The organism is Couchioplanes azureus (assembly GCF_014648355.1).
In the GTDB taxonomy this organism is placed as follows: Bacteria; Actinomycetota; Actinomycetes; order Mycobacteriales; family Micromonosporaceae; genus Actinoplanes; species Actinoplanes azureus.
On the sequence record NZ_BMQY01000013.1, the window covers coordinates 115,344 to 173,014 of the forward strand.

Sequence of the window (57,671 nt, forward strand, 5' to 3'; positions counted from 1 at the left end):
CTCTGAACGGTTCCTATCTCTACCAGTACGACCTGAAGAGCGGCGTCAATGTCACATTGGCCTCCAACATCGGCAGCGGCCCCAGCAGCGACTTGCGGGCGGTGGGCGCCGATGACACCGCGGTCTGGGTGACTGTCGGCCGCGACATCCTTCGATTCGACCTCACTGGCCAGCAGATCGCCTCGGTGACCCTGCCCACGGGCCTACACTTCACCGGAACGATGGTCTCGGTCAGCGGCTACCTCTACGCCACCACCAACGACAACCTGATCGTGCGGATCACCAAGGCCGACGCCGCCACCGGCATCATCACCGGCGACACCAGCGACGGCATGACGTTCACCTCCCCCAGCGGCCTGGTCACCGACGGCGACGCCCTCTACACCGCCGACAGCCAAGGCCTGACCCGCATCACCGCCACCAACCGCACCTACACGGCGCCGGCGTCGAGTCCGGTGATGACCTCGGGCAAGGGTGTGCGGCTCGGGTCGAGCATGTCGCCCGGTGCCCACCGGGGTGCCGCGGTGGTGGGTGACTACGCGTTCACCTCGGCTGGCCACCAGCTCGTCAAGACCGACATTCAGAACGGCGTCACCAGCGTGCTGGCCGGCACCACCACCAGCGGCTGCATCGACGCCGATAGCGGCAGCGCGGTCCAGCTCACCACCCCGACGGTCATCGGCGCCGACGGCTCCGTGATCTACATCGCCGCCTGCTCCGGCATCCGCGCGGTCAACCCGAACACCGGCGCCACCACCCGCCTAAGCAACGCCGTCCTCGGAAACGCCCACGCCATCGGAGGACACCGCCTCTACACCCTCACCGCCAGCAACCTCTACCAATACGACCTGAAAACCGGCATCAACGTCCTGCTGGCCAACAACATTGGCAGCGGTCCCAGCAGCAACTTGCGGGCGGTGGGCGCCGATGACACCGCGGTCTGGGTGACTGTCGGCCGCGACATCCTTCGATTCGACCTCACTGGCCAGCAGATCGCCTCGGTGACCCTGCCCACGGGCCTACACTTCACCGGAACGATGGTCTCGGTCAGCGGCTACCTCTACGCCACCACCAACGACAACCTGATCGTGCGGATCACCAAGGCCGACGCCGCCACCCGCATCATCACCGGCGACACCAGCGACGGCATGACGTTCACCTCCCCCAGCGGCCTGGTCACCGACGGCGACGCCCTCTACACCGCCGACAGCCAAGGCCTGACCCGCATCACCGCCACCAACCGCACCTACACGGCAGCTTTTGCTGGGCCGAAGTTCTACGATGCTTCACTGAGCCCGATCACGACGACCACCTCTGCGCACGTGCGAGGTATCGCCGCCATTGGAAGCTTTGTCTTCACCTCGGCGAATAACCAGATCATCAAGACGAACACTCAGACCGGTGCCAGCACCGTGCTGGCCGGCACCACGACCAACACCAGCGGCTGCATCGACGCCGATAGCGGCAGCGCGGTCCGGCTCACCACCCCGACGGTCATCGGCGCCGACGGCTCCGTGATCTACATCGCCGCCTGCTCCGGCATCCGCGCGGTCAACCCGAACACCGGCGCCACCACCCGCCTAAGCAACGCCGTCCTCGGGCTTAACGCCATCGGAGGACACCGCCTCTACACCCTCACCGCCAGCAACCTCTACCAATACGACCTGAAAACCGGTATCAACGTCCTGCTGGCCAACAACATTCCTGGCAGTTACTACACTCAGCGGGCACTGGCTGCCGACGACTCCCACGTCTGGGTCGCAGTGGGTTCCACCCTGCTGAAGGTGACCCCCTGGAACCTCACAGGGCCCGTCAACGGGACAGCCGGCCAGGTCACCACCGTGACGACCCAAATGGCCAGCGCCGCGGGCGGGATGGAGGCTGGCGGCGTAGCCCTCGAGGGGATTATGACCTCGATCGGGGACTACCTCTACATCAGGACAACCCGCCCCGACCTGCCCAACGGCACACCCCAACTCACCGAACTAGCCGCGATTAGTAAGGTCGACGGATCCAGGACCGGCGTCGCCGTACCCTATGGTCGCCGGAATGCCGACAACACCCTTGTCCCAGGATCAGCTCTGGGCCTCACCTACGACGGCAACGACCTCTACACCTTGTCCGAACTCGACGGAACCACCACTCTGCTCCGCATCCGTATGCAGGCACCCATCACTCCCCCGGCGCCGGCGGAGGCCATTGACTGGTGGGACCGACTCACTGACGTTCAGCGGGATCATGTAACCACCGATCACCCTGAGCGAGTCGGGGCGCTCGACGGCCTACCGGCCATCGAGCGGGACAAGCTCAACAGGCAGTATCTCAGTGCTCTTCGCCGATCTTTGAGCGAGTGGAAAGAGACGTACATCCGCGAAATTACGACGCAGGATGAGGTGGAGGCCGTCGATGTGAAACTGGATCGCATCGAGAAGACCTTCGCCGCACTGAAGATGTTGTCGGATCGAGGCGATACGGGGTTCCTGCTCGGCGTCGAACTGGAAGGCGACGGCGAAATCATCATCGCGAACCAGAACCCGGACACCGCCCGACACACCGCAGTATGGGTTCCCGGCCTCAGCACGGACATCGACAGCTCACTCAAAACCGGTCCAGACGACAACCTCCATCGGATTATCAACCTCAGGAACAGTGCCGATAGCCTGACCTCGGCGGAAAACGATGTCTCCACGATCATGTGGTTGGGATACGACGCTCCTGAGGATAATTCCATTACTATTCTGTCCGTGGCCCTCTACCACCGCGCGGAGGCCGGCGCTGGAATGCTGACCAGGTTCGTCGACGGGCTGCGGCTCGCCCACCACCCAGGCGACAACCACCTCACTGTCGAAGGGCACTCCTACGGATCCACGGTGGTCGGCGAAGCCGCCCGCAGCGGAAACCTGCATGCCGACGACATCATGGTGGCCGGCAGCCCCGGCATGCATGTCAATAACGCCGGGGAACTGATGAGCGACCCGCGACACGTGTGGGCTGGCGCTGCCTGGGATGATCAGGTGGCGGTAAGCGCCTGGGGCTACCTTGCGGGTCTCGGTGTTGGAGCCATCGCGGACTGGACCCATGACACCAGCCCGCACGTTGAGTCTTTCGGCGCCAACCGTTATGTCGTCGACACTTCCGGGCACAGCGACTACTGGACTCATGACTCCGCGAGCTTGAAAAACCAGGCCGCGGTGATTACCGGCCTATACGATGTGGTCGAGTTGGAACACGGACAGGCACCGCCGAATATTTCCTGACGCGAGGTGGGGAACGGCAATGGTATATAGTCGACGATCCGGCAGCCGCGTCTTAGGAGCAGCTGCCGCCGCGACGTTCGCCGCACTGCCCCTTGCCATCGCCGGTTGCAGTGGCACCGATGTACCATCCCTCACCCGAGCTCAAGCAACGCAGCACTCGAACGAGTTGGTGAACGAGGTTGCGGAAGTCATCGGGAAAGCGAAGGTGGTTAATCCGACCACCCAGTCGACGCCGTGCAGCAGTTCATCCGACGATTCCGGCAAGGTGCGCTACATCTCCGCGGCATACCAGATATCACTGTCGGAGGCTGCCGACGCCGCGACCTTCGGCAAGGTCCGCGACCATTGGCGCAGCCTCGGTTGGAAGATCACTGAGGACTGGTACAAGGAGGACATCCGAAAGGGCAGCGTCTCGGTGAAGAAGTCTGATAGCGGCTCCTTCACCGTGGTCAGCACCGATTCTGCGAAACTGCTAGCCGTCCTCGCGGCCTCCGGTTGCTACCGGGAGACCGATTGGCCTACCACGTAGGCTTATCGAATCGAAGCATCGAAAGCAAATTCATCGGCACGACACGATGCAACGTTGCACCAGTGAGTCCTGGCGCAACCGGCCTCGACGACCCGACCTGGCTCCTGGAAGAACCCGAGGACGAATCCCCTGGGACATGGTGCGCCCGCAACCTTTCACGACGTGCCGCGTTCGGGGAGCGGTTCGAGCTGCACACGCCGACCGTCAATTGCCGGACCACCGTCGAGATCCTCGCGTACAGCCGTGGGCTGCTCGCGCGAATCGCCCCGGAGCAGGAACTCAGCCGGTCGCCGAGGAGGAACTGCCCCACGGTTAGTACACAGCGGACCTCTCGGTTACTTCACGCGCGAAGGCAAGCTCTTTGGCCACGATCACAGTGCTTATCTTGAGTGTTGATCCTCGGACACACTTGTTCTTCACACTTCATGTGGCCGCTGACCAGCGATCATTTGGTCGGCGGCCATGATCGTTTCCGGGAGTTTGTGCCGCTGTGGGAACACGGTGGGAACACCGCTGTGCGGCACGGCAGTTCTGGGAAGCTGTATTGGGTCGCACTGGCTGCTGGGAGACAGCGCGATGGCATCCATCGAGACGCGCAAGACCAAGGGCAGGCTCACTCGCTACCGGGTGAAGTGGCGCACCGGAGGGACCAGGGCCGGTGCTTGGGACGGCACCACCTTCGACGCGTACACCGACGCGAAGCGGTTCAAGGCCTTGGTGGAGGTACACGGCCACCAGTGGCCACCGGCCGAGGTTCTGGTTGCTCAGGGCTTCGCCTACCTCGTCCCCCGGGCCGCCGCCGCGTCGGTCGTGACACCTGCGGTGCCGCCGGTGACGTTCGAGGCGTTCGCTCGCGAATGTGTCGCGCGGTTGGTCCAGCCGGCATGGGATGCGCATCGTAGCTTCGCGGCCGCAGGTTTCCCGGGATGCCTGCACTCGCCGCCATGCGCCACCGCTGGCCCCATGGACCGCGACAGGTTGGCTGCTCTACGTGATCGTTGGCCTGAGCATGAAGATGAATTCGGGGGGTTCCGGGATACATAGAGCACGCCGGCGCCGGTGGGCGTGATCCGCCGGAATCGACGACATGTTGAACGCAGCCCTCCAACAATTGGCGGCGTGATCGCCCAATGGCGACACGTCCCCCGGTTGCTGGGCACTCTCCTCGGCAGGCCAGCGTGCAGGCTGGGCTGGAACCAATCGGAATGTATGGTTGCCTGCATCGAGCTACCGGAAGCCGCCCGGCAGCGACCCCAGCGCCCAAAAGGTGTAGCCGCAGAATCCACAGAGCAAGAGGACCATCAGGATTCCCGCGATCAAGCTCCATGCGGGCTTGCTTCGTGACGTGCCGCCGGCGGGATTGAACATGTCCGTAGTATCGCCGACTCAATACCCAGTGTGGTCGCCAAGACGCACTCACATCGGCAGTTGAGGGCTACCGGCTGCGCGTCTCCGGCACCGACCGTCAGGTCAGCGCGCTGCCCGGCGCACGTAAGACGATAGAACCGGGTTGCTGATGGCTGGGCCTGTGCCAGGGTGGAGCATGAGCCGCCAGTCAGAGGAGCCTCAGTCATTCGACGAGCCCGCCCCTCCCGCGAACCTAGACGTCTCCCACTCGGATCAGGCCGTCGGCGCATGGCCGCGCCCGATCAAGGAACGCCATTGGATCGGACGAACACGGCATCCGCTGGCACATCCGTCGTCGTGAGATTCAAGCCGATGATCCGGCACTGCGGCGAATGCTGAAGCGGTCCGGCCTACGCGTTCTACACGCCTACGGTCCCCGTCCACGGGAAGTGTCCGGCCAGGAACGCCACTCGCTGGTGGAGAGAGTGAACCGGTTCGCCGCCGGCGAAGCCCCACCCCACAGCTCTTTCTGGCTGGCGGAGTTTCGTAACGAAGATCGACAAGTCATGCTCGTGATCGAAGAGGCGTGCTGACGTGATCGTCGTTGTGGCCGAGGCCCAGACCTCGGCATGGCGGACGCACTCGACACTCAGCAAGTCAGGATGTCGGACGGGTATGGGCCGATCACTGGGTGTGACGGCCGCTCGCCCGCGCGCACGGTCGGCGGCAGATCCGGGCGTCGAGGGGGTCACACCGGCTTGCGCCATGTAGAGACGTGGCTCTCGGAGTCGTTCGTGAAGGGCCCGCCGTTCCAATCGGCGACACGTTGCTCGAGATGCATCCCGGCGAGCTGTGCCATCAGGTCGCATTCGGCCGGCCAGATGTAGCGGAAATTGCTGGCGCCATAGGTCACTGTGCCATCGGGGCGTCGTCGGTAGTGATGCGACGTGCCGCGTTGAGTGGCCATGTCGTAGGTGTCGAAGCCGACGTGGTGCCGGCCGACGTGGAAGGGCACTGCCGCCTGCCCGGGCGGAAAACGCCGGATGCCGGGAACCCACAACTCGATGACGAACCGTCCGCCCGGCGCGAGGTGACGGGCAGCGTTGCGGAAGCAGGCGACCTGCTCAGCCTGGGTGCGCAGGTTTCCGATGCTGTTCCAGACCAGGTATACGAGCGAAAATTGTCCGGGCATCGTGCTGGTCGCCATGTCGCCGACCACAACGGGGATGTCTGCCCGTTTCTTGTGTAGCTGGTCAACCATCGGCTGTGAAAGCTCGATGCCGGATACGGACACGCCGCGTTCCACCAGAGGTATAGCCACCCGCCCGGTACCGATCGCGAATTCCAGTGCGGGACCGTCGCCCGCCAGGTCAGTGAGGAAGTCGACCGCAGGATCGAGCACTTCGGGTGCGAACATGAAGGCGGACGTCTCGTCGTAACGTTCAGCCGTCTCGGCGTCCCAGAAGTCGCTGCTTGTCATCCGAGCAGCCTGGACCATGACGGCGAGCACTAGCCACCGATTTCTCGGCGAAGCACTCAACTCGGGAGAGTCGCTTGCTCTGCATGTACTGGAGGCCGTGTAGGCGGCGAGGAGGTAGTGGGGGTGCCGGTCGAGGTTCTTGCGTGCCCGGTCGGCGCATGGTGGTCTTGGGATCGGCGTGGCGGGCGGCGATCTGGACGCCGCGGAGGCTGACGCCGGCGTCGAGCACGGTGGTCACGAAGGTGTGGCGCATGGTGCTCACGAAGGTGTGGCGCATGGTGCTCACGAAGGTGTGGCGCAGCATGTGCGGGTGCATCCTCGGCATCCGAATACCGGCGCTGGCGGCGAGGTGCTTGAGCCGGCGGGTCGCGGCGCGCCGATCCATCCTGGCACCAGTGGTGTTGCGCAGGATTGGCCCGCTGCCGCGTTCGCCGATGGCCCGGTCGACGGCTCGGGCCACCGCGGGTGGTAGCGGGACCAGGACGACCTTGCCACCCTTCCTGCAGCCAGCGCACGTACCGTTCGACGTCGACCCGGCACGCTGTCGGCAAGTGGAGGTCCTGATCGCTGCACCAGCGCAGGAAGACGCCCAGGTCGGAGTCGGTGTGCACGCGTGGCTGGCCGCGGTAACGGCCCAGCAGAGCGGACACCGCGGCCCGCACGACGAGCTGATCGGAAGAGACGACGTCGGACACGGAGGTGGGAAAGGCAGTCATACACCACCGTGCGTCACCAGCGACGATGAGCACCAGCGAGCACCGAGCGGCATGTGAGTGCATCGACCGGGAGGCGGAGCCATCCCGAACGCGTCACGTGGGCGCACAGGGAAACCGACTACGAGGCCACGTCGGGTCGGCAACCCCGCCTTCCACCCGTCCCCGGCACCTACGCGGCGAGGCGAGCCGCCGAACCCGCATCCACCGCCCGGGCAGCCCGGTCACCCTCGACCTGGAGACTCTTCGGGGCGTCACCCGGAACCGCCGGCTGAGCCCGGTCCGGACGACCCTGCACGACTGGACCACGGACGCCTACGCCCGGGGTGCCTACAGCTTCGTCACGCCGGGCGTGGCCAACCCCGCGGCGGCACTGGCGCAGCCGGTCGGCGGCGTCGTCTTCCTCGCGGGTGAGGCGACCAGCATCACCGATCCCACCACGGTCCACGGTGCCTACGACACCGGACGGCGGGCGGCTGGAGAAGCACTCCACGCCCTGCCGTAGATCTGCCCACCACGTTGGGCCGAAGGCCGGTCCTGCGGGGCCCTCGAGGCTGACCGCGGGACACCCCGCCGCCTGCACACCGGCCACTGGTTGGGCGTGCGAGGGTTCAGGTCGCGCCTTGCCAGCGGATCGCGGCCGCGCCGGCGAAGTCGCCCGCGTGGGCGAACCCGGCGAGTACGACGAGGTCGCCGGCGCGGACCCGGCCGGAGCGCAGCGTCTCGTCCAGCGTGATCGGAATGGCCGCGCCGAAGAGGTTGCCGCACCGGTCGAAGGTGTCCGGGTGGCGGTCGGCGGGTACCTTCAGTGCTTCCCGCCAGTTCTGCAGGAACCGGCGGTTGGGCTGGTTGGTCACGAGCGTGCCGATGTCGGTGGTAGGCACGCCGAGCCGGTCGCACAGGTCGGTGACGGCCGCGGGCACCAGGCGGTTCCCCCGGGCGAGAACCTCGGCGACGTTCTCCTCGGTGAAACCGATCCGCAGCTGCGATCGGCCCGGTTCCCAGTACCGGCGGCCGTCGTCGAGGGTCGCGGTCATCTCGCCGGCGTGCGCGCCGAGGTGCCACGCGGTGACGTCCAGGACGGGCGAGCACGCGGAGGTCGTGAGGTATCCGACGCCGCAGCCGTCGCCGGGGATCGCGGCCTGCGGCAGCCGACGCACCAGCGACTGGGTGAACAGCTGACCGGCGGCCGTCTGCGCGTTGCAGATCAGCGCGGAGGTCGCGCCGGTACCGGTCAGCAGCTGCCGGGCGAGCTTGAGCATGTACACGAACGACGCGCAGCCGGCGTTCGCGACGTCCACCAGCCATTCCGGGGCCATGCCGAGCCGGCGCGCCACCTCGGTCCCGGCGCCGACGAACGGAACGTCGGGCAGTTGGCTGTGCACCAGCAGGGCGTCGACGCCCCGGATCGCGGCCGCACCGTGCCGGTCGATGAGCGGTTGCACCGCGCGCTCGATGAGATCCACGTTGGTGTCGCCGCGCTTGACGTGATGGCGGTACCGGGGCGCCTTGAACATGGCGCTGTCCCGCAGCGGGTCCGCGGGACCCGGCCCCTCGGGGTGCGGGTCCGGCGGTACGGGCGGGCCGGGCAGGTAGCCGGCGACGTCGACGAGGCTGACCACGGTCCTCATCGCGCGACCTTCGTGGCCGGTGGCACGCTGACCGGCAGGCCGTTGCGGTGCCGGTGCTCCAGAATCGTCCTGAGATTGCGCATCTCCAGCGCGTGCCCGGCGGCGAACAGGTCCCAGTACTGGCCGACCCAGGGCCGGTCCGGGCGCGGTGCTAGATCGGGCCGGGGATTGCGGTCGTAGTGGGGATGCCGGCAGTTGGTCCAGGTGATCACGGCGCCCGCCCGGCCGAGGACCGCCTCGGCGGGGACGACCCGCATCAGGTAGATCATCCACAGGTCGTCGCCGCTGTCCCAGGCGCAGTGGTAGTCCACTGTCATGGCCTCGGGTTGCGTCCGTACCCGGCAGTAGATCGCGGTGTCGGGGTCCAGTCGGTCGCGCCCGACCCAGAGACCCGGCAGGCCGGCCGGCCTGAAGTCGCGGACGCTGTACGTCCACTCTTCCAGGTGGTGACCCCGGCTCAGGTACGCGTACGCGTCGTCCGGGGGGCAGTCGACGTGCTCGACGACGGTGCAGTGCTGCCCGTACACCTGCTCATGGGGGTAGCTGGGCCGGGTCATCTCCTGACAGCGCGCCATCAGCTCGGCGACGTCGGTGTTCTCGACCCGGACCAGGCCGGGGATGTCAGCCAACATGGACTCGTCCGCGCTCACTGCGACCTCCTGGAGAAGACGGCTGGCCGGCGGCCAGAAACGGAAGGAACGGGGGCACCTCGTGGGGATCGAGGTCCAGCGCGACGAACGCCGGACCGGGGGCCGCGTTCGTGCGCAGGAGGGCCCGGTGCAGCGCCGCCGCGTCATCGGCCCGGGTCACGTCGAGGCGGGGGAACGTCGCGGCCACCCCGGCCCCGATGTCGGCCGGGTGGAACAGGTTGTAGCTGTAGTCGCCCGGGTAGAACAGGGTCTCGCGGCTGACGCACATGGCGTGGGCATTGTTGTTGAGGACGACGAAGGTCACCGGCGCGTCGTATTCCACCGCCGTGTGCACCTCCATGCCGTGCATGAAGAAGGCACCGTCGCCCGCGATGACGTAGGTGCGGCGTCCGGTGGCGAGCCCGGCGCCGATACCGGCGCCGAAGGTGTATCCCATGCCGCCCATGCCGACGGCCACCACGAACCGTCCCCGCCGCGGAGCGGGCAGAAGGTGTATCGCGGCGGCACCGGTGTTACCGGCGTCGACGAAGACGTGCGCGTCGGCGGGAAGCGCGGCGCCGACCGCGGTCATCGCCGCGGCGAGGGAGGTGCCCGCGGTGTCCGGCAGGGGCACCGGCCCGGCGTGGCCCGGCCGGGGACGGGGTGCGGGGTCCAGCTGGTCGAGCAGATCACGCAGCGCTCCACGCACGTCGCCGCGCAGGGCGATGCCGGAGACGAACGGCGGCTCCGGACCGACGGCGATCACCAGGGTGGCGGCGAGCGCCCCGTCCAGGCCGCCGCGGGCCATCATCGGCAGCCGGGTCCCGACGAGCAGGCAGATGTCGGCCTGCCGCAGGCACCGCTCCACCGTGGGATGTCCCATCACACCGGCCACGCCGGCGAAGGCGGGGTCGCGGTTGTCGAAGACGTCCTTGGCGTCAGGCGTGACCGCGACCCACGCACCCAGTCGGTGGACCAGCTCCGCCAGCTCCGTGCGAGCGTCGGCCGCCGCCACGCCCTCCCCCGCGACGACCAGGACCCGGTCGGCTCCCCGCAGGGCACGTGCCGCCCGGCGGCGTACGCCCGGATCTCCGGCGGGAGGCCGCGGCGCCACCGGCGCCGGGCTGGCGGACGGCACCTCGATGATCGCCTGCTGCACGTCCTTGGGCAGCAGCAGGACCGCGGGCCCGCGCGGGTCTCCCAGCGCCGCCGCGATCGCGCGCGGCAGCACCTCGACGATCTCCGCGGGTGCGGTGACCCGGCGGCAGAAACGGGCGATCGGCGCGAACACCTGCCCGGCGTCGAACGAGCCGGCCAGGCCGCTGGAGTCCTGGAACGCGCCGAGGCCCGCCGACGCCGTCGGCGGCTGCCCGACCAGCGCGAGTATCGGCACACGTGAGGCGTGCGCCTCGGCCAGGCCCGGCACCAGGTTCATCGCCCCGCCACCGGAGGTGGCGGCGACGACGCCCAGGCTTCCGCGGGTACGCGCGGAGCCGTCAGCCATCGTGGCGGCGGAGAACTCGTGCTTGGCGACGACCCCCCGCAGTGAGGTCGGTCCGGCGTGGACCGCGTCGTAGATGTCCTCGATGTTCGCACCGCCGACTCCGAAGAGGTGTCCCACACCGGCCCGGGCCAGCTCACGGACGAGGTAGTCGACGACGCGCAGGCGCTCGGTCATGCCGCCGGGATCCCGGCCTGCTCGGCCGCGGCGGCGAGGCCGGCCGGGGTGGTCAGTTGGAAGCGATGCCGGTACTCGGTCGGTGTCAGCTCCAGCACCCGGCCGAACGAGCGGAAGAACGTCTCCGGCTTGGTGAACCCGCAGCGTCGGGCGACCTGGCCGATCGGCAGGTCGGTCGTCTCCAGCAGCTTGCGGGCGCGAGCGATGCGCATCGCCTCGATGTACTGGCCGGGTGTGACGCCGACCTCGCGGCGGAACACCCGGGCGAAGTTGCGCGGGCTCATGGCGGCCTGTTCGGCGATCTCGGGTACGGCGAGCTGCCGCTCCAGGTTGTCCATGATCCACTCCTGGGCGGCGCGGATCGGCGGGTGATCGGCGAGCTGCGCGTCCAGAATCGCGCTGAACTGCGACTGTCCGCCGTGCCGCTTGAAGAACAGGACCAGGAACCGAGCCACCTCGAGCGCGAACGGTGCGCCATGGTCCTCCTCGACCAGAGCCAACGACATGTCGAGTCCGGTGGAGACGCCGGCTGACGTCACGTACGGGGCGTCCCACACGAAGATCGGCTCCGGGTCCACGATGACGTCCGGGTAGCGGCGCGCCATCTCCGCGGCGAACGCCCAATGGGTGGTGGCCCGCCGCCCGGCCAGCAGGCCCGCCTCGGCGAGCAGGAACGACCCGCCGCAGACCGACGCCACCCGGCGGGAGCGCGCGGCGGCGGCACGGATCCACGACACGAGCCGCGCGTCGGCGAGGGCGTCGTTCAGCCCCCAGCCGCCGGGTACGAGCAGGGTGTCGATCGGTCCGCTCCCCGCCTCCAGCGGCGCCGCCTCGATCACCACGCCGGAACACGCGCGTACCAACGGGGCGTCGGCGGAGACGAACTCGACGCGATACCCACCTTCCGGGTCACTGAGCAGCCGGTTCGAGGTGTCGAACACCTCGACCGGCCCGGTGATGTCCAGAGCCTGCGCGCCCGGATAGGCAACCACTACGATTCGTCGCTGTTTCACGCACCGAGCGTCCAACCTGGGCGCCGGGACGGCAATGTCAAAGCAGTGACGAATCCGGCCAGGACGGTCATGTCCGTACACCCGAGACGGATGGCGACGGCGTCCATCTTGTCCGCCGCCGGCCTTCTGCCGGGTTCCCGGCTGCCGGAAAAGCTCGCAGAAACGACCAAGTGAGGGCGACGTAACAGATCTGAAACCATTCTCCCGGACGCTGTTGAGGACAGGCGGAGCTACCGCTGTACCGACGAGTCACAAATACCTTGGGCACGGGAGGTCGAGGCGCCGCCAATCGCACGGCAGCGGCGCTCGATATCGACGCGTGCACATTTCCCGCACCCGTGAATACGGCACGCAGCGTCGCGGCGCCAGCGGTTCTCGCTCCCCCGTGGAGCAGGGGAGGTCTCATGGTCAGGATTCGCGGACGCCGCGTCGCGGCGTGTGCAGCGATACTCGCCGCCGTGGTGGCGTCCGCCGCGTGCGGGAGCAAGACCGGTTCGGGCACCTCGGCCTCGGCCGCCGGTGCCGTGGTGGACACCTCGGGTCCGACGATCAAGGTGGGCCTGCTCAACTCGCTGTCCGGCACGATGGCCATCAGCGAGGTGACCGTCCGCGACTCCCTCAGGCTCGCCATCGACGAGATCAACGCCTCGGGCGGCGTGCTCGGCAAGAAGATCGAGCCGATCGGCGAGGACGGCGCGTCGGACTGGCCCACCTTCGCGGAGAAGGCACAGAAACTCATCAGCCAGGACAAGGTCGGCGCGATCTTCGGGTGCTGGACCTCGGCCAGCCGCAAGGCCGTCAAGCCGGTCTTCGAGAAGAACAAGGCGCTGCTGTTCTACCCGGTGCAGTACGAGGGTCTGGAGCAGTCACCGTACATTTTCTACACCGGCGCCACCACCAACCAGCAGATCGTCCCCGCGCTGGACTACCTGAAGACGCAGGGCAAGACCTCGCTGTACCTGGTGGGCAGCGACTACGTGTTCCCCCGCACCGCCAACAAGATCATCAAGGCGTACGCCGAGGCGAACGGCATGAAGGTGCTGGGCGAGGATTACGCACCGCTGGGCTCGACCGAGTTCTCCACCATCGTCAACAAGGTCAAGGCATCCGGCGCCGGCGCGGTGTTCAACACCCTCAACGGCGACAGCAATGTGGCGTTCTTCAAGGAGTACAAGTCGGCCGGGCTGACCGCCGACACGATGCCGGTGGTCTCGGTCTCCATCGCCGAGGAGGAGGTCAAGAGCATCGGTACCCAGTACCTGGCGGGCCAGCTCACGGCGTGGAACTACTACCAGACCACGCCGGGCGCGGCGAACGAGAAGTTCGTCAAGGCCTACAAGGCGAAGTACGGACAGGGCAAGCCGACCAGCGACCCGATGGAGGCCGCGTACGTATCGGTCCACCTGTGGAAGGCGATGGTCGAGAAGGCGAACTCGTTCGAGGTGGCGAAGGTCAAGGCCGCGGCCGGCGCGGGCGGCATCACCTTCGAGGCCCCGGAGGGCCTGGTCACTGTGGACGGCCCGACACAGCACGTCCACAAGACCGCCCGCATCGGCAGGATCGGCGCCGACGGCCTCATCACCGAGGTGTGGAGCTCCGGATCGCCGGTCAGGCCCGACCCGTACCTGAAGGACTACGCCTGGGCCAAGGGCCTGTCCTGACCACCACCGCGGGGGCCCTCGGGCGGGTGGGCCGGCGTTTCCCGGCCCACCCGCCCCGGGTCCCGCACCGCACGATCCCGAGAGGTCCCGCCCGTGACGGTGGTCCTGAGTCAACTGTTCACCGGCATCAGCATCGGCGCGGTGCTGCTCCTCGTCGCGCTGGGCCTGTCGCTGACCTTCGGCCAGATGAACGTCATCAACATGGCCCACGGCGAGTTCATCATGGCCGGCGCGTACACCGTTCACGTCCTGCAGGGGACCATCTCCGGTGCCGGGGGGTCGTTGCTGGTCGCGCTGCCGGTGGCCTTCGCCGTCGCGGGGGCGACGGGTGTCGCGCTGGAGTTCCTGCTGATCCGACGGCTCTACGCCCGTCCGCTGGACACCCTGCTGGTCACGTGGGGGGTGTCGCTGATGCTGCAGCAGGTGGCGCGCGACGTCTTCGGCGCCCCGAACGTGCAGACCCGTGCCCCGGGCGTACTCACCGGCAGCGTGCAGGCGGTCTCCCCCGGCGGCGGCGACCTGGTGCTGGCCAGTAGCCGCCTGTTCATCCTGGCGCTGGCGCTGCTCGCGGTGGCCGCGCTCGCCCTGGTGCTGCGGCTGACCGCGCTGGGGCGCCGGATCCGGGCCGTGGTCCAGAACCGGGACCTTGCGGCGGTGTCGGGGATACCGACCGGCCGGGTGGACCGTTTGACCTTCTTCCTCGGCTCGGGACTCGCCGGCGTGGCCGGGGTCGCGCTGACGCTGGTGGGCCCCATCGGACCCACGATGGGTACGAACATCATCGTCGACGCGTTCCTCGTCGTGGTGGTCGGCGGCATCGGGCACCTGAAGGGAACCGTGATCGTGGCGTTCGTCCTTGGCATGCTCCAGTCGATGGTGGAGTACTCCGCGACGGTCAGCGTCGCGAAGGTCCTGGTGTTCCTCGCGATCGTGGCGTTCCTTCAGTGGCGGCCGCAGGGCCTGTTCACGCTGCGGACCCGGAGCCTGGCATGACCACGACCGACCCGCGGACCGCGGACGGCGGCGGCACACCACGGACGGCGACCGCGCCCGGCCCGGGCCGGGCGCGCCGGCTGGCGCCGGGGGCACCGCTGCGCGCGGGAGCCGGCTTCGCGGTCGCCGCCGTCGCGCTGTTCGCCGTGGCGCCGGCGCTGCTGCCGGAGTTCCGGCTGAACCTGCTCGCCAAGTACCTGTGCCTGGCGATCGTGGCCGTCGGCATCGGGCTGGCCTGGGGCCGCGGCGGCATGCTCACGCTCGGCCAGGGGGTGTTCTTCGGCCTGGGCGGATACGCGATGGCGATGCACCTCAAGCTCGCCGACGCCGGGCCCGGGAACCTGCCCGACTTCATGCAGCTCTACGGCCAGGTGGATGCGTTGCCCTGGTGGTGGCGGCCGTTGGCCGACCCGTTCGTGGCGCTCGCGGCCACCGTCGTGGTGCCCATGGCGGTCGCGTTCCTGCTCGGCTCGCTGGTGTTCCGCCGCCGGGTCCGCGGCGCGTACTTCGCGATCCTGTCCCAGGCGCTGGCCGCCGCTATGGCGATCTTCCTGATCGGCCAGCAGGGCACGACCGGCGGCACCAACGGGTTGACCGACATCCGCAGCTTCTTCGGCTACGACCTCGACGACCCGGTCAACCAGCGCATGGTGTACTTCATCGTCGCCGGGAGCCTGCTGGCGACGCTGGCGCTGGCCCGGCACCTGATGCACAGCCGCTACGGCGAGCTGCTGGTCGCCGTGCGCGACGCCGAGGAGCGGGTCCGGTTCCTCGGCTACGACCCGGCGACCGTCAAGCTGGTGGCGTACGTCGTGGCCGCCGGGATGGCCGGTCTCGCCGGCGCGCTGTTCGTCCCGGCGGTGGGGATCATCTCCCCGGCGCTGATCGGTGTCGTACCGTCGATCGAGTTCGTCATCGGCGTCGCGGTCGGCGGCCGGGCGAGCCTGGTCGGGCCGGCGCTCGGCGCGGTCGGTGTGGCGTGGGCGAAGACGGCGCTGTCGGAGCGGTTCCCGTCCGGCTGGACCTACCTCGAGGGGCTGCTGTTCGTCGTCCCGGTCGCGTTCCTGCCGGGCGGCCTGGTGTCGATCGCCGGCCTGCTGCGCCGCCGACGCGCCGCCGGCGCGGTACCCGGGCCGCAAGGCGGGACGGCGCGATGAGCGGCGCGGGACTGCGCGTCCGTGACCTGAGGGTGGTCTTCGACGGCTTCGCCGCGGTCGGCGGGGTCGACATCGACATCCCGCCCGGCGACGTACGGTTCATCATCGGCCCGAACGGCGCGGGCAAGACGACCCTCGTGGATGCGGTCACCGGGCTGGTCCGCGCGTCCGGGTCGGTCACCTTCGACGGGCAGGAGCTGGTGGGCCGCAAGGTGCACCGCATCGCGCGGATGGGCATCGGCCGCACGTTCCAGACCGCGACCGTGTTCGAGGAGCTGACCGTGCTGCAGAACCTCGACATCGCGGCGGGGGCCGGCCGCGGCCCGCTGACCCTGCTGCGAAGGCGCCGCGGCGTACCGGCCGGGGTCGCCGAGGCGATGGACACCGTCGGCCTGGCCGGCGCCCGCGACCGGCCCGCCGGCACGTTGGCCCACGGCCAGAAGCAGTGGCTGGAGATCGGCATGCTGCTCGTGCAGGACGCCCGGCTGCTGCTGCTCGACGAGCCCGTCGCCGGGATGAGCCACGACGAGCGCGACGCCACGGGTGAGCTGCTCGGGGTCCTCAGCGCCGACCGTACCGTCGTGGTGATCGAGCACGACATGGACTTCCTGCGCCGGTACGCCCGCACGGTGACGGTCATGCACGCGGGCCGGATCCTCTCCGAGGGCACCGTCGCACAGGTACAGGCCGACCCGAAGGTACGCGAGGTCTACCTGGGCCGCGCCGCCGACGCGGCACCGACGGCCACCACGGGCACCCCGGTGGAGGCGTGATGCTGGAGTTCGACGCGGTCCACGTCGGGTACGGCCGCGGCGTCGTCCTGCGCGGGGTATCACTGGCGGTACCGGTCGACGGGGTGGCCGCCGTCCTGGGCCACAACGGCGCCGGCAAGAGCACCCTGCTGCGTGCGGCGATCGGGCTGCTCCGGCCGCACAGCGGTACCGTGCGCCTGGACGGCGACGACATCACCACCCTGGCGCCGCACCACCGGGTGGCCCGGGGCATGGCGTACGTGCCACAGGGACAGCAGTGCTTCCCGCACCTGACCACCGCGGAGAACCTCCAGCTCGTGGCCGACGGCCGGCCCGGCGGCCGGGCCGCCGTCGCCGAGGCGCTGGATCTCTTCCCGGTCCTGGGCGACCTGCTGGGCCGCCGCGCCGGCCTGCTCTCCGGCGGACAGCGCCAGCAGCTGGCCATCGCCCGGGCACTGATCACCAGGCCGAGGCTGCTCCTGCTCGACGAACCGACCGAGGGCATCCAACCCTCGGTCGTCGACGAGATCGAACGGACCATCCTGGCCCTGGCCCGCCGTGGCGGGATGTCGGTCCTCCTCGTCGAGCAGCACGTCGGCTTCGCCCTCAGGGCGGCGCAGCGGTACGCCGTCCTGGCGGCCGGTCGCGTCACCTCGTCCGGCCCCGGCGGTACCGACGCCGAGACCGCCGTACGGCAAGCACTCACCGTGTGACCGGAGGGATCGCGTGTTCCTGACCCCGCACGAGCAGGACCGCCTGCTCATCCACGTCGCCGCCGACGTCGCCCGCCGACGGCGCGAGCGTGGCCTGCGGCTCAACTACCCCGAGGCGGTCGCCACGATCACGGCGTTCCTGCTGGAGGGCGCCCGCGACGGGCGCAGCGTCGTCGACCTCATGGACGCCGGCCGCCAGGTGCTCACCCGCGACGACGTGCTCGACGGCGTCCCCGAGATGCTGAAGGAGGTGCAGGTGGAGGCGACGTTCCCGGACGGTACCAAGCTGGTGACGGTGCACCACCCGATCCCGTGATCCCCGGCGAGGTCATCGTGGCCGCCGGTGACGTGGCCATCAACGTCGGCCGGCCGGTGACGACGCTGACCGTGACCAACACCGCCGACCGTCCCGTGCAGGTCGGGTCGCACTACCACTTCGCCGAGGCCAACCCCGGGCTCTCCTTCGACCGGCGGGCGGCCTGGGGGCAACGGCTGGCGGTACCGGCGGGTACCGCCGTGCGCTTCGAGCCGGGTGTGACCCGCCGCGTCGACCTGGTACCGCTCGCCGGCGCGCGGATCGTGCCCGGCCTGCGGGGCGAGTGTGCGGGTCCGCTCGGGGACGGAGGAACGCGGTGAGCCTGGTCGACAGGCGGCGCTACGCAGCCCTGTACGGTCCGACCGTCGGTGACCGGATCCGGCTCGCCGACACCAACCTGCTCATCGAGGTCGAGGAGGACCGCTGCGCCGGTGGTGACGAGGTCGTCTTCGGCGGTGGCAAGGTGATCCGCGAGTCGATGGGTCAGTCGCGGGCCACCCGGGCCGAGGGTACCCCCGACACGGTCATCACCGGCGCGGTCGTGCTCGACCACTGGGGAGTCGTCAAGGCCGACGTCGGTATCCGCGACGGCCGGATCGCCGCACTGGGCAAGGCGGGCAACCCCGACACCATGGACGGTGTCCACCCGGATCTGGTGATCGGGCCGGGCACCGAGGTGATCGCCGGCAACGGCCGGATCCTCACCGCCGGCGCGGTCGACACCCACGTGCACTTCATCTGCCCGCAGATCGTCGCCGAGGCCCTCGCCGCCGGCGTCACCACCCTCGTCGGCGGTGGGGTCGGTCCGGCCGAGAGCAGCAAGGCCACCACGGTCACCGCCAACGCCTGGCACCTGGCCCGTATGCACGAGGCGCTGGACGTCTGGCCGGTCAACGTGCTGCTGCTGGGCAAGGGCAACACGGTCTCCGAAGAGGCGATGTGGGAACAGCTCCGGGCCGGCGCCGGCGGGTTCAAGCTGCACGAGGACTGGGGCACCACCCCGGCGGTGATCGACGCCTGCCTGCGGGTCGCCGACGCCTCGGGGGTGCAGGTGTCCATCCACACCGACACGCTCAACGAGGCCGGGTTCGTGCAGGACACCCTGGCCGCGATCAACGGACGGGCGATCCACACGTACCACACCGAGGGCGCCGGTGGCGGCCACGCCCCGGACGTCATCACGGTGGCCGGCTACCCCAACGTGCTGCCGTCGTCCACCAACCCGACCCGGCCGTACACCCGCAACACCCTCGCCGAGCACCTGGACATGCTGATGGTCTGCCACCACCTGTCCCCGTCCGTACCCGAGGACCTCGCCTTCGCCGAGAGCCGGATCCGACCCTCGACCATGGCCGCCGAGGACCTGCTGCACGACCTCGGCGCCATCTCGATCATCGGCTCGGACTCCCAGGCGATGGGGCGCGTCGGCGAGATCGTGACGCGTACCTGGCAGACCGCCCACGTGATGAAGGAGCGCGTCGGCGCGCTGCCCGGCGACGGGCCCGCGGACAACCACCGCGCCCGCCGGTACGTCGCCAAGTACACGATCTGCCCGGCGATGGCCAACGGCATGGAGGCGGAGGTCGGTTCCGTGGCGCCGGGCAAGCTCGCCGACCTGGTGCTGTGGGACCCGGCGTTCTTCGGCGTACGGCCGCACCTGGTCGTCAAGGGCGGCCTGGTCGCGTGGGCGCAGATGGGCGACGCCAACGCGTCCATCCCCACGCCGCAGCCACAGCTGCCCCGCCCGATGTTCGGTTCCTACGGCGTCGCCCCGGCCGCCACCAGCGTCGCGTTCGTCGCGCCGGCCGCGCTGGAGGCCGGGCTGCGGCTGGACGTGCGGCGCCGGCTCGTACCCGTCGCCGACGTGCGTTCCCGGGGCAAGGCCGATCTTCCCGGCAACGGCGCCATGCCGCGCATCGAGGTCGAGCCGGACACGTTCACCGTGCGCGTCGACGGTGCCGTGGTGGAGCCCGACCCGGTCACCGAACTGCCCATGGCCCAGCGGTACTTCCTCTTCTGACGCATGACCACCACGACACTGCTGATGCTCGCCGACGGCCGGTTTCCGTCCGGCGGCCACGCCCACTCGGGTGGTCTGGAGGCGGCGGTCGCCGCCGGACGGGTCACCGGCGTCGTCGAGCTGGAGGACTTCCTGCGCGGCCGGCTCGCCACCGCCGGTCCGGTCGCCGCCACGTTCGCGGCGGCCGCCCACCGCGCGGTGGGCGGGGCGGCGAGCGGAGCCGACTCGGGCGGGGCGGCACGGCGCGGTGCCGCCCTGGCGCTGCTCGACGTCGAGCTGGACGCCCGCACCGCCTCCCCCACGCTGCGGCTGGCCTCGCGCCGGCAGGGGCGGGCGCTGCTGCGCGCCGGTCGCGTCGCCTGGCCCTCGCCCGTGTACGACGAGGCTCCCCGGCACCCCGACGGGTACCACCATCCGATCGCGCTGGGACTCACCGCCGCCGCGGCCGGCCTCACGGTCGGACAGACCGCGCTGATCGGCGCGTACGGGATCGTCAACGGCCCGGCAAGCGCCGCGGTACGGCTGCTCGGGCTCGACCCGTACCGGATCCAGGCGCTGCTCGCCCGCCTGGCCGGCGCCTGCGACGCCATCGCCCGGACCGCTGCGGCCGACGCCGCCAGGCCGCCCGCGGACCTGCCGGCCACCACCGCGCCGCTGGCCGATATCTCCGCCGAAGTACACGCCACCTGGGAGGTGCGTCTCTTTGCATCCTGACACCCCGAACCACGACCCGGATGCCCACGACGGCTCCCACGGCCATCCCCACCCCGACGTCGACGCGCACCCCAGCCTGACGCCGGGCGCCCGGGCGGTACGCATCGGCGTCGGCGGGCCGGTCGGCTCCGGCAAGACAGCCCTGGTCGCCGCGGTGTGCCGGGCCCTCGGCGACGAGCTGCGCCTCGCCGTGGTCACCAACGACATCTACACCACCGAGGACGCCGACTTCCTCAAGCGCCACGGGGTCCTGCCGCCCGCGCGCATCCGCGCCGTGGAGACCGGGTGCTGTCCCCACACCGCGATCCGTGACGACATCTCCGCCAACCTCGACGCCATCGAGGACCTGGAGACCGCGCTGGGACCGCTGGACCTGGTGCTCGTGGAGAGCGGCGGGGACAACCTCACCGCCACGTTCAGCAAGGGACTTGTGGACCACCAGATCTTCGTCGTCGACGTGGCCGGCGGGGACAAGGTCCCGCGCAAGGGAGGACCCGGCGTCACCAGCGCGGACCTGCTCGTCATCAACAAGACCGACCTGGCGCCCCTGGTCGGCGCGGACCTGTCGGTCATGGACCGCGACGCGCGGGCGCGCCGCGGCGACCTCCCCACGGTCTTCCTGTCGCTCGCCCGCGACGAGCTGGCCGCGCCGGTCACCGACTGGATCCGCCGCGTGGTCGCCGACCACGCCGCCGCCGACCACCGGGACGCGCCCGCGCCCGTGCGCGGCGAGACGCGGTGATGCGCGCGTTCGCCCGGGTCGTGGCCGAGCTCGACGGCCGGGGCCGGACGCGCCTGGCCCGGCTGCGCGGCGAGAGCCCGCTACTGCTGCGCCAGACCCAGGCCCAAGACGCCGTGGCCACCGTGTACCTGGTCGGCGGAGCCGCCGGGCCGCTCGGCGGCGACGACTTCCGGCTGGAGGTCGAGGTGCGACCCAACGCCACGCTCCACCTGCATACCGTCGCCGCGTCGATCGCGCTACCCGCGCACTCCGGCGCGCGCTCCCGGTTCGTCGTCTCCGCGACGGTGGCCACCGGCGGGGCGCTGCACTGGCTGCCCGAGCAGGTCGTCGCCGTGGCCGGCTGCCGGCACACGACATCATCGGTTGTCGATGTCGAGGAAAACGGCTCGCTGCTCTGGCGCGACGAGCTCATCTGCGGGCGCCACGACGAAGACCCCGGCGACGCCACGGTCGCCACGTCCGTGCGCTACGCCGGCCGGCCGCTGCTGCGCCAGGCGCTCACCGTCGGGCCCCGCGCCGACGGCTGGGCGGGGCCGGCCGTGCTCGGTGCCGCCCGGGCGACCGGGTCCCTGTTGCGCATCCGGCCGGGCGCACCACCGTGCGCGCCGCGCCTGCTCGGCCCGACGGCCGTACGCATGCCGCTCGCGGGACCTGCGTCGCTCGTCACCGCGACTGCGGACGACGCGCACACTCTGCGCGCGTACCTCGCCTGATCCGGTACCGCCGGGCCGCTCGCCGCTCTGATTCTGTCGCTCTTCCCGATCGCAGAACAGTCCGGCCCAGCGCGGTCGTCAGCGGAACTACGTCGCCGGCTCGGAAGCCGACGGCCTCGCCGGGCAGCGCGGACGCATCCCGGATCGACCGTCAGGGTCGTCTCGGGCTGCCGGTGACGGTGCGACGCTGGTGCGGGCTGACGTAGGGTTCGCGGGTGTTGCTGGTCGCCGGCGTGGCCGTCGGCCGTCTTGTGATTCATCCGCCGGCGGCGTCGGACGCGATGATCGGCCGGGTGCACGCCGAGGTGTTCGGCGGTGATGCCTCATGAGCACCGAGGTCACCGTCGGTGGCCGACCCGAGATCGACGCCGCCCTGCTGCTGCTGGCCAAGCTCCAGCGGCCGCGAAATACGGCCGGCTCAGCTCCACCATACTCAGCAGTCAGGAGCTCGGCGTCTCTCACCAGAGTGAGCCGCCGACGTACCGCTCCGGCCGGTCGATCCCTCTCAGCGGTAAGTACCTACCGCGGAGCTCGGCGGCTGAGGCACTGTTGTGCTTCGGCGATCGTGGCTTCGTCGCCCTGGTTGAGGGGCCAGAAGGTGATCCAGTGCGCCTCTGACGTCAGTGAGTAGATGTCGGGCTTTCTGACCTGCCGGAGTCCCTCCCGGGCCTTTGAGGGCTGCTGGTGCTGGTCGAGGTAGGACAGGGCGATGATCTGGCTGCCGTCGGCAGCGTTCACGGTGGCGGAGGTGAGGACCGTCATGCTGGCGTCTCCTTGGCGTGCGCCGGAGACGATGGCTTGCACGGTGGTGCTGTCCGCCTCGGGACATTGCGGCCCGGCGGATGGCGGGGCGGTCTGTGGGGTCGCCGTGGTGTTGGCGCAGCCGGCCAGCGCCAGCAGGACTGCACCAAGCAGGGCTTTGCAGGTGCGTGAATCCAGATGTACAGCGGTGCGCTTCGCGTTGGCGGGTCGCCTGCTGGTGCGGTTCAGTTCCCTGTCAGCTTGTCCGGGCCGACGGTCAGGGTTCGCTCGCGCATCGGTGCACCGGTTGTCAGGGTTGTCAGCAGCTCGTCCAGCAGGACGGCGATGCTGGGCCAGCCGAGGTTGCGGCGGGCTCCGGTGCCGTGTTGGACGGTGAACACGGATCCTTGGGCGGGTCCGGGGGTGTGGTCGACGACAAGGATGCTTCCGGCCCAGGCGGAGCCGATCGGTAGCCGTTCGCGGCTCCACGGCCAGGCGGCTTCGGCGGGGTCGGTGAAGGTCTCGGCGACGACCTGGTTGTAGGTGCGCCACTCGTCGAGGGCGTCGTCGAGGGTGAGGAAGCCGTGGTCGGGGGCCAGCCAGAACGGCTGGGGAAGGCCGGCGCTGCCGTTGTGCCACCGGTACAGCTCTTGCACTTGCGGTAGCAGCCGTATGCCGGTGACGGCTTCGAGGTGGCCGAGGTCGGCGGAGCTCGCCGGCGCGGGCAATGTGGACTGCACCGCCGGGCAGTGGCTAGCGAGCCAGGTGTCGATCTGTTCCAGGGTGCCGGTCACTGACTCCTGCATACCGCCGTCGTCCGAACCGGCGGGGGCACCCCTGTCAGCAATGCCGCGGGGCCGCAGGTGGGACATCGATGGAGCGCTTCATGCATTACTGTCGCCGTGGGGACGCCGAGGGACGGCTGCTCCTGGAATCGGGGGATGCTGTGCCGTTGTCTCGTATCGTCGCCGTGCCTGCGGCGCTTCTTGCCGTTGCCGCCGGTGTCGCCGTTCCCGCCGGCTCTGCCTCCGCGGCCGACGAGCGGGCCGATGTGGCCGTCGAGATCACGGCGAAGCGCAATGTTCTTCCCGCCGGCGGGTGGTCCGACATCGAGGTGTACGTCCGTAACGACGGTGCGGTGCCGGCCGCCGGGGTCACGGTCGCTTTGACGCTGCCGCCGCAGCTACGTGCGTCCACCTCCGAGAGCACCAGCGACTGGGAGTGTGACTGGGAGCATCCGGTCATGTCCTGCACGCATGTCGGGGACTTCGCGCCGGGCGAGTCGACCCGGGTGATCCGCCGGACCGTGGAAGTTCAGGAGGCGGCGCCCGGCGACGAGCTTGTGGTCAGCACCTCCGTGACCACCTCTTCGCCGGAGGCGTCGACGGGCAACAACACCGCGTCGCGGGAGATTCGGATCGTCGATACCGGCGAGGTCCGGGGGCGGCTGTGGAACGATCTCAATGCCGACGGGGTTCGGCAGGCCGGGGAGCCGGCGGCTACCTCCGTGGGCCTGTCGATCCGGTCGCAGGACGATGAGGATCAGTACGGGTTCTCCAACAATCACAACGGTACGTATCGGGAGTCCGTACCCGTCAAGCGGTTCAAGGTTCTTACCGAGCTGCACCGGTTCAATTGGCGGTTCACGACGCCGGACGTCGGCGGTGACGACACGGACTCGGATCTGCGGCCGGTGCTGGAGACCAGTGAATCCCAGTACGGCGAGACGCCCGTCTTCATGGTGGACCCGGCGACGCCCACCGTGGTCGACCTGGGTGTGGTTGCCGCCTATCGCCCGACGAAGATCTCGCCCGCGACCGCTGCACAAGGGTCGACGACCGTCGTGACGCTCACGGGGGAGTCGTTCAGCACGAGCCTGGAGCCGACTCTCACGCGCTCCGGCGCCGAGCCAGTCGCAGGCGTGATCACGAGCGTCGCGTCCGATCGCAAGACCATGACCGTGTCCTTCCCACTGGCGCAGGCGGCGCCGGGCACGTGGACGCTCGCGATCGACCGGCTGTACGGCCCGCACGCCGAGGTCGCGGACGCGTTCGTCGTCACCGCGCCCCAGGTTCGTGCCACCGCTGCGCCCACGATCACCGGGACGCTCGCGGTCGGTTCGACGGTGAAGGCCACGCCGGGCAGCTGGACGCCGGCGGTGAGCTCGTACGTCTACCAGTGGTCGGCCAACGGCGCCGCCATCCGCGGGGCAACCCATGCCTCCCTGCCGATCACCGCGGCCATGCTGGGCAAGCGACTCAAGGTCACGGTGACCGCCCAGCGCACCGGTTCCTCGCCGGGCGCGGCGTCCTCGGCGGAGTCCGCGGCGATCGTCAAGGGCAAGGCGGCGAAGGCGACCAAGAAGCCTTCGATCACGGGTACGGCGAAAGTCGGCCGGACCGTGCGGGCGGCCGTCGGCACCTGGTCGCCGAAGGCCGACTCCTACCGGTACGAGTGGCGGCTCAGCGGAACCGTCGTCCGCGACGCCACCGGCGCGACGCTGAAGCTGACGTCTTCCATGCGCGACAAGAAGCTCACGGTGACCGTGGTCGCCCGCAAGGCCGGCCACACGGACGGCAAGGCGACCAGCGCCGCGGTCAAGATTCGCCAGTGAGGTCAGCAGTCGGGTGATTCGCCGGGATCGGGGATGTCCGCGGGCGGGTCCACCGCGACCTGTCACGAGCGTTCACGGTCCGGGGCGTCGGCGAAGTCGGCGGAGGACGCGGAGCAACTGCAGCGCCCGTCCGGCGCTCGCCGCCGGGCTGAAGCTGCGTGCGCAGCCGCTGCCACGCCCCATCGAGGGTCCACCGCCGGAACCGGGAGTAGGCGCCCTTCCAGGAGCCGAACTCGCCGGGCAGGTCCCGCCGCGCCGACAGATCCGTCGACGAACCGTCACGTCCTATCAACGAACCACTGATTCGAGAGCCGCCCCTAGCGCGACCGCGACTCTCCTCGACGACTTCAGGGCTAGAGGGACGTCACCCAGGTGAAGGTGGCGTTCCCGCCGCCGGTGCTGAGGCCGCCGGGCGTGGTCACCTGGATGGCCGCCGAACCGGCCGTGTGGGTGGGCAGAACCACTCTGATCTGGCTCTCCGAGACCCGGGTGAAGGCGACGCTCACGCCGCCGACGGTGACCCGGGTGGCCGCCGTCAGAGCCGTACCGTTGATCAGCACCGTGGTCCGTGCCGTGGTGAGCCCGCGCGAGACGGACAGGCTCGTGACGGTGGGTAGCGGCGGCGTGACGTACGTGTAGACGCCGTTCGCGGTGACCGAACTTGTCCCCGCGGGCGTGACGACCTGCACGTTCACCGGGCCGGTCACAGTGCGGGCCGGCAGGGTGACGCGCAGCTGGGTCTCCGACACGGCTGTGAAGGGCGCCGGCGTGCCGCCGACCAAAACCCGTGACGCCCACCGGAAGCCCTGGCCGTCGACCAGCACGCTGTGCGTCGCGTGCGTCTGCCCCCTCGTCTCCGACAGCCCGGTCACCGTCGGCACCACCGCGGCGAGGTACCGGAAGTCGGTGCCGGTGTGGGCCTCGCTGTGCCCTCCGGGCGTGAAGACGAAGACGTTGACCCACACCCCGTTGGCCTGCGCCGGCAGGACGGCGCGGATCTGGTTGTCCGACAGGACGGAGAAGGTCGCGGTGCGCTCGCCGACGGTCACCCGGGTGGTGCCCCGGAAGTTGGCGCCGTTGATCAGCACCGTGGTCGGGGCGTGCGACGGCCCCACGTCGGTGGACAGGCCGGCGATCACCGGCCGCGGCGGGTGGACGTAGTTCAGTCGCCCGGCGCTCACCACGGCGCTCGTGCCGTAGGGGCTCGTGATCGTCACGTCGACACCGCCGGTCGTGGGCCGCGCCGGCGCCACGAACTGCATCGAGGTCGGCGACAGCACCCGTACCGACGTGCCGGCGGCCGTGCCCACGCTCACCCGGCTGGCCCCGGTCAGATTCGTGCCCGTGACCGTGACCAGGGTGCCGCCGATGGTGAGGGCGCTCTGCGTGCTCAGGCTCGTGATGGCCGGCGGCGGGTGGTAGGTGAAGCGGGTGGCGGTGGTCGCCGTGCTGGTGCCGGCCGGGTTCGTCACGGTCACGTCGACGGTGCCGCCCTCGATGTACCGCGGCGTGGTCACCGTCAGGTTGGTGACGCCGCGGACCACCGAGGTCCGGAACAGGGCACTGACGCTGCCGAATGACACCCTGCTGGTGCTGGCCAGGTTGGCGCCGGTGAGGGTCAGCGTCGTGCCGCCGGCGGCGAGCCCACTGAGCACCGACAGCCTGGTGACGGTCGGCCGGGCCACCTGTAGCGGAGCCTGCCCCAGCGCCTGCTGGAACTCCAGCGCCGCCCGTGCCTTCGGCGCCTCGGACAGCGGCTGGGCCTGGTACTCGCGCAGTCCCCACGCGCCGTGCTGGGACATGCCGCCGGTGGCGAGGAAGAGCATCATCGTGCCGCCGCCCAGCTCGCGCCACAGGTGCAGGTACCGCGCGTAGATGTCGCGCATGCGCGGGCTGCGGTTCACCGCGTGGAACCGGTCGGTCAGCGCCCGGACCGAGGCGATGGCCGGGTTGTTCGGGGCGTGGCTGGCCATATTGACCAGGTGCTGGCCGCCCTCGTAGGCGACGAGCGCCAGGCCGTACCGGTTGGCGATTTCCTTGTGCGCGGTGATCTCGTTCCGCATGTCGATCTCGACCGAGCGCTGGCAGGCGTCGAGTAGCCGGTCCGGGGTCTCCCGCAGGACCGCCGCGCGGACCGCCGGGTCGTCGGTGCCGGGGAACTGTCGCTGCGCCGAGCCGCTCAGCCACGTGTCGTTGCAGTGGATGTACGGGGCGATGGCGGTGGCGTCAGCCCAGTCGGCCGCCCGCCGGCCCTCGGTCGCCTCGTCGCTCCAGTCCAGTACGTGCTGAGCCGTGTAGTTGTTGGCGGACTGCAGGCCCAGTACCCGGACCAGCCGGCTGTCGGCGTCGGTGCCGAAGACCTCGTTCCAGAGCTTGAAGATCTCCACGGAGCGGCGTGCCTGGTAGCGGAAGCCGGCGACCCAGTCGGTCTCGGACAGGCCGAGGCGCACTCCCTCCCGCTGGGCATAGAAGGTCTGCGGGTACCCGTACGCGGTGTTCCACATCTCGTTGGAGTACTCGATGTAGACCCGGCGACCCGGCTCCAGGTGGTCGCGGAACACACGGGCGAAGTTGCGGACGAAGTCGTCGTCGGCCTGGTGCGGGATGTTCACCCAGGCGTCGGCGTCGAGCCGGTTGGCCAGCTCGGCCATCAGCTGCGGCGCCACCGCGCGGGTCTGAGTGGCCTCCTGCATGGTCGGGTAGTCGGTCCACCGCACGAACGGCGAGCCACCGTTGGTGTGCATCCAGTCCATGAAGCGCAGCGTCCTCATGCCGGAGAGGCTGGCCAGGAAGGCCGGGTGGAAGACCTGACCGGTCGGGTCGCCCTCGTAGCCGGGCATCCAGACGTGGATGTTGCGCACGGGGTTGCTGGGATCGGTACGCGTGATGGCGAGGAAGCCGGTCCGGCCGGGCACCAGGTCGTACTCGAAGCGGTTGGCGGTGACGTTGGTCATCGTGCCGTTCTCGCGCAGCGAGACGTCGCCCGTGCCCTCCCAGGTCACCACGTATCGGCCGGCCGGCCACTGGCCGGAGGTGAAGATCGGGGAGTCGACGTACTGGTTCGGCTCCAGCCGGGTCACCCAGCCGTGCTCGTCCAAGGCGATCGCCGGGCCCCTGCCCCAGCCGTAACCGGGGCGACAGTTGTAGGCGGTGGTCAGACCGGGGCAGGAGGTTTCCTGGCTGACCCACTGGCGCGCCGTCCGGAAGACGTCCACGAACGGCGTCTCGGGGGTCCAGTCGTTGATCCCGGTGAGGTTCACCCCGAGGCTCGTCGCGGCGGGCGCCTCCACGGCCGGCGGGGCGCCCTCGGCGGCCGCGCCCGGCACCGCCGAGACGTGCAGCGTGCCGCCCAGCGCGACGACAAGGCCGACCGCGCCCGCGACTGCCCGTCGGCCGGCGGCGGCGAGCTCGCCGCGCCAGTGGAACTTCGAACCCACCGCTACCTCCCGTTGCCACACCTCTACGCAGAGTGGTGATCTGTGGCAGTTCATCGGCCGCGACGGGGCGGACCCAAGCCGAACCGGCCGGTAACTAGCGCCCGACACCCGAATCTGCCCTGCTGGAGGTGGTCGCTGGTCGCCCGACACCCAACTCGGCCGCGGCGACCGGTTGAGCTCCGGGCGAGGCGTCGTTGCATGCCGTCCACGGGCGGGCGACATCGTCATGTCCCGTGCCTCTGGCAACTACTTCTGACATGGGTTGATCCCGAGCGGGCCGGCGTGCGTACTTCAGCCTGCATAGATAGTGAATTCACGAATGGAGATTCACGTGTTGGCCGTTCCGGGGATGTGGTCGTGGCGTCGTTGGCTCTCGGGTGCGGCGATGCTCGTCGTGGCAGCGGTCCTGCTCGATCCACAGGGCGCGCGGGCGGAGCCCGGCGTTCCCGAGCCGCCGAACGGGTTGCTGAGCGACCGCGGCAGGGGCGATCTCTCGGACGCCGACCGCGATTTCGCGACGAAGGTTCGCCTCGCCGGGTTGTGGGAGATTCCCGCGGGTGAGATGGCGCAGCAGAGGTCGGACGACCCCCGGATCCAATCCATCGGGCGCGAGATCGCGGCTCAGCACCAGATTCTGGACAAGTTCGTCCGTGATGCTGCGAAGAAGCTGGACATCGCTCTGCCGGACGAGCCCAACGCGGACCAGCAGGGGTGGCTCGACGAGATGCGCGACGCCGAGGGCACTGACTTCGACAAGATCTACATCGACCGGCTCCGCGCCGCTCACGGCAAGATCTTCCCGGCCATCGCGACGATCCGGGCGAGCACCCGCAATGACACGATCCGCAAACTGGCGCAGCGCACCAACCAGTTCGTGATGACGCACATGACCCTGTTGGAGAGCAGCGGCATCGTGAACTTCGCCGCGCTGCCGACGGCACCGCCGCCTGCAGCCGGTAACGGTGGGCCGGCGGACACTGTGCGCGTTGCGGCGGCGGCCAACTCCGAGACCTCATCGCCGATAAGCGGCACATCGATGCTACTGATTGTCGCCGTCGCGCTGGCCAGCGTGGCCGGAACGGTGTTCGCGATGCGGCGCCTGTCGCAGGCTCCGAGGCGGCGTTACCGACGGCAACAGGGCCGGTACTTCCAGTCCTGATTCGCCTGCCCGGGTTTGCGGGGCTCCGGGCCCCGGCGGTCTTGGCCATGCGGGTAGGGGCAGGACGATCTTGGGCCCAATCATCCGTCCGGTGACCGCACCGTCGAGACCCCGGGTCCGGACTGGCGGTGACGCGTACGATGTTCGAGTTCTCTGCCTCGCTGGATTTGAGTACTCACGAATCCTGCTTCGTGGGTGAAGCTGCCTGGGAAGGTGAAAGGGGAAGCCGGCCCTCTAAGTCGCCATAATCTACGATGTGCCATTCTCGTCTGGTCGTGCGCGTTCACGCGGGGCGACGTGATCGGGAACGGGCGGAGATGGGGGCGAGAGATGTCGATGCCGGAAGTGGAGAAGCGCTCGGGATCGAGCGTGCGGACCTGGACATTTCTGACCAACCACGCCCACGTACTGCTGGCCATCGCCCGCGACCCCACCGTGCGCCTGCGCGATGTTGCCGACACCATCGGCATCACCGAACGCGCCGCGCAAGCCATCGTCACGGACCTCGAAGCCGACGGCTACCTTACTCGTGAGCGCGTCGGGCGCCGCAATCAGTACACCGTCAACGGTGCCGGTCGGTTCCGCCACCCCGCCGAAGCGGACCGGCACATCGGCGACCTGCTCAAACTGTTCACCGACTGATCGGGCAGACACATCTGGCGGGTGCGCATCCGACTGGGCGGATCAGCCTTGATCTAGTTGCAGGTCCCTTCGGGCGAGCGTGGTCGATCTCGACAGCTCCGGACGGCGGGCGGCGGGGGTAGCTCCGGGTCAGCGCGAAGCCCCCCGCCGCCCAAGACCCACCGCACGGCATCGTCCGGAGGCATCCATTGCGTCGTCGGGGTCAGCGGAAGCTGAACAGTGGGGGTAGGAGCAGGACCACGGTCCAGAACCAGAGGGCGTAGACCGGTAGGTAGACGGTCTGCCAGCGTTCGATTGCCGAGAACGTGCCGCGGCGGCGGACGAAGTGCAGCAGGAGCCAGGCTGACCAGGCCAGGTTGGCCAGTAGGACGATGTTCTCGCCCAGGGCGGCCACGTTGTTGGGGGTGGTGCCGTATTCGGCGATGCGGCCGGCCATGGTGTAGAGGACCAGGGCGTCGATCACCAGTGCGCTCACCACCAGGGCCAATTGCAGCACGTCGAACGGGCCTCGAGGCGCCTGCGGGTCACGGGCCGACAGGGAGTAGAGGAGCAGGCCGAGGACTACTGCCAGCAGCAGGTCGAACATCACCAGCGTGTCGCGGTCGATGTCGATTGCCCGGCCGTTCCAGCCGATGGTGATCAGGAAGGCCAGCAGCGCCACGGTGAACAGCGGGGTGAAGATCCTGGTGAGAACCGGGGCGATGTTTTCGATGACGCCCTGTTTGACTTCGACCAGCCAGCCGGCGACGACGGTTGCGGCCACGAAGCCGCAGGGGATCACCCAGTTTCCGACTACGGTGTCCGACTCGACGTCGATCGCGTCGAAGATGCCGTACAGGAAAGCAATGAGGACCCCGCCGCCGAGGCCCATGAGCACCAGGTAGACGAACCACTCGCCGGTGAAGCGGATGAAGTCCATCCGCCGCCGGGCTGAGCGCAGATCGTCGGAGACGTAGGCCAGCCCGACCACCAGCCACAGGGCGATCGGCAGGTGCGTGGCCATCAGGCCGGCCGACTGGGAGTCCCCGTCGAGCGGGTAGGCGTTGGCCACTACGGCGCCGAGCACGAACAGCGCTGCCAACGCACCGCCCACACCGGCGCCGGGCCGCCGCCGCCATAACAGGAACCCCGCCAGCCAGGGCAGCGCGAACAGGGCCAGGTTGATGCTGTAGAACATGCCATCGTCATTGACGCTGCGTCCGAACAGCTCCGGAATCTTGATCGAGACGGCGGCACCGAACGCGCATACCAGCATGGCGAGCACGTCGCGCCGGGATCGGCTCCGGCGCACCGGGTCGCCGGCATCGCCGGTGAACATCAGCTGCTTCCACAGCCGTTCGGAATGCTCGCGGGCGAACTCGCGGGACAGGTCGTCCAGGCCGCCCATCCGCTTGACCGCGATGAGGAACGCCTCGTCGGCGGCCAGCCCCTTCGATACCAGCCCGTCGACCGAGTCCCGGAGGTGGTCCTCCAGCTCGTCGGCGTCCGACTCGACCAGCTCCGGGCGGCGGCGCACGTACTCGCGCCATTGCGCGAACTGGGCCTCCAGCTCGTCCTTGCCGTTGGTGACCGTCACGCGTTGCCCTCCAGAGTGGTGAACAGGGGCCGGATGTCGGCAATGCTCGGCCAGACCTGCTGGAGCGCCTCGACGACCGTCCGCCACTGACGTTGCTGTTCGGCCAGTTCGGCCAGGCCCTGCCGGGTGATGCGGTAGTACTTGCGGCGCCGCTCCCCCGGGACCACCTGCCAGCTCGACTCGACGTGACCGAGACGCTCCAGCCGGTGCAGCAGGGGATAGAGGAGGCCCTCGGTCCAGTCCAGTTCGCCGCCGGACAGGTCACTGATCCGGCGCAGGATGGCGTACCCATAGCTCTCGCCCTCGGCGAGGATGCCGAGCACGATCGGTGTCGCCGAAGCCGCCACCAGATCTTTGGTCACCCGCACGAGCGCCCCCTTCATACCTAGAAGTACGAGGCATAGTAGTGCTAGGCATCAAGGGCCACAACGATCCGGCGGTCTACGACCCTCTCCGGCGTCGTCGTCCTCGAACATCTCGTCAGCAGCGCCTTCAGTACTGTGCTTCCGCGCGGTACCAGCGCCCTCGAATCCATGGCCTGATCACGCCGGGGCGGACCCGCACGACGAAGCGCGTCCGCTTCTGCTACCGATCGGGCATGCAGACACGCTCGGGTACGACGCTCGATACCCTCACGGACATGCAGATCCAGCTGGGCCGCGGTGACGACACCACTGGTGTCGTCACGACCGAACCGATCTTGGTTCGCCGGCAGATGCTCGTAACGACGGTGGAAGCCGGCGACTGGGCGGTGGAGCTTGCCGAACCGTTGAAGCTGGAAGCCGGCGACTATGTCTGGGTACGCGGCGCTGCTGTTCACGTCCGGCGCTCGAGCGGCGACACCGTTCCCTACCAAGGAGACGGTGTCTGGCTTTGCCGTTAGCCGATGGAACGAGTCGAGCTTCGTAGCCAACATCCTGATCTGCCGCAGTGCGCGCGTCGAGGACCGCAGCGGAGGAGCAACGGGAGGGACTCACGCTCGTCTACGCACGCCGATGATCCAGGCGCCCGCATGCGGTGATCGAAGCGCATATTCAGATGAGCACATCTGCCGCCGTGCGTACGCCGGCTGGCGCAGAGTCGTCACCATCCGTGGCCCGCGCGGTCACCCCGGATGCGCGCGTGCAGATGCATGTCGTGCCGCCCGTCGGCGTGGATTCCCGCGCTCCGCATAGTGCCCTCCAGCCGGAATCCGGCCTTCTCGGCGACCCGGCAGGACGCGATGTTGCCGGTCGAGTGGTCCAGGTGGAGCCGGTGGAATCCGGTGTCGCCGAGCGCCCAGTCGCCGAGGGCAAGGAGTGCGCCGGATGCCACGGCGGCGCCGCGGGCGGCCGGTAGCACCCAGTAAGCGCATCCGGCGTTGCCGTCGTCGAGGTTCCAGCCGCCCAGAGCGATGCGACCGAGCACGTCGCCGCCGCGGGTCACCGCCCAGTGCCCAGCCCGCTCCTGCGTCCAGTCGTCGCGGTAACGCGCGAACCAGTCGTGCACGTCCGCGACGGTCGACGGCCGGCGGGTGTGCCAGCGGCGGATCGCGGGGTCCTGGTAGGCGTCGAGGAATACGGGAGCGTCCGAGAAGACCCATGGTCGCAAGATCAGGTCCCCGGGCCCGTTCAGGGTGGGTTGGGCGGTCGACGCGAGGGTGCCGGCTGGGATGGCCGGCGGCGTCGAGAGGTAGGACGTCACCCGCCCGAGTTTGCCTCACTTGCCTCGTCGCAGGTCACCGCCTGCACTCCCAGCAGGCAGAAGGCTGTCCGCTCGGGCCCGTACCGTGTCCGCACGATCCCAGTCGGCAGGTGCACCTGGTGCTCTCGATCTGCTGCAAGACGGCCGCGGGCGGGAACTGCGTGAGCATCCCCTCGCCGCGCACCGCTCCCTGTCCGCCGGCGGTTCGGGACGGGCGGCACCGGCATGGATGTGAGCTGGCCGTTTCGCAGGTGGAACAGCTTGCCTGGACAGCTGGACGGCCGGCCCTGGCTGCCTTACGTCGGCCGGTCCGTGCCTGATCCCCACGGCGCCGCTCCTCTAGCGATGCTGTTACGAACGGCCTCGCGCCGTGTTGATCGGCGGTTCGGGGGGCCAGCGCCGGAGGCCGACTCGCGCCCCGGTTCGCACCGAGCCAGGCATGACCAGCGGTTACGCATCCCAGAACGACGTATGCGAATGCTTGACGGTTTCTTGCAAGCTCTGTAGGTTCTTGCACCAAGTTTTCCTGAGTGTTTCAGGGATGTTGCGTCCTTCGGCGTACGGGGACAGGAGCCGGCATGGGCAGACGACGGTGGGCGGCGGTTCTGACCGCCGTACTTGTGGCGACCGGGCTGAACGCCTGGGCCGGGCAGCGCGACACCGCGCACGCGGCGCCAGGTGCCAAGGACGTCATCGTGACCCTCTTCGAGTGGAACTGGGTGTCGGTGGAGCGGGAGTGCCGGGACTACCTGGGCCCCAAGGGCTACGGGTACGTCCAGGTGTCGCCGCCGCAGGAGCACATCAAGGGCGACCCGTGGTGGGCCTCCTACCAGCCCGTCAGCTACAAGATCGACTCGAACAAGGGAGACCGCGGCGCCTTCGAGCAGATGGTGGACGCCTGCCACGACGCGGGCGTCAAGGTCATCGCCGATGTGGTGATCAACCACATGGCCGAGGGCTCGGGCAACGGCTGGGCCGGCAGCCACTACGGCAACCGGGAGTACGACGGCATCTACCGGAGCTGGGACTTCCACGACGGCTGCGTGATCCAGGACTCGGACTACCGGAACGACGCGTGGCGGGTGCGCAACTGCGACCTGCTGAAGCTGCCGGACCTGAAGACCGAGACGGACTACGTGCGCACCAAGCTGGCCGGGTACATGAACGACCTGCTCAGCCTGGACGTGGACGGCTTCCGGATCGACGCCGCGAAGCACATGACGCCGGACGACATCAACGCCATCAAGGGCAAGCTGGGCAGGACGACCGCCGGTACGCACCCGTACCTCGTGCAGGAGGTCATCTGGGGCCAGCAGGAACCGATCACGCCCGAGCAGTACACCGGCGTGGGCGAGGTGCACGAGTTCCGCTACGGCCGCGACCTCAAGCGCGTCTTCCAGAACGAGAAGCTGGCGTACCTGCACAATTTCGGCGAGTCCTGGGGCTTTGTCAACGGCACCGTGGGTGTGCCGTTCGTGGACAACCACGACACCCAGCGCAACGGCACAACCCTGAGCTACAAGGACAACGCCGCCTACACGCTCGCCAACGTGTTCATGCTGGCCTGGCCGTACGGCTCGCCGTCGGTGATGTCGGGCTTCGAGTTCGGCCACAAGGAACAGGGCGCGCCGAAGGACGGCTACGGCAAGATCAAGGACGTCACCTGCTTCAACGGCGAGTGGAAGTGCGAGCACCGATGGCCGCAGATCGGCAACATGGTCGGCTTCCACAACACCGTGAAGGGCACCGCCGTCACCCACTGGTGGAGCAACGGCAACGACCAGATCGCCTTCGGACGGGGGGACAAGGGTTTCCTGGTCATCAACGACGAGAGCGCCGGCGAGTCCCGCAGCTACCAGACCGGGCTACCGGCGGGCACGTACTGCGACGTCGTCAAGGGCCAGCCCACCGGGACCGGGTGCAGCGGTGGATCGGTCACGGTGGACGGCTCCGGCAAGTTCACCGCCACCGTCGGCGCGCACGACGCGGTGGCCCTGCACGTCAACGCCCGGGCCGGCGCCTGACGCGGGACGCCCGCACGACGGGTACCCCCGTCATCACCGAGGATGAGCGCTACCTCGCCGGGAATATCTCCGTTATGGGATTAACAGGATATTTCCCCCCGCATCCGAGGTGCCGTGAACATCGAGCGAACCCGTCCCCTCGCCGACTCCCCCGTCTTCGTCGACGAGGTGGGACGGCGGCGACGCTGCATGGTGATCCTCGGGCGAGCGGGGGTGGCGGTGCTCGTCGTGACGGTCGGGACCGTGGTGACCGCCCTGGCCGGCGGCGCCCGAATGGCGCTGCCGGGGTTACCCGACGTGATCGCCGCGCCGGTCGAGCGCGTCATCGAGAACATCGCCGGCCGGCCGGCCCGGCCGCAGGAGGGGGCGACCGCCGCGCGGGGCGGGCCGCACCAGGGTACGGGCGCCGTACCGGGCACGCCGGCGGAACACTCGCCCGGCGCGCCCGGTGGGCCGCCGGAACGGGCGAGCGTGCCAGGGGCGGTCGCCGGTTCGCCGGGGCCGTCCACTCCGGTCGCGGGCCGGCCCGACGGGAACGTCGCCGTCAGCCCCGGATCGGTCCCGGCCACCACCACCGCGGCCCCCCACGGGACCATCGGCACGGCGGGCCCGCCGGAACCGACGCCGGCGCCCCGCCCCACCGGCGCAACCGGCACCCCCCGGCCAGAGGAGCCTGCGCGCGAGCCGCGACCCATCAGGACCCGCCCCGTGGCGACGCATCCGGCGCGGGGCGGCTCCGACGCCGGCCAACACGGCCGCAGCCGCGCCGCCACCGCGTCGGCGCGGACCGGCCAGGCCGCCGCGCCGACGCCGTCCTCGCAGGACTCGGAGAGCCGCCCCCACCGGCAGCGCGACCGATGACCCGCCCCGCCGTGCGGGATCCCCGCCTGCACTGGGTGGCGCTGTGCCTGGTCATGCTGCTGCTGTTCATCGGGTTGTGCCTGAACGGGTACGTGCGCCACGTGGGCGCCGAGGGCAGCGGCCCATCCCCCACGGACCCGGGCGCCGCTGCCGCACCGGCCGAGCTCACCGGCGGCGGCCCGGTGCTGCGCGCCGGTACGGGCGAGCCGGTGCGCAGCTCCTCGATGCCGCCGGGCGTGCTCGCGCTGACCTTCGACGACGGCCCCGATCCCCGATGGACGCCACGGATCCTCGACGTACTGCGCCGCCACCACGCCCGCGCCACGTTCTTCGTCCTCGGCTCGAAGATCAACGCGTACCCGGAGTTGACCCGCCGCATCGTCGCGGAGGGCCACGAGCTGGGCGTCCACACGTACACCCACGTGGACCTCGCCAGCACGCCCGCGTGGCTGCGCCGCATGGAGCTGGCCGCCACCCGGACCGCGATCGCGGCGGCGACGGGACGGCAGACCCGCCTGATGCGCCCGCCGTACTCTTCCACGCCCGACGCCGTGACCGCCGCCGGTGCCGACGCGCTGGCGCAGGCCGGCGACGAGGGCTACCTCGGCGTGCTGACCGACCTGGACAGCGAGGACTGGCACGAGCGGGACGTGGCGGCGATGGTGCGCGCCGCGACGCCGACCGGCGGGGCCGGTGCGGTCGTGATGTTCCACGACGGCGGCGGCGACCGCGGCCGGACCGTCGAGGCGGTCGATCGGCTGCTGACCTCGCTACCCACGTACCGGTTCGCCACCGTGCCGGCCGCGCTGCGGATGGAGCCCGTCGCCGCGGCGCCGGCCGGCCTGCGCGCCCGCGGTCACGTGCTGCGCGCGGTGCAACAGGGCGCCGCCTGGCTGTCGACGGCCATGTCGGTCCTGCTCGCCGTCGCGGTCGTGGTCGGGCTGCTCCGCCTGCTGTTCCAGTTGTGGTACACCCGCCGGCACCTGCGCCGCGCGCGGGCGGCCCGCGGCGCCGTCCGGCACTTCGGGCTGGTCACGGTGGTAGTGCCGGCGTACAACGAGGCGGCGAACATCGCGGCCACGGTACGGTCGCTGACCGCCGGCGACTACCAGCCTCTCGAGGTGATCGTCGTGGACGACGGCTCCACCGACGACACCGCCACGATCGTGGAGGGGCTGCGCCTGCCCGGCGTACGGGTGATCCGGCAGGCCAACGCCGGAAAGCCGGCGGCCTTGAACACCGGCATCGCGGCCGCCCGCGGTGACCTGCTCGTGCTGGTCGACGGCGACACGGTCTTCGCTCCCGACGCCGTCACCCGCCTGGTGCAGCCGTTCGCGGACGTGTCCGTCGGGGCCGTGTCGGGCAACACGAAGGTCGCCAACCGGGGCGGGCTGCTCGGCCGCTGGCAGCACCTGGAGTACGTGATCGGGTTCAACCTCGATCGCCGCATGTTCGACATCGCCCGGTGCATGCCGACCGTACCCGGGGCGATCGGGGGCTTCCGCCGCGCGGCCCTGCGCGAGGTCGGCGGCGTGTCCGACGCGACCCTGGCCGAGGACACGGACCTCACCATGGCCGTCATCCGCGCCGGCTGGCGGGTGGTCTACGAGGAGTCCGCGATCGCCTGGACCGAGGTGCCGGCCACTCTGGGCCAGTTGTGGCGGCAGCGCTACCGCTGGTGCTACGGCACCATGCAGGCCATGTGGAAGCACCGGCGCAGCGTCGTCGAGGGCGGTGCCGGGGGTCGACTCGGCCGGCGCGGCGTCGGATACCTGTGCCTGTTCCAGGTCGTGCTGCCGCTGACTGCACCCGCGGTCGACGTGTACGCCGTCTACGGCCTGTTCTTCCTCCCGTGGTGGCAGATCGTCGCGGTGTGGGCCGCGTTCCAGGCCCTGCAACTGCTCACCGCCGCGTACGCGTTGCGCCTCGACGGCGAACCGGTCCGGCCGCTGTGGAGCCTGCCGTTGCAGCAGGTCGTCTATCGGCAGCTCATGTACCTGGTCGTGGTGCAGTCCACGGTCGCGGCGCTACTGGGCAACCGGCAGCGCTGGCAGCGGATGCACCGCACCGGTCAGGCCGACCTGGCGCTGACGGCGACGCAGGCCGATCACCCGTAGGCCATTGCGGTGCGGACGCGCCCGATCGTGCGCCGAGCGCGGCGGCATGCCGATCACCTCGATCCCGGGCGGGACGGATCAGCCACCGCCGAAGCGGACCGACACGCTTGGACGACAGGCCGATTGTCCTGCGAACGGACCAAGCCGGCGTACGCACCGCCGGCCCGCAGGAGTTCGTCGTGGCTCCCCTGCTCGACGATTGCGCCGTCGCGCATCACAATGATCACGTCAGCGTGCCGGATGGTGGACAGACGGTGCGCGATGACGAACGTGGTCCGCCCCGCGCGCAACGCGGACAAGCCCTGTTGGATCAGCGCCTCCGTACGGGTGTCGACCGAGCTGGTGGCCTCGTCGAGCAGGAGCAGGACCGGGTCCGCGAGGAAGGCGCGAGCCAGTGTGATCAACTGCTTCTCGCCGGCGCTGAAGCCGGTGGCGTCCTCGTCCAGCACCGTGTCGTAGCCCTGCGGCAAGGTGCACACGAACGGGTCCAGGCAGGTAGCCCGGGCCGCAGCGACCACATCGTCGCGGGTGACCCCCGCCCTGCCGTACGCGATGTTGTCCGCGATCGTCCCGGCGAACAACCACGTGTCCTGCAGCACCATGCCGGTGCGGGAGCGCAGATCGGCTCGGCTCATCGTGCTGATGTCGTGGTGGTCGAGCAGGATCCGACCGTCGTCCACCTCGTAGAATCGCATCAGCAGGTTGGCGAGAGTGCTCTTGCCGGCGCCCGTCGGGCCGACGATGGCGACCGTGCTGCCGGGCTCGACGATGAGCGACAGATGTTCGATGAGCGGCGTATCCGGCGCATAGCGAAAGGACACGTCGCGAAACTCGACACGGCCCCGCACATGGGTTGGCTTCTGCGGATTCACGGGATCGGATTGCTGCTCGCCGGCCTCGAGCAGTGCGAAGATGCGGGCCGCCGACGCCACTGCGGACTGCAGCTGCCCGGAGGCGCTGGCGAGCTGGCCGATCGGCTGGCTGAACTGCCCGGAGTACTGCACGAATGCCTGCACGTCGCCGAGCGAGATGTTCCCGGTGGCCACGCGCACCGCGCCCACCACGGTGACCGCCACGTAATTGAGGTTGCCGACGAACATCATCGCCGGTTCGATGACCGCGGAGAGGAAGGTCGCCTTGGCGCTGACCTGGCGCAGCGTCTCGTTGTCGGCGTCGAAGGCATGCTCGGCACCCGTACGCTGGTCGAAGATCTTGATCAGCGAGTGTCCGCTGTAGGACTCCTCGACCCGCGCGGACAGGGTGCCGGTGGCCGCCCACTGCTGGTCGAACAGGGGTTGCGACCGCACCACCAACCGGGACACGATCACACCGGACAGCGGCACGCTGACCAGCACCACCAGGGCCAGCAGCGGGGACAGGAAGAACATCAGCACCAGCACGGTGAGCACGGTCAGCGGCGCGGTGACGACCTGGCCGAGCGCCTGCTGCAGGGTCTGCTGCACGTTGTCCACGTCGTTGGTGACTCTGCTGACCAGGTCGCCGCGCTGATGGCGGTCGAAGTGAGCGAGCGGGAGCCGGGACAGCTTCTCCTGCATCCGCTCACGCAGATCGGCCACAGCGAGCTGGACGACGCGGGCGGCCATCCGGTCCTGGGCCAGCTTCACCGCGGAGGCGGCCACATAGACGACGACGGCCAGCGCGAGGATTTTCCCGATCGCCGAGAAGTCCATCCCGCGGCCGGGCACCAGATCCACGGTCGACAGCACGTCGGCCAGGGTGTCGCGGCCTTGCGCGTGGTATTGCGCGATCAGTTCGGCGCGGGTCGTCCCCGCGGGTAGGCCACGGCCGAGCGCACCGGCGACGATCAGATCAGTGGCCCGGCCGAGCAGCAGGGGACCAGCCGCGCCCAAGGCGACACCGACGACGCCGAAGATCACCATCACGACGACCCGGCCGCGGTATGGGGCAAGCAGCCCCAGCACCTGCATGAGGCCGGTACTCCGGGCTTCTGTGGTCGACGAGGGTTCGCGGACCCGGCGCCGCCCGGCCGGACGGCTCTCGGTGATGGTCACTCACCCTCCCTGCGGTTCGAGCTGGGAGACGGCGATCTCACGGTACGTGGCATTCTGCGCCAGCAGTTCGTCATGGGTCCCGGTGCCGACCAGCTTGCCGCGGTCCAGTACCAGGATGCGGTGCGCGTCCCGGATCGCGCTGATCCGCTGCGCCACCACCAGCACGATCGCGTCCGCGGTCTCCCGCGCCAGGGCCGCCCGCACCGCGGCGTCGGTGGCCGCGTCCAGGGCGGAGAAGCAGTCGTCGAACAGGTAGATCTGCGGGCGGCGGGCGAGCGTACGGGCGATCGCCAACCGCTGACGCTGGCCGCCGGAGACGTTGGTCCCACCCTGCGTCAGCGGCGCGTCCAGGCCGCCCGGCATGGTCTGGACGAAGTCACGCGCCTGGGCCACCTCGAGGGCATGCCACAGCTCGTCGTCCGTGGCGTCCGGATTGCCGAAGCGCAGGTTGCTGGCGACCGTGCCGGAGAACAGGTACGGCCGTTGCGGCACCAGCCCGACGATCCGGCTCAGCGCGGCGGAACTCATCTCCCGCACGTCCACACCGTTCACCCGGATCACTCCGGCCGTCACGTCGAGCAGGCGTACGATCACCTCCAGAAGTGTGGTCTTTCCGGAGCCGGTACTGCCGACCACCGCGACCGTCTCCCCCGGCCTCGCCACCAGCTCGATCCCGTCCAGGATGGGCCGTTCGGCGCCGGGGTACCCGAAGCGGACGGCGCTGACCTCCAGCAGCCGGGCGGGCTGCGGGTCGCGCGGCGCGGCGGGTGCGAGCAGGTCAGGCTCGCTGCCCAGCACCACGGTGATCCGCCGAGCGGAGGCCTCCGCGCGCGGAATGGTCAGGAAGACGAGCATCGCGGCGACGGTGGCCATCAGGATCAGCGCCTGATAGCCGAGGAAGGCGGTCACGGTGCCGACCTGCACCGCGCCGTCGTCGATGCGGACGGCCCCGGCGTACAGCAGGGCGGCGGTGAACAAGTTCATCACCAGCAGCACCGCCGGGAACATCGCGGCGGTGAGCCGGCCGACCCTGAGCGAGATGGCGAGCAGATCGGCGTTGGTGGCGGCGAACCGGCGGCGTTCGTGCTCTTCGCGCACGAAGGCGCGGATCACCCGGACACCGGAGATCTGCTCGCGCAGCACGTGGCCGATGCGGTCCAGGCCGGTCTGCATCCGCGCGTAGAGCGGGCCCAGCCGAAGCAGGATGACCGACGCGGTGACCGAGACGGCGGGGACGATCAGGGTGATCAACGAAGCGAGCGGGAGGTCCGAGCGAACCGCCAGGACGACCCCGCCGGCGCAGACGAAGGGGGCGGCGAGCGCGACGTTGAGGGCGGTCAGGACGAGTTGCTGGACGTGCTGGACGTCGTTGACGGTACGGGTGACGAGCGACGAGACACCGAAGCGGGAGGCCTGGTGCACCGACAGGTCGTGGGTGCGGCGGAACACCGCGGCGCGCAGGTCACGGCCGACCGCGGTGGCCGTACGCGAGCCGATCCAGACCGCGACGACGCTGAGCGCCACCTGCAGCAGCGCCGTCACCACCATGATCAGCCCGGTGGCGAGGATACGATCGCGGTCGCCCTTCACCACACCGTTGTCGATGACGTCGGCGGTCAGCGCCGGCAGCGCGAGGGTGCTGCCGGTCTGGGCGAGCTGCACCAGCACCAGCAGCACCAGCGTGCCGGTGTACGGCGACAGGCGGCCGCCCAGGAGCCGGAGCAAACTCACGGCAGCCCCCTTCGCCGGACGATCCTGCCGACGCACAGCCTGCACCGACCGGATCCAGGGAATTCCTAGAGTCGTCCCGGGCATGCTGGACGTCAGCCCCGGCACCGATCGGAAAGGTGGCTATGGTCATCCGTCTCGCCAGCCTGAACCTGCACTGCGGGCTGGATCACCGCGGCGCCCCGTTCTCCGTCAAGCAGGCGATCGCCGCGCTCGACACCGACGTGATCGTGGCCCAGGAGAACTGGCGGGCGCACGGGTCGGTGAGCCTCGCCGCGTCCGCGGCGGCGGACTGCGGCTACCCCTCGTTCACCGAGCTCGACCTCGTACCTGACACTCCGCTGGCGGATCTGGAGGTGGTCAGCGGCACGGCCCCGGACGAGAAGGGGGCGTGGGGGCTGGCCGTGCTCAGCCGCGTCCCCTGGACACGGCACCTCACGGTGCCGATCGGCGCCGCGCCCGGCGATGTGGTCGGTGAGCGATCCGCGCAGGTCATCGAGTTTCCCGGCCTGCGGATCGTGAATGTGCACCTCACCCACCGGCTGCTGCACGGGCCGGCCCAGCTACGGCGGTTGCTTGCCGTCCTGCGCGCGGACGTCATGCCGACGGTCATCGCGGGTGACCTGAACATGTGTCGCCCGACTGTCTACCTGGCCCGCGGCTTCCGGCCGGCGGCGCGCGGCCGGACGTGGCCGGCGCACCTGCCGCTGGCCCAGCTGGATCACGTGCTGGCGGGAGACGGCGTGCGGGTGACCAACGCCATGGTCGGTCCCGGCGTGGGGTCGGACCACTTGCCGGTGCGAGCGACGATCTTCCCGCATTCGTAGCCCGGCGCCGGTGCGGCCCGGGCCGCGCCGCGGCAGGTCTAAGGAATTCCCCGGTGCCGGCCGTGGGATCAAGATGGGGTGAACCCCGCAACCGCGCCCGCTGCCCGGCCCGTGCTGTTCGTCAGCCTGCCGGAGAGCGGGCTTCTGAACCCGATGCTGGTGCTCGCCGCAGAGCTGGCTCGTCGAGGCGTACCCGACCTGTGGTTCGCCACCGACGAACCGCGCCGGGCGGACGTGGAGGACATCTCGGTCCAGTTCGCCTCGCTGGGCGCGGTGGTACCCGAACTCTCCGCGGTGACCTGGGACGACAAGGTCTACGCCGAGGTCACCCAGCAGAGCCGGTTCAAGGCGCACCGCGCGGTCATCAGGCACACGTACCGGCCGGATCTGCAGGCGGCGAAGTTCCGGGCGCTGGCCAAGGTGGTGGACAAGGTACGCCCGTCTCTGATGGTGATCGAGTCGTTGTGCGGCTTCGCCGTCGACCTGGCGCTGACCCGCGGGGTCCCGTACGTGCTGAGCGTGCCGTTCCTGCCCAGCAACATCCTCACGGCGCACAACCCGTTCGCGAAGTCGTACACGCCCAAGGGCTTCCCGGTGCCGCACTCGGGACTGCCGGCCCGGATGACGCCGGCCCAGCGTCTGCAGAACCGGATGTTCAAGCTGCGGACCCTGGCCATGTTCTTCCACCCGGCCATGGGCAAGGTGCTGTCCGAGGACGCCCGGATCCGCAAGGAGCTGGGTCTGTCCGCGCCCAGCCCGATGACCAGGGTCGACGAGGCCCGGATGATCCTCTGCGCGTCGATCCCGGAGCTGGACTACCCGTTCGAGGTGCCGGACAAGCTGAAGCTGGTCGGCGCAGTGATGCCGCCACTTCCCGAGGCGTCCCCGGACAACGAGGTGGCACGCTGGCTCGACGCCCAGGAGTCGGTCGTCTACATGGGCTTCGGCACCATCACCCGGCTCACCGCCGGACAGGTGGGTGCGCTGGTCGAGGTGGCCCGCCGGCTCGACGGCCGCCATGCGGTGCTGTGGAAGCTGCCCACGCAGCAGCAGCACCTGCTGCCACCCCCCGAGCGGCTGCCGGGCAACCTGCGGATCGAGAACTGGCTGCCCTCGCAACTGGATGTGCTGGCTCATCCCGCGGTGAAGGTCTTCTTCACCCACGGCGGTGGCAACGGCTTCCACGAGGGCGTGTACTTCGGTAAACCGCTGGTGGTCCGGCCGCTCTGGGTGGACTGCTTCGACCAGGCCGTCCGGGGCCGCGACGCCGGCATCAGCCTCACCCTGGACCGGCCGATGACCATCGACCCGGACGACGTGGTGGACAAGCTGACCCGCGTGCTGACCGACCCCGGCTACACCCGGCGCGCCGAGGAGCTCGGCGCGCGCCAGCGCGAGGCCGGCGGCGCCCGGGCCGCGGCCGACCTGATCATCCAGGTGATGTCCCGATGAGCTACAAGTACCCGGTTTCCATGCCATCGTTGGACGGCCGGGAGCTGGAATATGTGACCAGGACCATCGGCGACGGCTGGATCTCGTCGCAGGGTCCGTTCGTGCCCCGGTTCGAGCAGGCCTTCGCCGATTACCACGGCATCGCGCACGGGGTGGCCTGCTCCTCCGGCACCGCCGCACTGACCCTGGCGCTGCGCGCGCTGAACGTGGGACCCGGCGACGAGGTGATCGTTCCCGAGTTCACCATGATCGCCTCGGCGTGGGCGGTCACCTACACCGGCGCCACGCCGGTCTTCGTGGACTGCGGCGACGACCTGAACATCGACGTCACGAAGATCGAGGCGGCGATCACCGCACGTACCCGGGTGATCATGCCGGTGCACATCTACGGCCGGCGCTGCGACATGGACCCGATCATGGATCTGGCGTTCCAGTACAACCTGCGGGTGGTCGAGGACTCGGCCGAGGCGCACGGCGTCCGGCCGGTCGGTGACATCGCCTGCTTCTCGCTGTTCGCCAACAAGATCATCACTTCCGGCGAGGGCGGCATCTGCCTGACGAACGACCCCGGGCTGGCCGGCCAGATCGCCCACCTGCGCGCGATGGCCTTCACCGCGGACCACAGCTTCCTGCACAAGAAGCTGGCCTACAACTACCGGATGACCGCCATGCAGGCCGCAGTCGCCCTCGCACAGACCGAACGCCTCGACGAGATCCTGGCCCGCCGAGCGCAGATCGAGAAGCGCTACGACGACGGTCTGCGCGGCGTCCCCGGCATCACTCTCATGCCTCCGCGCGACGTGCTCTGGATGTACGACGTGCGCGCCGAACGCCGCGAGGAGCTGCGCGCCCACCTGGCCGAGGAGGGCATCGAGACCCGGTTGTTCTTCAAGGCGATGAGCCGCCAGCCCGGATACCTGGACGAGCGCTGGCCCGCGCTGAACGCGACCAGGTTCAGCGAGGACGGCTTCTACCTGCCCACCCACACGTCTCTGACGGACACCGACGTCGACTTCATCGTCGCCAGGGTCCGCGAGTTCTCGGAGAGGCCCTCATGACCGGCACCGCCGCACCACTGGTCGTCGACTTTCCGCTGCGCAAGGAAGGCGAGCAGTTCCCACCGCCGCGGTACGTCGAATACCGCCGGCGGGAGGGGCTGGTGCTGTCGTACCTGCCGGACGGCAAGCCGGTCTGGCTGGTTACCCGGCACGCGGCCGTCCGGGAGATCCTGACCAGCAGGAAGGTCAGCTCGAACCCGGATCGCGAGGGCTTCCCGAACATCGGGGAGACGATGGGCGTACCGCGCCAGGACCAGATCCCCGGCTGGTTCGTCGGCCTCGACTCCCCCGACCACGACCGGTTCCGCAAGGCGCTGATCCCGGAGTTCACCGTGCGCCGGGTCCGCGAGATGCGTCCCGCCATCCAGGCGGTCGTCGACAAGGTGGTCGACGACCTGCTCGCCTCCGGCGGTTCCGCCGACCTGATCAACGACTTCGCACTGCCCATCCCGTCGCTGGTGATCTCCGCGCTGCTCGGCGTACCGACCGCTGACCGGGAGTTCTTCGAGTCGCGCACCCGCACCCTCGTGGCCATCCGGGCCTCCACCGACCAGCAGCGCGACACCGCCAGCCGGGAACTGCTGCGCTACATCAACCGGCTGATCGAGATCAAGTCGAAGTGGCCGGGCGACGACCTGCCCAGCCGGCTGCTCGCGGGCGGTGTGCTGCACCCGCAGGAACTGTCCGGGGTGCTGCTCCTGCTCCTGATCGCCGGGCACGAGACCACCGCGAACAACATCGGCCTGGGCATCGTCACGCTGCTGGAGAACCCGCAGTGGATCGGCGACGACCGGATCGTCGAGGAACTGCTGCGCCTGCACTCGGTGGCCGATCTGGTCTCGCTGCGGGTGGCGGTGGAGGACGTGGAGATCTGCGGACAGGTGATCAAGGCCGGCGAGGGCATCGTCCCGCTGGTCGCCGCGGCGAACCACGACGAGGCGGTGTTCGCCTGCCCGCACATGTTCAACCCGGAACGCAGCGCCCGGCAGCACGTCGCGTTCGGGTACGGCGTCCACCAGTGCCTCGGGCAGAACCTGGTCCGGGTCGAGATGGAGCTGGCGTACCGGACCCTCTTCGAGCGGATCCCTGGCCTGGCCCTGGCGGTCGGCGAGGAGGGTCTGCCCTACAAGTACGACGGCGTGCTGCACGGCCTGCACGCGCTGCCGGTCCGCTGGTGAGTGGAAGGATCCCCATGCGTATCACGGTGTCCACCGAGACCTGCGTCGGGGCGGGACAGTGCGTGCTGTCCGCGCCGGACGTGTTCGACCAGGACGACGACGGCGTCGTCGAGGTGCTGGCCGCCGAGCCGGACGCGCAGCAGGCCGAGGCGGTGAGCCTGGCCGAGCAGTTGTGCCCGTCGGGCGCGATCACCGTGCAGGTCTAGCAATTTCTCGGGTTCGCCCCTGATGGGATGACCGCCATCCCCGTACGAAGGAGCTCAGCGTGACGATCGCCGACGACGCCACCACACCCTGGATGCGGCGCTACCATCCGGGCCCGAACCGGCCGGTGCGGCTCGTCTGCTTTCCGCACGCGGGCGGCTCGGCCAGCTTCTACCACCCGGTGTCGGCCGCGCACGCCGCCACCGCGGACGTCGTCTGCCTGCAGTACCCGGGACGCCAGGATCGGCGCCGGGAGCCGCTGCACACCAGCATCGCCTCGCTGGCCGACGCCATCACCGCCCAGCTGCGCACGCTCACCGCCCGGCCGACGGTCTTCTTCGGGCACAGCATGGGCGCGGTCCTGGCGTACGAGACCGCTCTGCGCCTCGAACGTGACGACGCCGGACCCCGCACGGTGATCGCCTCCGGGCGGCGAGGGCCGTCCACGCTGCGCACCGAGACCGTGCACGAGCGCGACGACGACGGGGTCATCACCGAGTTGAAGCGCCTCAACGGCACCAACCCCGGCCTGCTGGGCGACGACGAGATCCTGCGCATGGCGCTGCCCGCGATCCGGGCCGACTACGAGGCCATCGAGTCCTACCGCGGCAGCGCGGATGCCCGGTTGCGCGCCGGCATCACCGTCCTGACCGGGTACGCGGACCCGCTCACCACCGCCGACGAGGCCGCCGCGTGGCAGCAGCACACCACCGGCGCGTTCCGGCTCACCGGCTTCCCCGGCGGCCACTTCTTCCTTGCCGACCAGCAGCGTGCCGTGAACGCCGAGATCGCCCGGGACCTGGCGGCCGCTCACCGGGTCGTGGCCGTCCGATAACTCGCCCCTGCCGCCGGTAGGACCAGGACAAGGAGCCGCGCATGCGCACACTGCTGGTCGACAACTACGACTCGTTCACCTACAACCTGTTCCACTACCTTGCCGAGGTGAGCGGGTGCGAGCCCGTGGTCATCCGCAATGACGACCCGGACTGGCGCACGGAGCGCCTCGCCGAGTTCGACAACGTGGTGCTCTCCCCCGGGCCGGGCACCCCGCACCGGCCGGCGGACTTCGGCCTGTGCGCGGCGATCGCTGCGCAGGGCCGGCTGCCGGTGCTCGGCGTCTGCCTCGGTCACCAGGGCATCGCCCTGGCGCACGGCGCCCAGGTGGGCCCGGCCGCGGAACCGCGGCACGGCCGCACCTCGCTGGTCCGGCACGACGGCACCGAGCTGTTCGAGGGACTCCCGTCGCCGCTGGAGGTGGTCCGCTACCACTCGCTCGCCGTCTCCGCGCTCACCGGTGAGCTGGAGGCGACCGCATGGAGCGAGGACGGCGTCGTGATGGCGCTGCGGCACCGGTCCCTGCCGCTGTGGGGGGTGCAGTTCCACCCCGAGTCGATCGGCACCGTCGGCGGGCGCCGGCTACTGGCCAACTTCGGCCGGCTGACCGAGCGGCACCGGCCGGCCCGGCCGACCATCGAGGTGTCCGCCCCCGCGCCCGCCGCGGCGCGGTCGCCGGAGCGGACCCGGCGGCTCGAGGTGCTGGTCGAGGCGATGGACACGCGCTGGGACGCCGAGGTCGCGTTCGATGCCCTGATCCGCGGCGGCGACCACCCGTACTGGCTGGACAGCAGCCGGACCGGCGGGCCCGGCGAGATTTCGATCATGGGCAACGCGGCCGGCCCGCTGGCCCGGATCGCCACCGCGGACGTGACCGCCGGGACCGTCACGGTCACCGCCGGTGACCATGTCGAGGTGCTGTCCGGGGAGTTCCTCGACTGGCTCGACGCGGACCTGCGGTCGCTGGAGACCAGGGTGCCGTTCCTGCCGTTCGAGTTCGCCCTCGGCTGGGTCGGCGCGCTCGGCTACGAGCTGAAGGCCGCCTGCGACGGCGACGACGCGCACCCCTCGCCCGAGCCGGACGCGGTGATGATCTTCACCGATCGCGCCATCGTCCTGGACCACCGCACGCGGTCCACGTACCTGCTGGCCCTGGCCGAGGACGGGGACGACGCACAGGCCCGGTCCTGGCTGGCCGACATTACCGCGGCGCTCGGGGCACTGACCGGCCGCGAGCCGGCCCCCTGCACCTCCCCGCCTCCGTCCCGTACGTCGCCGCTGCGGCCGCGGCACGACCGGGCGGGGTATCTGGCCCTGATCGCCGAGTGCCAGGAGGAGATCCGCCGCGGGGAGACGTACGAGGTCTGCCTGACCAACATGCTCGAGGCGGACACCGACATCGATCCCTGGCAGGCCTACCGTTTCCTGCGCCGGTTCAGCCCCGCGCCGTTCGCGGCGTTCCTCGGCTTCGGCGACATGTCCGTACTGAGCACCTCGCCGGAGCGGTTCCTGCAGATCGACCGGCACGGCGACATGGAGTCCAAGCCGATCAAAGGCACCCGGCCGCGCGGAAGCACCGCGGAGGAGGACGCCCTCCTCGTCGAGGATCTCACCTCGAACGAGAAGGACCGCGCCGAGAATCTGATGATCGTCGATCTGGTCCGGCACGATCTGGGCCGCTGCGCCACCGTCGGCTCGGTGCGCGCCGACAAGGTGTTCGACGTCGAGACGTACGCCACGGTCCACCAACTGGTCAGCACCGTCCGAGCCCAGCTCGCCGCGGACCGCAGTCCGGTCACCGGCGTCCGCTGCGCCTTCCCCGGCGGCTCGATGACCGGCGCCCCGAAGATCCGCACCATGCAGATCGTCGACCGCCTCGAGGCCGGGCCGCGGGGCATCTACTCCGGCGCCATCGGCTACTTCTCGCTGACCGGCGCCGTCGACCTCAGCATCGTGATCCGCACCGTGGTCCTGCACAACGGCCGTCTCCGGTACGGCGTCGGCGGCGCGATCATCGCGCTGTCCGACCCGGCGGCGGAGTACGAGGAGACCGCCGTCAAGGCGCGCCCCCTGCTCACCCTCCTCGGTGCGGAGTTCCCCGAACGCGAGTCCGCGCCGCTGTTCGCCCAAGCCTGACCCCTCGAGAGGCACTGCCATGGCGATCACCGCCGCGGACTATCAGCTCTTCCCGGCCGAGGACCTTCGCCACCACCTGGGCGGGCACACGCTGGTGTCCGTGTTCGCGGCGGCCGTGCAAGCGGATCCGCAGGCCGTCGCGATCGTCCACGGCGACCGGTCGTCCACGTGGAAACAGTGGCGCGACGAGGTGGACGCGGTCGCCCGGGGACTGCAGGAGACGGGAGTCCGACCCGGTGACGTGGTCGCCGTGCAGATGCCGAACAGCGTCGAGTACGAGACGACCCATCTCGCCATCGCACAGGTCGGCGCCGTGATGATGCCGATCCACCTGGGCAGCGGCCCCGGTGACGTGCTCGCACTGCTGCGCCGGGTCGCCCCGGTCGCGTTCGTGCACGCCGGCGGCGGCCGGGAGGCGGAGTTGCGCCAGGCCGTACCGTCGTTGCGCACGGTGATCGGCCTCGAAGCGTGGCGCGCGATGGCGGCCCGCTGGCAGGGACACCGGCCGGCGCCGGTCGCGGTGCTGCCCGACATGCCGGCGCTGCTGCTGCCGTCCTCCGGCACCACGTCGCAGCGGCCCAAGATCTGCCTGCACGACCATCAGGGCTTGTTGTCCAACGTCGCTCCGGTGACGCGGGAGGCGATCGACTCGTTCGCCCCGGGAATCGTCACCGCCTGTCCCCTGACGCACCTGTTCGGTCTGCAGTCGATGTACCAGGCGCTGATCGCGCGCTGCCGGCAGACCATCCTCGACGGTTGGGATCCGGACCGGTTCCTCGCCCTCGGCCGGCAGGCCCAGCCCGGCGTGGTGTTCCTGGTGCCCACCCAGATCTACGACGTGGTGGCCCGGGTCGCGCAGCTGGCGGAGCCGGTCGGCTTCGCTCCCCGGGAGGTGCGCACCGCGGGCGCGGTACTGCCGGCGGCCGCGGTCGCCGACCTGCGGACCGCGCTGGACACCAGCGTGGTCGTCGTCTGGGGCATGTCCGAACTGGGCACGGGCACCCGCACCCACCGCGACGACGACCCGATGGTCGCGGCCCGCACCATCGGCCGGCCCGGACCGGGATCGCAGCTGCGCGTACGGGACTCCGACGGCAACCCGGCCGGCGTGGGCGTGCCGGGCGAGCTGCAGTACCGCGGAGCCAACCTGTTCCGCGGCTACTACGGCGAACCGGAGCTGACCGCCGCCGCGCTCACCGGCGACGGCTGGCTGCGTACCGGCGACATGGCCGCGGTCGATGCCGACGGCCGGATCGTCTTCCACGGCCGGTCCGCCGAGATCATCAACGTCGGCGGCCGCAAGGTCAACGTGGTCGAGGTGCAGGGGCTGCTGGCCGACCTGCCCGGCATCGGCCCGCAGGCCGTCGTGGCCCAGGCCGACCCGAGGCTCGGCGAGGTCCCCTGCCTGGTCGTGACCGAGGCGGTACGCGGGCGCATCGACCTGGCACTGGTCACCGCGTTCCTGCGGGAACAGGGCCTGGCCGACTACAAGATCCCGCTGGACCTGGTCTTCCTGCCGGACCTGCCGCGCACCGCGGCCGGCAAGCTGCACCGGCGCGCGCTGGAGGACCTGCTGCGCGAGCGCGCGCGGATGCCGGCCACCTTCGCCGGAACGCTGGAGCAGGCACTCGAGCTGGTCGGCGCCTGCGTCGCCCAGGTCGGCGACGGTGTCGGCATCGGCGCGGACCACAGCTTCCGCAGTGCCGGCCTGGATTCCATCCGCACCATCCGGCTGCGCAACGCCATCGCCGAGGCCACCGGCCTGAGCTTGCCCACGACCGTCGCCTTCGACCATCCCACGCCGATGGCGCTCGCCCGGCACCTGATCGGGCTGGACGACGAGGCGGACGCCGGGCAGGCGCGGACGGGGGATCCGGACGAGCCGATCGCGATCATCGGCATGGCCTGCCGGCTGCCCGGGGGCGTCGGGTCGCCGGAGGACCTGTGGAATCTGGTCGGCGGCGACGTGGACGCCCTCGGCAGCTTTCCCGAGGACCGGGGCTGGGACCTGGAAACCCTGTTCCACGACGACCCGGACCATGCCGGCACCACGTACGCCCGGCAGGGTGGCTTCCTGCACGACGCGGCCGCCTTCGACGCCGGCTTCTTCGGCTTCTCCGCGCGCGAGGCGCTGGCCACCGACCCGCAGCACCGGCTCATGCTGGAAACGGCGTGGGAGGCGTTCGAGCGGGCCGGGATCGACCCGGAGAGCGTCCGCGGGTCGCGCACCGGAGTCTTCACCGGCGCGATGTACCACGACTACGCGACCGGGGCGGCGGGCGAACTGGAGGGCCTGCTCGCCGTCGGACGGGCGGGCAGCGCCATGTCCGGGCGGATCGCCTACCAGTTCGGCCTGCACGGCCCGGCCATGACGGTCGACACCGCCTGCTCGTCGTCGCTGGTCGCGCTGCATCTGGCCTGCCAGTCGCTGCGCTCGGGCGAGTCGTCCCTGGCGCTGGCCGGCGGTGCCGCAGTGATGGCCACCCCGGAGTCCTTCATCGAGTTCTCCCGGCTCCGCGGCCTGTCCCCGGACGGACGGTGCAGGTCGTTCGGCGACGGCGCCGACGGCGCGGCCTGGGCGGAGGGTGCCGGCCTGCTGCTGCTCGAACGCCTCGGCGACGCCCGGCGGCACGGGCATCCGGTGCTGGCGGTGGTGCGCGGCTCCGCGGTGAACTCCGACGGCGCGTCCCACGGCCTGACCGCGCCGAACGGCCCGTCCCAACAGCGGGTCATCCGGCAGGCCCTCGCCAACGCCGGGCTGACCACCACCGACGTGGACCTGGTGGAGGCGCACGGCACCGGCACCGCGCTGGGCGATCCGATCGAGGCGCAGGCGATCCTGGCCACGTACGGCGCGGACCGCCCGGCCGATCGCCCGCTCTGGCTCGGCTCGGTGAAGTCCCATCTCGGCCATACCCAGGCTGCCGCCGGTGTGGCCGGGGTGATCAAGGCGGTCCTCGCCCTGCGGCACGGTGTGCTGCCCCGCACCCTGCACGCGGACGTGCCCTCCACGAAGGTCGACTGGTCGCGCGGAGCGGTACGGCTGCTCACCGAGGCACGACCCTGGCCTGCCGGCCGCCGGCGGGCAGCCGTGTCGTCGTTCGGGATCAGCGGCACCAACGCCCACGTCGTCCTGGAGGATGTGCCCGCGGTGGCCGCGCCCGGGACGGCCGGGACCGGGGCCGCGCCGTGGCTGCTCACCGCACGCAGCGAAGCCGCCCTGCGCGCCCAGGCCCGGCGCCTCGCCGATCACCTGGCACGCGCCAGCGCCGCACCCGCCGATGTGGCGTATGCGCTGGCAACCAGCCGCACGGCGCACGAATATCAGACCGTGGTCACCGCGGTGGACCAGCTGCACGCGCTCGCGGACGGCGTCGGCGGCCCGCAGGTCACCCGACGCGAGGGCGCCCACGGCAGGCTCGCCATGGTCTTCTCCGGACAGGGCAGTCAACGCGCCGGCATGGGCCGCCTGCTCGCCGCCCGCTTCCCGGTCTTCGCCGCCGCCTTCGACGAGGCCCGCGGACACCTGGGCGAGATCGACCTCGACGATCTCGATCGCACCGGTAACGCGCAGCCGGCCATCTTCGCCTTCGAGGTGGCGCAGTTCCGCCTCCTCGAGTCGTGGGGGGTGCGACCGGACGCGGTCGCCGGGCACTCGATCGGTGCCCTCGCCGCGGCACACGTCGCCGGGGTGCTGTCGCTGGCCGACGCGTGCACGCTGGTCGCCGTCCGGGCCCGGCTGATGCAGGCGCTGCCGAGAGGCGGTGCCATGATCGCGGTGCAGGCCGCCGAGTCGGACATCCCGCACACGGCCGGGGTGTCGATCGCGGCGGTCAACGGACCACATGCCGTGGTCCTGTCCGGCGAGGCGGGCGCCGTCGCGTCGGTGGCGGCCGGTTTCGCGCGGACCAAGCGGCTGACCGTGAGCCACGCGTTCCATTCGGCGCTGATGGAGCCGATGCTCGACGAGTTCCGCACGGCCATCGCGGGGCTCACCTACCGCCCGCCGGCGCTGACGCTGATCTCCGACAGCACCGGCGAACCGATCACCGAGACGGACGCGGAGTACTGGGTGCGGCACGTGCGCGACACGGTCCGCTTCGCCGACGTGGTCACCGAACTCCGGGCACAGCGGGTCACCACCTTTCTCGAAGTGGGGCCGGACGCGGTGCTCACACCCGGGATCGACGGCACTGTCGTCGCCGCCGGCCGCCGGGACCGCGAGGAGGACGTCGCGCTGCTGGAGGCGGTGACCCGCCTGCACGGCCTCGGCGTACGGGTGGACTGGGCGGCGGTGCTGCCCGGCGCCCGGGCCGTGCCGCTGCCGACGTACGCATTCCAGCATCGACGGTACTGGGTGTCCGCCGCCCGGCCGGCTCCGCTGGGCATCCCCGAGCCGGCCGAGGTGACCGCGCCACCGCTCCTCGCCCGCCTGGCCGGTCTGGGCGAGACCGAGCAGGACGACGTGGTGCTCGGCATCGTCTCGACGGAGCTCGCGGCGGTGCTCGGCGACGGCGCCCGCGCCGTGATCGACCCGGCGCGGCCGCTCACCGAGCTGGGCATCACCTCGGTCAACGCGATCGAGCTGCGGAACCGGCTGATGGCGCGGACCGGGGTGACGATGCCGGCAACCCTGGTCTTCGACCACCCCACGCCGTACGCGGTGACGCGGCTGATCCGCACGTGTCTGACCCCGCCGGTGGCCGAGAGCTCGGTGAGCGAGCTGATCACCCGTCTGGAGCGCAGCGTGGCCGGCGGGGCCACGCTGGACGCCGCAGCGGCCGGGCGGTTGCGGACCCTGGCCGGCGGACGCCTGGATCTGCACTCGGCGAGCGACGACGAACTGTTCCGCCTGCTGGACGACGCCTGACGTCGCCGGGCGGCCGCGATCGCAGACGGCCGCCGCCGGCGAACGGGCCGGCTCGTGACCAGGCGCGGGTGGCGACCAGGTAGAGCGGATAGCCGAACTGGTCGGCGTGCAGCCCGAGGTCCGCGAAGCGGTCGTCCGCGGCGAACAGCGCCGGCATCGTCTCGCCGTGCAGGTGACCGTGTTCGAGGACGAGCAGGCCGCCGGGGCGCAGCAGCCGGGCGGCGGTCTCGATGACGCCACGGATCACCCGCAGGCCGTCGGCACCGGCGAAGATGGCGATCGACGGCTGGTGCACCCCGAACTCGGGCGGCAGCGGCGTGCGCTCCGGTACGAACGGCGGGTTGGACACCACCACGTCCACCGAGCCGGCCAGCTCGGCCAGCACGCCGGGGCTGGTGACATCGCCGCGGTGCAGGTTGATGCCGGTGTCGCCGGCGGCCACCCGGTCGGCGGCGTTGCGCTCGGCGAAGCCGTACGCCTGCTCGTCGATCTCCACCGCGTGCACCTCGGCGTCGGGGCGGCGGTGGGCGATCGCCAGGGCGTGCGCTCCGGCGCCCGTACACAGGTCGACGACCACGGGTGCGGTGCTGCCGGCGAGGTGGGCCACGGCGGGCTCGACGACGTCGCCGAAGTCCCGCCGGGGGACGAAGACTCCCGCACCGACGCGCAGCTCCAGCCCGGCGAACGGGGCCACGCCGGTCAGGTACGCCATCGGCACCCCGGAGACCCGGGCGCCGGTGAGGCGGCGGAACTCGTCGGCGGTCTTCTCGTCCGGCTCGCCGTCGCGGTCGATGTCGGCGACGGCGATGCCGGCCGCGAGCGCGTACAGCTCTTCGGCGTCGCGGTGCGGGGTGGGGCTCAGGCCCTCCGCTATCGGACCGACCGCCGAGTCGATCAGTGCTCCGATGGTCATGGCGTACTCCTCGCAGAGCGTCAGGATAGTCCCAGTTCGTTGTCGAGCAGGGCGAAGACGTCGTCGTCGGAGGCACTGTCGAAGTCGAACGCCTGTTCCGCGCCGGAGCCGGCGCGCAGGGCGTTCCACTTCGTCCGCAGGACCTCGAACCGTCCGGCGATCTGCTCGTGCAGTCCGGCGGTCGGATCGATCTCGCCGATGGTGCGCTCCATGCGTTCCAGCTCGGCCAGCAGCGCCTGCCCTGCCGACACCGGCGCCGGGGCCACCTGCGCGTGCAGGTGGGCCACCAGCTCGTCCGGCGTCGGGTGGTCGAACAGCAGGGTCGCGGGCAGCCGTACGCCGGTGAGCGCGGTGAGCCGGTTGCGCAGCTCCACCGAGGTGAGCGAGTCGAATCCGAGGTCCTGGAACGCCCGGTCGGCCGCGATCCGCTCCCCCTCGGTGTGCTCGAGCACCGCGGCCACCTGCTCCCGCACCAGCTCCAGCAGGGTGTCCCGCTGTTCCGGCACGGACTGTCCGGTGAGCCGGCGGACCAGATCGGCACCGCCGTCGCCGGCTGCGGCGGACCGCCGCACGGGTGTGCGGACCAGCCCGCCGAGAACCTCCGGTACGTGGCCGCGGGCCCGCAGGGCGGCCGGGTCGAGCCGTACCGGTGCCACCACGGCGGCCCCTGTGGTCAGCGCCGCGTCGAACAGTTCGAGACCCTGCTCGACGGCGAGCGGCGGCATGCCGCCGCGGGCCATCCGCACCATGTCCTCGTCGCTGAGCGTCCCCGTCATCCCGCCGGTACGGACCCACGGTCCCCAGGCGAGGGACGTGGCCGGCAGCCCGTTCGCCACACGGTCGGCGGCGAGCGCGTCGAGGAACGCGTTGGCTGCGGCATAGCTGGCCTGACCCGGGTTGCCGAGCAGGCCGGCCATCGACGAGAACAGCACGAAGGCGTCGAGGTTCTTCGTGGCCCGGTGCAGGTTCCAGGCGGCGTCCACCTTGGGACGCAGCACCGCATCGAGGCGATCGGTGCTGAGCGAGCCGAGGACGCCGTCGTCCAGGACGCCCGCGCAGTGGATCACGACTCGGAGGTCCGGCAGACCGGCGACGAGCTCGTCGACGGCGAGCCGGTCGGTCACGTCGCAGGCCACCACGCGGCCGGGCAGCTCCGCCGCGCCCGGCGTCTGCGGGCCCCGGCGACTCACCAGGACCAGATCGGTGACACCACGATCGGCCAGGTGGCGGGCGACGACCGCGCCGAGGCCGCCGGTGCCGCCGGTGATCAGGACGGTGCCGGTCCACCGCGCCGGCTCCGGGCCCGCCGCGGTCCGGGTCAGTCGTGGTGCATACGCACCGTCGGCGGCCAGGATCAGATGCGGTTCGGCGGACGCCAGCGCCGCCGCCGTGAGCTCCCCGCCGTCCAGCTCGATCAGGGCCAGCCGGTCCGGGTTCTCCGCCTGGGCACTGCGGACCAGACCGCGTACCGCCGCACCGGCCAGGTCGCCGGCGCGGGTGACCAGGACCAGCCGGGTCGCCGCGAA

45 protein-coding genes and 1 pseudogene (2 of these 46 cut by a window edge) are annotated in these 57,671 nt (G+C 70.5%); 30 read left to right on the forward strand and 16 right to left on the reverse strand.

Features of this window, described 5'->3' with window-relative positions; translation table 11 throughout:
• The 3 genes from IEY99_RS31195 to IEY99_RS31205 form a co-directional block, all read left to right on the forward strand.
• Window positions 1-3,257, forward strand: the final stretch of a protein-coding gene (locus tag IEY99_RS31195) for a putative Ig domain-containing protein (RefSeq protein WP_189207688.1). It extends 3,586 nt beyond the left edge of the window; only the last 3,257 of its 6,843 coding nucleotides appear in the window; its start codon lies beyond the left edge, outside the window; it ends in the stop codon at window positions 3,255-3,257.
• A 169-nt stretch (window positions 3,258-3,426) separates the two neighbouring features.
• Window positions 3,427-3,786 (forward strand): hypothetical protein, encoded by a 360-nt coding sequence (locus IEY99_RS31200; RefSeq protein ID WP_189207689.1) that lies wholly within the window; start codon window positions 3,427-3,429, stop codon window positions 3,784-3,786.
• A gap of 576 nt (window positions 3,787-4,362) precedes the next feature.
• Window positions 4,363-4,830, forward strand: a complete 468-nt coding sequence (locus IEY99_RS31205; RefSeq protein ID WP_189207690.1) for a hypothetical protein — start codon at window positions 4,363-4,365, stop codon at window positions 4,828-4,830.
• A gap of 1,051 nt (window positions 4,831-5,881) precedes the next feature.
• Here the strand turns inward: IEY99_RS31205 and IEY99_RS31210 are convergent.
• Together IEY99_RS31210 and IEY99_RS34700 are read right to left on the reverse strand one after the other, a co-directional pair.
• The gene (locus IEY99_RS31210) at window positions 5,882-6,613 is read right to left on the reverse strand and encodes a class I SAM-dependent DNA methyltransferase (protein WP_189207736.1); all 732 of its coding nucleotides are present in this window, start codon (window positions 6,611-6,613) and stop codon (window positions 5,882-5,884) included.
• The gene (locus tag IEY99_RS34700; protein WP_308427104.1) at window positions 6,576-7,325 is read right to left on the reverse strand and encodes a tyrosine-type recombinase/integrase; all 750 of its coding nucleotides are present in this window, start codon (window positions 7,323-7,325) and stop codon (window positions 6,576-6,578) included. The genes IEY99_RS31210 and IEY99_RS34700 overlap by 38 nt, the downstream gene beginning before the upstream one ends.
• A gap of 101 nt (window positions 7,326-7,426) precedes the next feature.
• Between IEY99_RS34700 and IEY99_RS31220 the strand changes: the two genes are divergently transcribed.
• Entirely contained in the window at window positions 7,427-7,831 is a 405-nt protein-coding gene (locus IEY99_RS31220; RefSeq protein ID WP_189207691.1) for an FAD-dependent oxidoreductase, read from the forward strand.
• A 106-nt stretch (window positions 7,832-7,937) separates the two neighbouring features.
• Here IEY99_RS31220 and IEY99_RS31225 read toward each other — a convergent pair whose 3' ends face one another.
• The 4 genes from IEY99_RS31225 to IEY99_RS31240 are packed head-to-tail and all read right to left on the reverse strand — an operon-like array spanning window position 7,938 to window position 12,277.
• Window positions 7,938-8,957 (reverse strand): 3-oxoacyl-ACP synthase III family protein, encoded by a 1,020-nt coding sequence (locus IEY99_RS31225; RefSeq protein WP_189207692.1) that lies wholly within the window; start codon window positions 8,955-8,957, stop codon window positions 7,938-7,940.
• Window positions 8,954-9,589 carry an SRPBCC family protein gene (locus IEY99_RS31230; protein WP_229799419.1) on the reverse strand — a complete coding sequence of 212 codons (636 nt, stop codon included), beginning with the start codon at window positions 9,587-9,589 and terminating at the stop codon, window positions 8,954-8,956. The genes IEY99_RS31225 and IEY99_RS31230 overlap by 4 nt, the downstream gene beginning before the upstream one ends.
• Window positions 9,579-11,264, reverse strand: coding sequence for a thiamine pyrophosphate-binding protein (locus tag IEY99_RS31235; protein WP_189207694.1), 1,686 nt, complete (start codon window positions 11,262-11,264; stop codon window positions 9,579-9,581). The genes IEY99_RS31230 and IEY99_RS31235 overlap by 11 nt, the downstream gene beginning before the upstream one ends.
• Window positions 11,261-12,277: a GlxA family transcriptional regulator gene (locus tag IEY99_RS31240; protein WP_229799420.1), complete on the reverse strand. Its 1,017-nt coding sequence runs from the start codon at window positions 12,275-12,277 to the stop codon at window positions 11,261-11,263. Before IEY99_RS31240 ends, IEY99_RS31235 begins: the two co-directional genes overlap by 4 nt.
• 404 nt (window positions 12,278-12,681) lie before the next feature.
• Here IEY99_RS31240 and urtA point away from each other — a divergent pair, with 404 nt between their 5' ends.
• The 11 genes from urtA to IEY99_RS31295 all read left to right on the forward strand — a co-directional run bounded on the left by urtA (window position 12,682) and on the right by IEY99_RS31295 (window position 22,058).
• On the forward strand, window positions 12,682-13,938 hold the full coding sequence (urtA, locus tag IEY99_RS31245; RefSeq protein ID WP_189207695.1) for an urea ABC transporter substrate-binding protein: 1,257 nt from the start codon (window positions 12,682-12,684) through the stop codon (window positions 13,936-13,938).
• Window positions 13,939-14,031: 93 nt separating this feature from the next.
• The gene (gene urtB, locus IEY99_RS31250) at window positions 14,032-14,931 is read left to right on the forward strand and encodes an urea ABC transporter permease subunit UrtB (protein ID WP_189207696.1); all 900 of its coding nucleotides are present in this window, start codon (window positions 14,032-14,034) and stop codon (window positions 14,929-14,931) included.
• Complete coding sequence (gene urtC / locus IEY99_RS31255; RefSeq protein WP_189207697.1) at window positions 14,928-16,088, forward strand: urea ABC transporter permease subunit UrtC; 1,161 nt, start codon at window positions 14,928-14,930, stop codon at window positions 16,086-16,088. Before urtB ends, urtC begins: the two co-directional genes overlap by 4 nt.
• Window positions 16,085-16,861: an urea ABC transporter ATP-binding protein UrtD gene (urtD, locus tag IEY99_RS31260; protein WP_189207698.1), complete on the forward strand. Its 777-nt coding sequence runs from the start codon at window positions 16,085-16,087 to the stop codon at window positions 16,859-16,861. Before urtC ends, urtD begins: the two co-directional genes overlap by 4 nt.
• The gene (gene urtE, locus IEY99_RS31265; protein WP_189207699.1) at window positions 16,861-17,553 is read left to right on the forward strand and encodes an urea ABC transporter ATP-binding subunit UrtE; all 693 of its coding nucleotides are present in this window, start codon (window positions 16,861-16,863) and stop codon (window positions 17,551-17,553) included. The genes urtD and urtE overlap by 1 nt, the downstream gene beginning before the upstream one ends.
• A gap of 13 nt (window positions 17,554-17,566) precedes the next feature.
• Window positions 17,567-17,869 (forward strand): urease subunit gamma, encoded by a 303-nt coding sequence (locus tag IEY99_RS31270; protein WP_189207700.1) that lies wholly within the window; start codon window positions 17,567-17,569, stop codon window positions 17,867-17,869.
• Complete coding sequence (locus IEY99_RS31275) at window positions 17,866-18,189, forward strand: urease subunit beta (protein ID WP_189207701.1); 324 nt, start codon at window positions 17,866-17,868, stop codon at window positions 18,187-18,189. Before IEY99_RS31270 ends, IEY99_RS31275 begins: the two co-directional genes overlap by 4 nt.
• Window positions 18,186-19,889, forward strand: a complete 1,704-nt coding sequence (locus tag IEY99_RS31280) for an urease subunit alpha (protein ID WP_189207702.1) — start codon at window positions 18,186-18,188, stop codon at window positions 19,887-19,889. Before IEY99_RS31275 ends, IEY99_RS31280 begins: the two co-directional genes overlap by 4 nt.
• Window positions 19,890-19,892: 3 nt before the next feature.
• Window positions 19,893-20,603: an urease accessory protein UreF gene (locus IEY99_RS31285; RefSeq protein ID WP_189207703.1), complete on the forward strand. Its 711-nt coding sequence runs from the start codon at window positions 19,893-19,895 to the stop codon at window positions 20,601-20,603.
• On the forward strand, window positions 20,593-21,345 hold the full coding sequence (gene ureG, locus IEY99_RS31290; protein WP_189207704.1) for an urease accessory protein UreG: 753 nt from the start codon (window positions 20,593-20,595) through the stop codon (window positions 21,343-21,345). The genes IEY99_RS31285 and ureG overlap by 11 nt, the downstream gene beginning before the upstream one ends.
• Window positions 21,345-22,058 carry an urease accessory protein UreD gene (locus IEY99_RS31295; RefSeq protein ID WP_189207738.1) on the forward strand — a complete coding sequence of 238 codons (714 nt, stop codon included), beginning with the start codon at window positions 21,345-21,347 and terminating at the stop codon, window positions 22,056-22,058. The genes ureG and IEY99_RS31295 overlap by 1 nt, the downstream gene beginning before the upstream one ends.
• 519 nt (window positions 22,059-22,577) lie before the next feature.
• On the opposite strand, the gene IEY99_RS31300 is transcribed toward IEY99_RS31295, so the two are convergent.
• Together IEY99_RS31300 and IEY99_RS31305 are read right to left on the reverse strand one after the other, a co-directional pair.
• Window positions 22,578-22,820, reverse strand: a complete 243-nt coding sequence (locus tag IEY99_RS31300) for a hypothetical protein (protein ID WP_189207705.1) — start codon at window positions 22,818-22,820, stop codon at window positions 22,578-22,580.
• 224 nt (window positions 22,821-23,044) lie between these two features.
• Window positions 23,045-23,605: an SMI1/KNR4 family protein gene (locus IEY99_RS31305; protein WP_189207706.1), complete on the reverse strand. Its 561-nt coding sequence runs from the start codon at window positions 23,603-23,605 to the stop codon at window positions 23,045-23,047.
• A 164-nt stretch (window positions 23,606-23,769) separates the two neighbouring features.
• On the opposite strand from IEY99_RS31305, the gene IEY99_RS31310 reads away from it, so the two are divergent.
• Complete coding sequence (locus IEY99_RS31310; RefSeq protein WP_189207707.1) at window positions 23,770-25,413, forward strand: DUF11 domain-containing protein; 1,644 nt, start codon at window positions 23,770-23,772, stop codon at window positions 25,411-25,413.
• A gap of 353 nt (window positions 25,414-25,766) precedes the next feature.
• On the opposite strand, the gene IEY99_RS31315 is transcribed toward IEY99_RS31310, so the two are convergent.
• Window positions 25,767-28,850, reverse strand: coding sequence for an IPT/TIG domain-containing protein (locus IEY99_RS31315; RefSeq protein ID WP_189207708.1), 3,084 nt, complete (start codon window positions 28,848-28,850; stop codon window positions 25,767-25,769).
• Between the two features lie 319 nt (window positions 28,851-29,169).
• On the opposite strand from IEY99_RS31315, the gene IEY99_RS31320 reads away from it, so the two are divergent.
• Together IEY99_RS31320 and IEY99_RS31325 are read left to right on the forward strand one after the other, a co-directional pair.
• Window positions 29,170-30,009 (forward strand): DUF4142 domain-containing protein, encoded by an 840-nt coding sequence (locus tag IEY99_RS31320; RefSeq protein WP_229799421.1) that lies wholly within the window; start codon window positions 29,170-29,172, stop codon window positions 30,007-30,009.
• Window positions 30,010-30,345: 336 nt separating this feature from the next.
• Window positions 30,346-30,651 (forward strand): helix-turn-helix transcriptional regulator, encoded by a 306-nt coding sequence (locus IEY99_RS31325; protein WP_373293474.1) that lies wholly within the window; start codon window positions 30,346-30,348, stop codon window positions 30,649-30,651.
• Window positions 30,652-30,853: 202 nt separating this feature from the next.
• On the opposite strand, the gene IEY99_RS31330 is transcribed toward IEY99_RS31325, so the two are convergent.
• Both IEY99_RS31330 and IEY99_RS31335 read right to left on the reverse strand, forming a co-directional pair.
• Entirely contained in the window at window positions 30,854-32,227 is a 1,374-nt protein-coding gene (locus tag IEY99_RS31330; RefSeq protein ID WP_189207710.1) for a permease prefix domain 1-containing protein, read from the reverse strand.
• Complete coding sequence (locus IEY99_RS31335; protein WP_189207711.1) at window positions 32,224-32,595, reverse strand: PadR family transcriptional regulator; 372 nt, start codon at window positions 32,593-32,595, stop codon at window positions 32,224-32,226. The genes IEY99_RS31330 and IEY99_RS31335 overlap by 4 nt, the downstream gene beginning before the upstream one ends.
• Before the next feature lie 272 nt (window positions 32,596-32,867).
• On the opposite strand from IEY99_RS31335, the gene IEY99_RS31340 reads away from it, so the two are divergent.
• The gene (locus tag IEY99_RS31340; RefSeq protein ID WP_189207712.1) at window positions 32,868-33,110 is read left to right on the forward strand and encodes a hypothetical protein; all 243 of its coding nucleotides are present in this window, start codon (window positions 32,868-32,870) and stop codon (window positions 33,108-33,110) included.
• A gap of 200 nt (window positions 33,111-33,310) precedes the next feature.
• On the opposite strand, the gene IEY99_RS31345 is transcribed toward IEY99_RS31340, so the two are convergent.
• Window positions 33,311-33,910, reverse strand: a complete 600-nt coding sequence (locus IEY99_RS31345) for a GNAT family N-acetyltransferase (RefSeq protein WP_189207713.1) — start codon at window positions 33,908-33,910, stop codon at window positions 33,311-33,313.
• Window positions 33,911-34,488: 578 nt separating this feature from the next.
• Between IEY99_RS31345 and IEY99_RS31350 the strand changes: the two genes are divergently transcribed.
• The 3 genes from IEY99_RS31350 (at window position 34,489) to IEY99_RS31360 (ending at window position 38,912) form a co-directional block, all read left to right on the forward strand.
• The gene (locus tag IEY99_RS31350; protein ID WP_189207714.1) at window positions 34,489-35,934 is read left to right on the forward strand and encodes an alpha-amylase; all 1,446 of its coding nucleotides are present in this window, start codon (window positions 34,489-34,491) and stop codon (window positions 35,932-35,934) included.
• Window positions 35,935-36,048: 114 nt separating this feature from the next.
• On the forward strand, window positions 36,049-36,795 hold the full coding sequence (locus tag IEY99_RS31355; RefSeq protein ID WP_189207715.1) for a hypothetical protein: 747 nt from the start codon (window positions 36,049-36,051) through the stop codon (window positions 36,793-36,795).
• Window positions 36,792-38,912: a bifunctional polysaccharide deacetylase/glycosyltransferase family 2 protein gene (locus IEY99_RS31360; protein ID WP_189207716.1), complete on the forward strand. Its 2,121-nt coding sequence runs from the start codon at window positions 36,792-36,794 to the stop codon at window positions 38,910-38,912. The genes IEY99_RS31355 and IEY99_RS31360 overlap by 4 nt, the downstream gene beginning before the upstream one ends.
• 53 nt (window positions 38,913-38,965) lie before the next feature.
• On the opposite strand, the gene IEY99_RS31365 is transcribed toward IEY99_RS31360, so the two are convergent.
• Window positions 38,966-40,945: an ABC transporter ATP-binding protein gene (locus tag IEY99_RS31365; RefSeq protein ID WP_229799422.1), complete on the reverse strand. Its 1,980-nt coding sequence runs from the start codon at window positions 40,943-40,945 to the stop codon at window positions 38,966-38,968.
• The gene (locus IEY99_RS31370) at window positions 40,946-42,676 is read right to left on the reverse strand and encodes an ABC transporter ATP-binding protein (protein WP_229799423.1); all 1,731 of its coding nucleotides are present in this window, start codon (window positions 42,674-42,676) and stop codon (window positions 40,946-40,948) included. It lies immediately after the preceding gene.
• A 122-nt stretch (window positions 42,677-42,798) separates the two neighbouring features.
• Here IEY99_RS31370 and IEY99_RS31375 point away from each other — a divergent pair, with 122 nt between their 5' ends.
• The 8 genes from IEY99_RS31375 (at window position 42,799) to IEY99_RS31410 (ending at window position 55,232) form a co-directional block, all read left to right on the forward strand.
• Window positions 42,799-43,500, forward strand: a complete 702-nt coding sequence (locus IEY99_RS31375; RefSeq protein ID WP_189207718.1) for an endonuclease/exonuclease/phosphatase family protein — start codon at window positions 42,799-42,801, stop codon at window positions 43,498-43,500.
• Between the two features lie 78 nt (window positions 43,501-43,578).
• The gene (locus IEY99_RS31380; RefSeq protein ID WP_229799424.1) at window positions 43,579-44,952 is read left to right on the forward strand and encodes a glycosyltransferase; all 1,374 of its coding nucleotides are present in this window, start codon (window positions 43,579-43,581) and stop codon (window positions 44,950-44,952) included.
• 20 nt (window positions 44,953-44,972) lie between these two features.
• Window positions 44,973-46,010 carry a DegT/DnrJ/EryC1/StrS family aminotransferase gene (locus IEY99_RS31385; RefSeq protein WP_229799425.1) on the forward strand — a complete coding sequence of 346 codons (1,038 nt, stop codon included), beginning with the start codon at window positions 44,973-44,975 and terminating at the stop codon, window positions 46,008-46,010.
• A complete protein-coding gene (locus IEY99_RS31390) occupies window positions 46,007-47,188 on the forward strand; it encodes a cytochrome P450 (protein ID WP_189207720.1) in 1,182 nt (393 codons plus the stop codon). The genes IEY99_RS31385 and IEY99_RS31390 overlap by 4 nt, the downstream gene beginning before the upstream one ends.
• A 14-nt stretch (window positions 47,189-47,202) precedes the next feature.
• Window positions 47,203-47,394 carry a ferredoxin gene (locus IEY99_RS31395; protein WP_189207721.1) on the forward strand — a complete coding sequence of 64 codons (192 nt, stop codon included), beginning with the start codon at window positions 47,203-47,205 and terminating at the stop codon, window positions 47,392-47,394.
• A 92-nt stretch (window positions 47,395-47,486) separates the two neighbouring features.
• On the forward strand, window positions 47,487-48,227 hold the full coding sequence (locus tag IEY99_RS31400) for a thioesterase II family protein (protein WP_189207742.1): 741 nt from the start codon (window positions 47,487-47,489) through the stop codon (window positions 48,225-48,227).
• A gap of 41 nt (window positions 48,228-48,268) precedes the next feature.
• Window positions 48,269-50,362: an aminodeoxychorismate synthase component I gene (gene pabB / locus IEY99_RS31405; protein WP_189207722.1), complete on the forward strand. Its 2,094-nt coding sequence runs from the start codon at window positions 48,269-48,271 to the stop codon at window positions 50,360-50,362.
• 19 nt (window positions 50,363-50,381) lie between these two features.
• Window positions 50,382-55,232, forward strand: coding sequence for a type I polyketide synthase (locus IEY99_RS31410; protein ID WP_189207723.1), 4,851 nt, complete (start codon window positions 50,382-50,384; stop codon window positions 55,230-55,232).
• Window positions 55,233-55,338: 106 nt separating this feature from the next.
• Here IEY99_RS31410 and IEY99_RS34710 read toward each other — a convergent pair.
• Window positions 55,339-56,145, reverse strand: a pseudogene (locus tag IEY99_RS34710) (N5-glutamine methyltransferase family protein); the annotation flags it as partial.
• A gap of 20 nt (window positions 56,146-56,165) precedes the next feature.
• Window positions 56,166-57,671, reverse strand: part of the annotated coding region (locus IEY99_RS31415) for a type I polyketide synthase (protein ID WP_189207724.1) (this coding region is incomplete at its 5' end). 1,281 nt of the annotated region lie beyond the right edge of the window; 1,506 of its 2,787 annotated nt are in view.

Excerpts from the sequence above, each read along its gene's own strand:
- IEY99_RS31205 (WP_189207690.1), top strand. The coding sequence starts at position 4,363 with ATGGCATCCATCGAGACGCGCAAGACCAAGGGCAGGCTCACTCGCTAC.
- IEY99_RS31210 (WP_189207736.1), bottom strand. The coding sequence starts at position 6,613 with ATGACAAGCAGCGACTTCTGGGACGCCGAGACGGCTGAACGTTACGAC.
- IEY99_RS31225 (WP_189207692.1), bottom strand. The coding sequence starts at position 8,957 with ATGAGGACCGTGGTCAGCCTCGTCGACGTCGCCGGCTACCTGCCCGGC.
- IEY99_RS31230 (WP_229799419.1), bottom strand. The coding sequence starts at position 9,589 with ATGTTGGCTGACATCCCCGGCCTGGTCCGGGTCGAGAACACCGACGTC.
- IEY99_RS31235 (WP_189207694.1), bottom strand. The coding sequence starts at position 11,264 with ATGACCGAGCGCCTGCGCGTCGTCGACTACCTCGTCCGTGAGCTGGCC.
- urtA (WP_189207695.1), top strand. The coding sequence starts at position 12,682 with ATGGTCAGGATTCGCGGACGCCGCGTCGCGGCGTGTGCAGCGATACTC.
- urtC (WP_189207697.1), top strand. The coding sequence starts at position 14,928 with ATGACCACGACCGACCCGCGGACCGCGGACGGCGGCGGCACACCACGG.
- urtD (WP_189207698.1), top strand. The coding sequence starts at position 16,085 with ATGAGCGGCGCGGGACTGCGCGTCCGTGACCTGAGGGTGGTCTTCGAC.
- urtE (WP_189207699.1), top strand. The coding sequence starts at position 16,861 with ATGCTGGAGTTCGACGCGGTCCACGTCGGGTACGGCCGCGGCGTCGTC.
- IEY99_RS31285 (WP_189207703.1), top strand. The coding sequence starts at position 19,893 with ATGACCACCACGACACTGCTGATGCTCGCCGACGGCCGGTTTCCGTCC.
- IEY99_RS31295 (WP_189207738.1), top strand. The coding sequence starts at position 21,345 with ATGCGCGCGTTCGCCCGGGTCGTGGCCGAGCTCGACGGCCGGGGCCGG.
- IEY99_RS31300 (WP_189207705.1), bottom strand. The coding sequence starts at position 22,820 with ATGACGGTCCTCACCTCCGCCACCGTGAACGCTGCCGACGGCAGCCAG.
- IEY99_RS31305 (WP_189207706.1), bottom strand. The coding sequence starts at position 23,605 with ATGCAGGAGTCAGTGACCGGCACCCTGGAACAGATCGACACCTGGCTC.
- IEY99_RS31320 (WP_229799421.1), top strand. The coding sequence starts at position 29,170 with ATGGAGATTCACGTGTTGGCCGTTCCGGGGATGTGGTCGTGGCGTCGT.
- IEY99_RS31325 (WP_373293474.1), top strand. The coding sequence starts at position 30,346 with ATGCCGGAAGTGGAGAAGCGCTCGGGATCGAGCGTGCGGACCTGGACA.
- IEY99_RS31340 (WP_189207712.1), top strand. The coding sequence starts at position 32,868 with ATGCAGATCCAGCTGGGCCGCGGTGACGACACCACTGGTGTCGTCACG.
- IEY99_RS31350 (WP_189207714.1), top strand. The coding sequence starts at position 34,489 with ATGGGCAGACGACGGTGGGCGGCGGTTCTGACCGCCGTACTTGTGGCG.
- IEY99_RS31360 (WP_189207716.1), top strand. The coding sequence starts at position 36,792 with ATGACCCGCCCCGCCGTGCGGGATCCCCGCCTGCACTGGGTGGCGCTG.
- IEY99_RS31375 (WP_189207718.1), top strand. The coding sequence starts at position 42,799 with ATGGTCATCCGTCTCGCCAGCCTGAACCTGCACTGCGGGCTGGATCAC.
- IEY99_RS31385 (WP_229799425.1), top strand. The coding sequence starts at position 44,973 with ATGCCATCGTTGGACGGCCGGGAGCTGGAATATGTGACCAGGACCATC.
- IEY99_RS31390 (WP_189207720.1), top strand. The coding sequence starts at position 46,007 with ATGACCGGCACCGCCGCACCACTGGTCGTCGACTTTCCGCTGCGCAAG.
- IEY99_RS31395 (WP_189207721.1), top strand. The coding sequence starts at position 47,203 with ATGCGTATCACGGTGTCCACCGAGACCTGCGTCGGGGCGGGACAGTGC.
- IEY99_RS31400 (WP_189207742.1), top strand. The coding sequence starts at position 47,487 with ATGCGGCGCTACCATCCGGGCCCGAACCGGCCGGTGCGGCTCGTCTGC.
- pabB (WP_189207722.1), top strand. The coding sequence starts at position 48,269 with ATGCGCACACTGCTGGTCGACAACTACGACTCGTTCACCTACAACCTG.
- IEY99_RS31410 (WP_189207723.1), top strand. The coding sequence starts at position 50,382 with ATGGCGATCACCGCCGCGGACTATCAGCTCTTCCCGGCCGAGGACCTT.